Source organism: Actinomadura sp. 9N215, assembly GCF_044326345.1.
In the GTDB taxonomy this organism is placed as follows: domain Bacteria; phylum Actinomycetota; class Actinomycetes; order Streptosporangiales; family Streptosporangiaceae; genus Spirillospora.
The window spans coordinates 115,344-172,711 of sequence record NZ_JBIRBA010000014.1 but is presented as its reverse complement, the minus strand read 5'-3'; the positions used below and the strand labels follow the sequence as shown (position 1 = coordinate 172,711).

Annotated in this window: 47 protein-coding genes, 1 tRNA gene and 1 riboswitch (2 of these 49 cut by a window edge); of the genes, 20 read left to right on the top strand and 28 right to left on the bottom strand. The window is 72.6% G+C overall.

The window, feature by feature from the left end; all coding sequences use genetic code 11:
• The 3 genes from ACH34T_RS23485 to ACH34T_RS23475 all read left to right on the top strand — a co-directional run.
• A protein-coding gene (locus tag ACH34T_RS23485; protein WP_396023044.1) for a hypothetical protein crosses the window boundary here: on the top strand, positions 1 to 239 show its end. Its footprint begins 277 nt before the window's first position; the window shows 239 of its 516 coding nt (coding positions 278–516); its start codon lies beyond the left edge, outside the window; its stop codon occupies positions 237 to 239.
• A 270-nt stretch (positions 240 to 509) separates the two neighbouring features.
• On the top strand, positions 510 to 1,199 hold the full coding sequence (locus ACH34T_RS23480; RefSeq protein ID WP_396023043.1) for a hypothetical protein: 690 nt from the start codon (positions 510 to 512) through the stop codon (positions 1,197 to 1,199).
• Positions 1,200 to 1,350: 151 nt separating this feature from the next.
• On the top strand, positions 1,351 to 1,566 hold the full coding sequence (locus tag ACH34T_RS23475) for a hypothetical protein (RefSeq protein ID WP_396023042.1): 216 nt from the start codon (positions 1,351 to 1,353) through the stop codon (positions 1,564 to 1,566).
• A gap of 10 nt (positions 1,567 to 1,576) precedes the next feature.
• Here the strand turns inward: ACH34T_RS23475 and ACH34T_RS23470 are convergent, their stop codons facing one another.
• Together ACH34T_RS23470 and pip are read right to left on the bottom strand one after the other, a co-directional pair.
• Positions 1,577 to 3,196 (bottom strand): chromosome segregation ATPase, encoded by a 1,620-nt coding sequence (locus tag ACH34T_RS23470; protein ID WP_396023041.1) that lies wholly within the window; start codon positions 3,194 to 3,196, stop codon positions 1,577 to 1,579.
• Between the two features lie 158 nt (positions 3,197 to 3,354).
• Positions 3,355 to 4,308: a prolyl aminopeptidase gene (pip, locus tag ACH34T_RS23465; RefSeq protein ID WP_396023111.1), complete on the bottom strand. Its 954-nt coding sequence runs from the start codon at positions 4,306 to 4,308 to the stop codon at positions 3,355 to 3,357.
• A gap of 63 nt (positions 4,309 to 4,371) precedes the next feature.
• On the opposite strand from pip, the gene ACH34T_RS23460 reads away from it, so the two are divergent.
• Positions 4,372 to 4,590, top strand: a complete 219-nt coding sequence (locus ACH34T_RS23460) for a hypothetical protein (protein ID WP_396023040.1) — start codon at positions 4,372 to 4,374, stop codon at positions 4,588 to 4,590.
• A gap of 37 nt (positions 4,591 to 4,627) precedes the next feature.
• Here ACH34T_RS23460 and hrpA read toward each other — a convergent pair whose 3' ends face one another.
• Positions 4,628 to 8,563: an ATP-dependent RNA helicase HrpA gene (hrpA, locus tag ACH34T_RS23455; RefSeq protein ID WP_396023039.1), complete on the bottom strand. Its 3,936-nt coding sequence runs from the start codon at positions 8,561 to 8,563 to the stop codon at positions 4,628 to 4,630.
• 223 nt (positions 8,564 to 8,786) lie between these two features.
• Here hrpA and ACH34T_RS23450 point away from each other — a divergent pair, with 223 nt between their 5' ends.
• Both ACH34T_RS23450 and ACH34T_RS23445 read left to right on the top strand, forming a co-directional pair.
• Positions 8,787 to 10,214 carry a protein kinase gene (locus ACH34T_RS23450; protein ID WP_396023038.1) on the top strand — a complete coding sequence of 476 codons (1,428 nt, stop codon included), beginning with the start codon at positions 8,787 to 8,789 and terminating at the stop codon, positions 10,212 to 10,214.
• 89 nt (positions 10,215 to 10,303) lie between these two features.
• Complete coding sequence (locus ACH34T_RS23445) at positions 10,304 to 11,650, top strand: FAD-binding oxidoreductase (RefSeq protein ID WP_396023037.1); 1,347 nt, start codon at positions 10,304 to 10,306, stop codon at positions 11,648 to 11,650.
• A gap of 42 nt (positions 11,651 to 11,692) precedes the next feature.
• On the opposite strand, the gene ACH34T_RS23440 is transcribed toward ACH34T_RS23445, so the two are convergent.
• On the bottom strand, positions 11,693 to 12,601 hold the full coding sequence (locus ACH34T_RS23440) for an SDR family oxidoreductase (RefSeq protein WP_396023036.1): 909 nt from the start codon (positions 12,599 to 12,601) through the stop codon (positions 11,693 to 11,695).
• A complete protein-coding gene (locus tag ACH34T_RS23435; protein WP_396023035.1) occupies positions 12,598 to 13,368 on the bottom strand; it encodes an SDR family oxidoreductase in 771 nt (256 codons plus the stop codon). The genes ACH34T_RS23440 and ACH34T_RS23435 overlap by 4 nt, the downstream gene beginning before the upstream one ends.
• A 64-nt stretch (positions 13,369 to 13,432) precedes the next feature.
• Between ACH34T_RS23435 and ACH34T_RS23430 the strand changes: the two genes are divergently transcribed.
• The 4 genes from ACH34T_RS23430 to ACH34T_RS23415 all read left to right on the top strand — a co-directional run bounded on the left by ACH34T_RS23430 (position 13,433) and on the right by ACH34T_RS23415 (position 16,932).
• Positions 13,433 to 14,182 (top strand): enoyl-CoA hydratase family protein, encoded by a 750-nt coding sequence (locus ACH34T_RS23430; protein WP_396023034.1) that lies wholly within the window; start codon positions 13,433 to 13,435, stop codon positions 14,180 to 14,182.
• Between the two features lie 11 nt (positions 14,183 to 14,193).
• Positions 14,194 to 15,057: a CoA transferase subunit A gene (locus ACH34T_RS23425; protein ID WP_396023110.1), complete on the top strand. Its 864-nt coding sequence runs from the start codon at positions 14,194 to 14,196 to the stop codon at positions 15,055 to 15,057.
• An 82-nt stretch (positions 15,058 to 15,139) separates the two neighbouring features.
• Positions 15,140 to 15,862, top strand: coding sequence for a CoA-transferase subunit beta (locus tag ACH34T_RS23420; RefSeq protein WP_396023033.1), 723 nt, complete (start codon positions 15,140 to 15,142; stop codon positions 15,860 to 15,862).
• Positions 15,862 to 16,932: an NAD(P)H-dependent flavin oxidoreductase gene (locus tag ACH34T_RS23415; protein WP_396023032.1), complete on the top strand. Its 1,071-nt coding sequence runs from the start codon at positions 15,862 to 15,864 to the stop codon at positions 16,930 to 16,932. Before ACH34T_RS23420 ends, ACH34T_RS23415 begins: the two co-directional genes overlap by 1 nt.
• Here the strand turns inward: ACH34T_RS23415 and ACH34T_RS23410 are convergent.
• From ACH34T_RS23410 to ACH34T_RS23385, 6 genes are all read right to left on the bottom strand, one after another.
• A complete protein-coding gene (locus ACH34T_RS23410; protein WP_396023031.1) occupies positions 16,926 to 17,936 on the bottom strand; it encodes an aldo/keto reductase in 1,011 nt (336 codons plus the stop codon). The genes ACH34T_RS23415 and ACH34T_RS23410 overlap by 7 nt on opposite strands.
• A gap of 19 nt (positions 17,937 to 17,955) precedes the next feature.
• Positions 17,956 to 18,738, bottom strand: a complete 783-nt coding sequence (locus tag ACH34T_RS23405) for a glucose 1-dehydrogenase (protein ID WP_396023030.1) — start codon at positions 18,736 to 18,738, stop codon at positions 17,956 to 17,958.
• A gap of 77 nt (positions 18,739 to 18,815) precedes the next feature.
• Entirely contained in the window at positions 18,816 to 19,676 is an 861-nt protein-coding gene (locus tag ACH34T_RS23400) for a helix-turn-helix transcriptional regulator (protein WP_396023029.1), read from the bottom strand.
• 95 nt (positions 19,677 to 19,771) lie between these two features.
• Positions 19,772 to 20,959 (bottom strand): acyl-CoA dehydrogenase family protein, encoded by a 1,188-nt coding sequence (locus tag ACH34T_RS23395; protein ID WP_396023028.1) that lies wholly within the window; start codon positions 20,957 to 20,959, stop codon positions 19,772 to 19,774.
• Positions 20,960 to 20,961: 2 nt separating this feature from the next.
• Complete coding sequence (locus ACH34T_RS23390; RefSeq protein ID WP_396023027.1) at positions 20,962 to 21,756, bottom strand: enoyl-CoA hydratase/isomerase family protein; 795 nt, start codon at positions 21,754 to 21,756, stop codon at positions 20,962 to 20,964.
• A gap of 39 nt (positions 21,757 to 21,795) precedes the next feature.
• Positions 21,796 to 22,458 carry a GntR family transcriptional regulator gene (locus ACH34T_RS23385; protein WP_396023026.1) on the bottom strand — a complete coding sequence of 221 codons (663 nt, stop codon included), beginning with the start codon at positions 22,456 to 22,458 and terminating at the stop codon, positions 21,796 to 21,798.
• 130 nt (positions 22,459 to 22,588) lie between these two features.
• Between ACH34T_RS23385 and ACH34T_RS23380 the strand changes: the two genes are divergently transcribed.
• Positions 22,589 to 23,740: an acyl-CoA dehydrogenase family protein gene (locus ACH34T_RS23380; RefSeq protein ID WP_396023109.1), complete on the top strand. Its 1,152-nt coding sequence runs from the start codon at positions 22,589 to 22,591 to the stop codon at positions 23,738 to 23,740.
• Here ACH34T_RS23380 and glpK (ACH34T_RS23375) read toward each other — a convergent pair.
• Positions 23,737 to 25,263: a glycerol kinase GlpK gene (glpK, locus tag ACH34T_RS23375; RefSeq protein WP_396023025.1), complete on the bottom strand. Its 1,527-nt coding sequence runs from the start codon at positions 25,261 to 25,263 to the stop codon at positions 23,737 to 23,739. The two genes, ACH34T_RS23380 and glpK (ACH34T_RS23375), sit on opposite strands and share 4 nt — an antisense overlap.
• A gap of 30 nt (positions 25,264 to 25,293) precedes the next feature.
• Complete coding sequence (locus tag ACH34T_RS23370) at positions 25,294 to 26,061, bottom strand: IclR family transcriptional regulator (RefSeq protein WP_396023024.1); 768 nt, start codon at positions 26,059 to 26,061, stop codon at positions 25,294 to 25,296.
• A 248-nt stretch (positions 26,062 to 26,309) separates the two neighbouring features.
• Here ACH34T_RS23370 and ACH34T_RS23365 point away from each other — a divergent pair, with 248 nt between their 5' ends.
• The 3 genes from ACH34T_RS23365 (at position 26,310) to ACH34T_RS23355 (ending at position 30,475) form a co-directional block, all read left to right on the top strand.
• Complete coding sequence (locus ACH34T_RS23365) at positions 26,310 to 27,164, top strand: MIP/aquaporin family protein (RefSeq protein ID WP_396023023.1); 855 nt, start codon at positions 26,310 to 26,312, stop codon at positions 27,162 to 27,164.
• A 35-nt stretch (positions 27,165 to 27,199) separates the two neighbouring features.
• A complete protein-coding gene (glpK, locus tag ACH34T_RS23360) occupies positions 27,200 to 28,717 on the top strand; it encodes a glycerol kinase GlpK (RefSeq protein WP_396023022.1) in 1,518 nt (505 codons plus the stop codon).
• Between the two features lie 75 nt (positions 28,718 to 28,792).
• On the top strand, positions 28,793 to 30,475 hold the full coding sequence (locus ACH34T_RS23355) for a glycerol-3-phosphate dehydrogenase/oxidase (protein WP_396023021.1): 1,683 nt from the start codon (positions 28,793 to 28,795) through the stop codon (positions 30,473 to 30,475).
• 16 nt (positions 30,476 to 30,491) lie between these two features.
• Here the strand turns inward: ACH34T_RS23355 and ACH34T_RS23350 are convergent, their stop codons facing one another.
• From ACH34T_RS23350 to ACH34T_RS23310, 9 genes are all read right to left on the bottom strand, one after another.
• Positions 30,492 to 31,646: an acetyl-CoA C-acetyltransferase gene (locus ACH34T_RS23350; protein ID WP_396023020.1), complete on the bottom strand. Its 1,155-nt coding sequence runs from the start codon at positions 31,644 to 31,646 to the stop codon at positions 30,492 to 30,494.
• Between the two features lie 23 nt (positions 31,647 to 31,669).
• Positions 31,670 to 32,299, bottom strand: coding sequence for a TetR/AcrR family transcriptional regulator (locus ACH34T_RS23345; protein ID WP_396023019.1), 630 nt, complete (start codon positions 32,297 to 32,299; stop codon positions 31,670 to 31,672).
• Between the two features lie 11 nt (positions 32,300 to 32,310).
• Positions 32,311 to 33,090, bottom strand: coding sequence for an SDR family oxidoreductase (locus tag ACH34T_RS23340; protein WP_396023017.1), 780 nt, complete (start codon positions 33,088 to 33,090; stop codon positions 32,311 to 32,313).
• On the bottom strand, positions 33,087 to 34,286 hold the full coding sequence (locus ACH34T_RS23335; RefSeq protein ID WP_396023016.1) for an acyl-CoA dehydrogenase family protein: 1,200 nt from the start codon (positions 34,284 to 34,286) through the stop codon (positions 33,087 to 33,089). The genes ACH34T_RS23340 and ACH34T_RS23335 overlap by 4 nt, the downstream gene beginning before the upstream one ends.
• 24 nt (positions 34,287 to 34,310) lie before the next feature.
• Complete coding sequence (locus ACH34T_RS23330; RefSeq protein WP_396023015.1) at positions 34,311 to 35,540, bottom strand: glycosyltransferase; 1,230 nt, start codon at positions 35,538 to 35,540, stop codon at positions 34,311 to 34,313.
• On the bottom strand, positions 35,524 to 38,484 hold the full coding sequence (locus ACH34T_RS23325; RefSeq protein WP_396023014.1) for a CDP-glycerol glycerophosphotransferase family protein: 2,961 nt from the start codon (positions 38,482 to 38,484) through the stop codon (positions 35,524 to 35,526). The genes ACH34T_RS23330 and ACH34T_RS23325 overlap by 17 nt, the downstream gene beginning before the upstream one ends.
• Before the next feature lie 323 nt (positions 38,485 to 38,807).
• Entirely contained in the window at positions 38,808 to 39,578 is a 771-nt protein-coding gene (locus ACH34T_RS23320; protein ID WP_396023013.1) for a CHAP domain-containing protein, read from the bottom strand.
• Positions 39,579 to 39,588: 10 nt separating this feature from the next.
• Positions 39,589 to 39,745: riboswitch (cyclic di-AMP (ydaO/yuaA leader) on the bottom strand.
• A 445-nt stretch (positions 39,746 to 40,190) separates the two neighbouring features.
• A complete protein-coding gene (locus ACH34T_RS23315) occupies positions 40,191 to 42,053 on the bottom strand; it encodes a SpoIIE family protein phosphatase (protein WP_396023012.1) in 1,863 nt (620 codons plus the stop codon).
• A 217-nt stretch (positions 42,054 to 42,270) separates the two neighbouring features.
• Entirely contained in the window at positions 42,271 to 43,044 is a 774-nt protein-coding gene (locus ACH34T_RS23310; protein WP_396023011.1) for a hypothetical protein, read from the bottom strand.
• Positions 43,045 to 43,231: 187 nt separating this feature from the next.
• Here ACH34T_RS23310 and ACH34T_RS23305 point away from each other — a divergent pair.
• Positions 43,232 to 43,305 (top strand) — tRNA-Pro (locus ACH34T_RS23305).
• A gap of 319 nt (positions 43,306 to 43,624) precedes the next feature.
• Here ACH34T_RS23305 and ACH34T_RS23300 read toward each other — a convergent pair.
• From ACH34T_RS23300 to ACH34T_RS23280, 5 genes are all read right to left on the bottom strand, one after another.
• Positions 43,625 to 45,127, bottom strand: a complete 1,503-nt coding sequence (locus ACH34T_RS23300; RefSeq protein WP_396023010.1) for an NAD-dependent succinate-semialdehyde dehydrogenase — start codon at positions 45,125 to 45,127, stop codon at positions 43,625 to 43,627.
• Complete coding sequence (locus ACH34T_RS23295; RefSeq protein ID WP_396023009.1) at positions 45,124 to 46,098, bottom strand: alpha-ketoacid dehydrogenase subunit beta; 975 nt, start codon at positions 46,096 to 46,098, stop codon at positions 45,124 to 45,126. Before ACH34T_RS23295 ends, ACH34T_RS23300 begins: the two co-directional genes overlap by 4 nt.
• A complete protein-coding gene (locus tag ACH34T_RS23290; RefSeq protein WP_396023008.1) occupies positions 46,086 to 47,090 on the bottom strand; it encodes a thiamine pyrophosphate-dependent dehydrogenase E1 component subunit alpha in 1,005 nt (334 codons plus the stop codon). The genes ACH34T_RS23295 and ACH34T_RS23290 overlap by 13 nt, the downstream gene beginning before the upstream one ends.
• An 84-nt stretch (positions 47,091 to 47,174) precedes the next feature.
• Positions 47,175 to 48,422, bottom strand: a complete 1,248-nt coding sequence (locus tag ACH34T_RS23285; RefSeq protein ID WP_396023007.1) for a M24 family metallopeptidase — start codon at positions 48,420 to 48,422, stop codon at positions 47,175 to 47,177.
• A gap of 14 nt (positions 48,423 to 48,436) precedes the next feature.
• Positions 48,437 to 49,408 carry an NAD(P)-dependent oxidoreductase gene (locus ACH34T_RS23280; RefSeq protein WP_396023006.1) on the bottom strand — a complete coding sequence of 324 codons (972 nt, stop codon included), beginning with the start codon at positions 49,406 to 49,408 and terminating at the stop codon, positions 48,437 to 48,439.
• Positions 49,409 to 49,635: 227 nt separating this feature from the next.
• Between ACH34T_RS23280 and ACH34T_RS23275 the strand changes: the two genes are divergently transcribed.
• The gene (locus ACH34T_RS23275) at positions 49,636 to 51,258 is read left to right on the top strand and encodes an amidohydrolase (RefSeq protein ID WP_396023005.1); all 1,623 of its coding nucleotides are present in this window, start codon (positions 49,636 to 49,638) and stop codon (positions 51,256 to 51,258) included.
• A gap of 59 nt (positions 51,259 to 51,317) precedes the next feature.
• Here the strand turns inward: ACH34T_RS23275 and ACH34T_RS23270 are convergent, their stop codons facing one another.
• A complete protein-coding gene (locus tag ACH34T_RS23270) occupies positions 51,318 to 52,397 on the bottom strand; it encodes a LacI family DNA-binding transcriptional regulator (RefSeq protein WP_396023004.1) in 1,080 nt (359 codons plus the stop codon).
• A gap of 165 nt (positions 52,398 to 52,562) precedes the next feature.
• On the opposite strand from ACH34T_RS23270, the gene ACH34T_RS23265 reads away from it, so the two are divergent.
• The 4 genes in view from ACH34T_RS23265 to ACH34T_RS23250 are tightly spaced (at most 55 nt apart) and all read left to right on the top strand, a layout consistent with a single transcriptional unit that may run on beyond the window.
• A complete protein-coding gene (locus tag ACH34T_RS23265) occupies positions 52,563 to 54,080 on the top strand; it encodes an ABC transporter substrate-binding protein (RefSeq protein WP_396023003.1) in 1,518 nt (505 codons plus the stop codon).
• Between the two features lie 55 nt (positions 54,081 to 54,135).
• A complete protein-coding gene (locus ACH34T_RS23260; protein WP_396023002.1) occupies positions 54,136 to 55,080 on the top strand; it encodes an ABC transporter permease in 945 nt (314 codons plus the stop codon).
• Positions 55,077 to 57,071: a dipeptide/oligopeptide/nickel ABC transporter permease/ATP-binding protein gene (locus tag ACH34T_RS23255; RefSeq protein ID WP_396023001.1), complete on the top strand. Its 1,995-nt coding sequence runs from the start codon at positions 55,077 to 55,079 to the stop codon at positions 57,069 to 57,071. The genes ACH34T_RS23260 and ACH34T_RS23255 overlap by 4 nt, the downstream gene beginning before the upstream one ends.
• Positions 57,068 to 57,368 carry the start of an ABC transporter ATP-binding protein gene (locus tag ACH34T_RS23250; RefSeq protein ID WP_396023000.1) on the top strand. It continues 707 nt past the right edge of the window, so only the first 301 of its 1,008 coding nucleotides appear in the window; the start codon lies at positions 57,068 to 57,070; its stop codon lies beyond the right edge, outside the window. Before ACH34T_RS23255 ends, ACH34T_RS23250 begins: the two co-directional genes overlap by 4 nt.

Here is a 57,368-nt window from a genome sequence, read left to right as displayed (position 1 = left end):
ACGACGACACCGCCGTCGCCGTCCTGAACATGCTCTACCCGTGGTACGCGTGCGACACGTGCTCCGTCCTGGTCGCCGACCGCAACGTCGACGTCCTCATCGACCGCGCCCTCGACCGCACCCCGGTCCCCGCGGAGGGCCCCGTCGACGAGGAGACCGTCCGCGCACGCCTCCAGGGCTCCCTCTCGGTCTTCTTCACGACCCGCCCAGGCCGCCCGCAGCCGTCCAGGGCTGTATAGCCCCAGGGGGGCGACCCCCTGGAACCCCCGTCACGGCCGGTGAACCGTTTCCCGAGCCGCTGGCGCGTCTCGTGAAACGGCCCCCCGACCGTCGGGGGGTGCGACCTCCGGGCGCTGGGCGCCCTCCGGCCGCACGACCCGTGACCCCGGCTGGGGTTCGGTCCAGGTGGGTGACCTGCGTCGTTCAGGGTGGGGTGTGTGGGATGTCAGGGGGGCGGATTATGATCGAGGCCGTTTTGGGTGTGGTGGCGAACACGGGGGAACGATCAGATGATCATTGACGGACGTTTCAGCGGGCCGGACGGGTCGGGGAACGGCGGGTACGTGGCGGGGCGCCTCGCGGGGCGGGTGCCGATCGACACGGTGACGGTGACGTTGCGGCGGCCGCCGCCGCTCGATACCGAGATGACCGTCACGGCGGAGGACGAGCGCGGGCACAGCGTGCGGCTGTGGGACGGCGACGTCCTCATCGCGGAGGCCCTCGCGGGCGCGATCGTGGTGCCGCCCGTCGCGGCCGTCCCGTTCGAGGAGGCCGTGGAGGCGGCGGAGAAGTTCCTGGCGGCGGAGAACCATCCGTTCCCGCGCTGCTTCGTCTGCGGGCCCGACCGGGAGCCGGGCGACGGGCTGCGGCTCGGGCCGGGCCCGGTCGCCGACGGCACGGTCGCGACGCCCTGGGTTCCGGAGCGGGTGCCCGAGCGGGAGCTGGTGTGGGCGGCGCTGGACTGTCCCGGCGGCTGGGCGTTCGACGTCGCGGGCCGCCCGGCGGTGCTCGGCACGATGACCGGGCAGGTGATGGACGTCCCCGACGCCGGCGAGCGATGCGTCGTGATGGGTCTCGCGCGCAGCCGCGAGGGCCGCAAGATGCACGCGGCGACGGCCCTGTACGGGGCGGACGGCCGGCTGCTGGGCCGCGCCGAGCAGATCTGGATCGAGATCGACCCGGCGGAGTTCGGGCACTGACTCCGCAGCGCGGGCCCCTGGCCGCCGAATGATCCGTCGGCCGTGAACGATGTCCGGTTCCGCATGATTTCTTGAAATGTGTCGCCGGACATGGCCAGGCGGCCTCGTCCGGGTGTTCAATCTGAGCTTCCGCGACAACGGAGGCGGGTCCATGAGCGGAGACGCGTTGCTCCTGGTCGGGGTCGCCGCCCTGGCCATCTACACGGGCGTCCACTGGGAACGCGCCCGCCGCGCCGTGACGGACCTGCGGAACGGCCGCCGGCGGGTCAGCGGCCTGCGGCAGACCGTGGCGCGCGAGCGCGGCCAGGTGGCGATCATCACGGTGGTGGTCGTGCTGACGCTCTACGTGGTGACGAGGTACGGCTAGCCGGGCGTCCTCAGGGGCCGGTGAAGAGCGGGTCCTCGCGGTCCGCGCCGTTGACGGGGCGGCCGTGGTTCGGTGGGCCGGGCTGGTTCGGGCCGTGCGGCGGGTGGTTTCCGGTGCCCTGTCCCGGCGGGGGTCCGGGCGGTCCGTCCGGGACGGGCGCCACGGGCACGCCGAGCGGCCCCGGGGCCGCATGCTGCGGCTGCGGATGCTGATGCGGTTGCGGCTGAGGTCCGGACGGGACAGGGCCGCCGATCGGGGGCGGGCCGGGCGGCATGCCGGAGGGCGGCGGAGGTCCCGTGTGACCCGCGGGCGGCACGGGCGCGCCGCCGCCGGGCATCCGGCCGCCGGGCGGGACGTTCGACGACAGCGTGTTGTGCGTGAACTGGTCGATCTGGCGGCGGGCGCGGTCGGCCTCGGCGCGGGCGGCGTCGCGTTCCTCGGCGAGGGCGGTGAGCGCGGCCTGCTGCTCGGCGACGGACTGCGACAGCTGCCGCAACTGCACCGTCTGATCGTTGATCTTGGCCAGCAGCTCTTCGCGGTCGGCGCCCGTGGCCTGGGCGCGGGCCTGCGCGGCGTCGCGGTCCTTGACGGCCTCGTCGGCGCGGGCGTTGGCGCGGACGGTCTCCGCCTCCGCCTCCGACTGGGCCCGCATCGCGGCGGTGCGCTCGGCCTCGGCCTTGCTGGCGGCCTGCATGGCGCGCTGCCGCTGCGCCTCGGTGTCGCGCATGGCGTTGCGCAGGTCTTCGGCGCCCTGCTTGGCGACGGCGGCCTCGACGCGCTGCGACTCGACGGCGCCCTCCGCCTCGGCGAGCTTGGAGTGCAGGCCGACGAGCTCGGCGCGGGTGCTCTCCAGCGCGGCGAGCAGCTCGGTCTCGCGGGCGGCGACGCGGTCGCGTTCGCTCTCGGCGGCGAGCTTCGCGGTCATCGACTGCTGGGCGACCTGGTGGGCCTCTTCCCACGCCTGCTGGGCGGCGTCGCGCTTGGCGGTCGCGGTCTTGGCCTCCTCGCGGGAGCGGGCGGCGTCCTGCTCGGCGGTCTCGGCGCGCTGCCGGGCGGACGACGCCTCGTGCCACGCCTCCTCGGCCTTGCGCTGCGACGCGTCGCGCTCGCTCTGCGCGATGGCGAGCTCGCGGGCGGCCTCGGCCCGCACCTCGGCGACGCGGCGCTCGACCCCGGCGACGCTCAGCTCGGACGTCAGCGAGTCGGCGAGCAGGTCGGCGGCCTTCTCCAGCCGCTCGACCATCTCCCACGTCGCGGCGACCTGCCCGGTGAGGCCTGGCGCGTCCCGGCCGCGATCCCGGCGGTCGCGCGCCTCGCGGGCGCAGGCGCCGTCGTTGTCCTGGCAGTAGCGGACGGCGCGGACGGCCCCCACCGGCTGCGGGACGGGACGCCCGCAGTTCGCGCACGGCCACACCGTGACCGGGTCGCCCATCCGGGCGACCGCCGTCTCCGCCGACGTCTCCGCACCGGTGCCGCCGGTTTCCGTGCCGCCCGGGGGCGGTTCGCTCGCCGCCGCACCGGCGCCGGAGGTCTCGGCGCCCCCGTCCCCCGAGCCTTCGGCGACCGCGCTCTGGGGAGCCGCGGCCGTCCCCTCGGGGCCGCTATTGTCGCGCTCTTCGCTGTTAGGCATGGAATGAACCATACGCACTGATCCCGGATGCTGCAGTGACTTGAGGTACATGTGAGGGATGCACACGTCGTGTCGAACCTAGTACCAATGGTCACGGCGGACGGACGGGTCGCGGAAACGTCCGCCGCGTTGGGCCTCCGGTCGTCCGGGCGGAGCGGTCAGCGTCCGGCGAACCGGTCGGTGGCCGAAATCAGCCGGTCGCGGACGCCGGGCTCGGACCCGCCGTGGCCCGCGTCCTCCACGATGTGGAACTCCGCCTCGGGCCAGGCGCGGTGCAGGTCCCATGCCTGGTCGGGCGGGGTCTTCATGTCGTAGCGGCCGTTCACGATCACGGCCGGGACGTGCCGGAGGCGGTCGACTCCGGCGAGAAGCCCCTCCTCAGGGAGGAAGCCGCCGTTCGCGATGTAGTGGTGCGTGATGCGGGCGAACGCCATGACGACGGCGTCGTCCAGATCGGGCGGCGGGACGGGCAGGAGCGTGTTCGCGGTGAGCTCCCAGCCGATCCACGCCTTCGCCGCCGGGAGGTGGACGGCCGGGTCCGGGTCGCCGATGCGGCGGCCGTAGGCGGCGAGCAGGTCGTCCTGTTCGGCGGGCGGGATCGCGTCCCGGAACGCCGCCCACTCGGCCGGGAAGAGGTGCGCCGCGCCCGCCGGCGTGAACCCCCACGCCTCGTCGACCGGACGGACGAGGTACACGCCGCGCAGCACCAGCTCCGACACGCGTTCCGGGTGCGCCTGCGCGTAGGAGAGGGCGAGGGTGCTGCCCCAGCTTCCGCCGAACACGAGCCAGCGGTCGACGGACAGGTGCTCGCGCAGCCGTTCGATGTCGTCCACCAGGTAGGGCGTCTTGTTGTGCTCCAGCGAGACGTTCGGGTCGCCGGCGTGCGGGAGGCTCCGGCCGCAGCCGCGCTGGTCGAACAGCACGATCCGGTAGGCGGACGGGTCGAAGAACCGCCGGTGGTCGGGCAGGAGCCCGCCGCCCGGACCGCCGTGCAGGAACACCGCCGACTTGCCGTCCGGGTTCCCGCAGGTCTCCCAGTAGATCCGGTTCCCGTCGCCGACGTCGAGCAGCCCGGAGTCGTACGGCTCGACCGGCGGATAGAACTCCCTCAACCCCATGCCGTCCAGTCTTACCCGACGATTGATCATGGTTCGTCCGAAATTTATGATCGTGGCGTGACGGAGCTGAAGTGCACGTTGTGCGCAAGCACGGACCTGCGGGAGGGGTTCGTGGACGACATCGGCACGGCCCGCGGTTTCACCAGCTGGGTGCCGGGCCCGCTGGAGCGGGGGCCGCTCGGCGGAGCGAGGGTCGCCGGTAAGCAGCGGCTGCCGGTCCGCGCCTTCCGCTGCGCGGACTGCTCACACCTGGAACTGTTCGCCCACGACGACTGATCCGCTGAGCGGCAGGGCGGCTAGAGCGGCAGGGCGGCTAGAGCGCGGCCATGGCCTTGCGGATGCGCTTGTCGGAGACGGGGAACCGCGTCCCGAGCTGCTGGGCGAAGAGGCTGACGCGGAACTCCTCCAGCATCCAGCGGATCTGGCGTGCGGGCTCGTCCTCCCGGCGGGACGGGTGCAGGCGGCGCAGCGCCTGCTCGTACTCCTGCGTCAGGACGTCGACCTGCTGCGCGAGCGTCCGGTCGCGTCCGGGGTTCTCGGGGAGCTTGTCGAGCCTGACCTGCAACGCGCGCAGGTAGCGGGGCAGGTCGGGCAGCCGCGCCCATCCGGTCGCCGTCACGAACCCGGGGTGGACGAGCGCCCCGAGCCGCGCCCGGACGTCGGTCAGCGCCGGGACGAGCGTCAGGCTCGCCGTGCCCCGCACCCGCCGGTCGACCTCGTGCGACTCGGCCAGGACCCGTTCGACGAGCGCGACGATCTCGGCGGTCGCGTCGTGCAGGTCGGCGCGGACGCGGTCGTACAGCGCGCGGAAGGCGTCCTCGTCCCAGGCGGGCCCGCCCGCCTCGGCGATGAGCCGGTCGGCGGCGGCGGTGACGCAGTCGTCGAACAGCGCGGCGACGGAGCCGTGCGGGTTGTGGCTCAGCGCGAGCTTCCCCTGGTTGGTGAGGCGGCCCTGGACGAGCTTCACCGGCGACGGCGCGTTCAGCAGGACCAGCCGCCGCGTGCCGAGCCACATCGCGCGCCGCTGCTCGGCCTCCGTCTCGTACATGCGAACGGAGACGCTGTCGCCGTCGTCGGTCAGCGCCGGGTACGCCTTGACGTCGTAACCGGCCTGGGTGCGCTCGTAGGTGCGGGGCAGCTCGCCGATCGTCCATTCGGTGAGGCCGGAGCGTTCGACGGTCGACGCCGCCTTGGACAGCGTCCCGCGCACCTTGCCCGCGAGGCGGCGTTTCAGCTCGTCCAGGTCGGTGCCCTCGCCGAGGGTGCCGCCGCCTTCAGCGGCTCGGTCGTCGACGACGCGGAACGTGATGCGCAGGTGGGCGGGCAGGCGCGACGGGTCCCACGCCTCCCGCGCGACGGGGACGCTCGTCATCGCGGTCAGCTCGCGTTCGAGGGCGTCCAGGAGGGGTTCGGTGCGCGGCGCGACGCGGTCGAGGACCTTGCGCGCGTAGTCCGGCGCGGGGACGAAGTTGACGCGCAGTTGCTTGGGCAGCGACCGGATCAGCTCGGTGACCAGCTCGGTCCGCAGCCCCGGCACCTGCCACTCGAACCCGTCCGGCCTGACCTGGTTGAGGATCTGCACGGGAACGTGGACGGTCACGCCGTCGGCGTCCGTCCCCGGCTCGAACTGGTAGGTGAGGCGGAGCCGGAGCGCGCCCTGCTTCCACGCGTCCGGGTAGTCGGCCTCGCTGACGCCGCCCGCCGTCTCGTTGATGAGCATTGACTTCTCGAACCCGAGGAGGTCGGGCTCATCGCGGCGGGCCTTCTTCCACCAGGAGTCGAAGTGCCGCCCCGACACCACGTCTTCGGGGATCCGCTCGTCGTAGAAGTCGAAAAGGGTTTCGTCGTCGACGAGGATGTCGCGGCGCCTGGCGCGGTGTTCCAGTTCCTCCACCTCGTCCAGCAGGGCGCGGTTGTCGTGGAAGAACCTGTGATGGGTCTCCCAGTCGCCTTCGACGAGGGCGTGCCGGATGAACAGCTCGCGGGACAGCTCCGGGTCGATGCGGCCGTAGTTGACGCGCCGGTCGGCGACGATCGGCACCCCGTACAGCGTGACCTTCTCGTGCGCCATGACGGCGGCCTGTTTCTTCGACCAGTGCGGCTCGCTGTAGTTGCGCTTGACGAGATGCTCGGCGAGCGGCTCGATCCAGTCGGGCTCGATCTTGGCGTTGACGCGTCCCCAGAGCCGGGACGTCTCGACCAGCTCCGCCGACATGACCCAGCGCGGCGGCTTCTTGAACAGCGACGACCCCGGGAACACGGCGAACTTCGCCCCGCGCGCCCCGAGATACTCCTGGCCACGGCGCTGCTTGGTGTCCTTCTTGTCGGCGTCGACGAGGCCGATGTGCGACAGCAGGCCCGCGAGCAGCGACATGTGGACGCGGTCGGGCGCGGCCTCGGCGGTGTTGAGCGTCACGCCGAGCGACTTCGCGACCTGCTTGAGCTGCCCGTGCAGATCCTGCCATTCACGCACGCGCAGGAAATGCAGGAACTCGTTCTTGCACATCCGCCGGAAAGCGCTGCCCGACAATTCCTTCTGCTGCTCGCGCAGGTAGTTCCAAAGGTTCAGGTAAGCGAGGAAGTCGGATGTGGGGTCGGCGAAGCGGCGGTGCCTGTCGTCGGCGGCCTGCTGGTGCTCGGCGGGACGCTCCCGCGGGTCCTGGATGGACAGCGCCGCCGTGATGATCAGCACTTCGCGGACGCAGCCGTTCTTGTCGGCCTCCAGGATCATCCGGCCGAGCCGCGGGTCGACGGGAAGCTGCGCGAGGCTCCGGCCGAGCGGGGTGAGGCGCTTGCGCGGATCCTTCTGCGACGGGTCGACGGCGCCCAGTTCGTGCAGCAGGTCGACCCCGGCCTTCACGTTGCGCCGGTCGGGCGGCTCGACGAACGGGAACGCCGCGATGTCGCCGAGGCCCAGCGACGTCATCTGCAGAATGACGGACGCGAGGTTCGTCCGCAGAATCTCCGGGTCGGTGAATTCGGGACGCGACTCGAAATCGTCCTCCGAATACAGCCGGATGCAGACGCCCTCTGACACGCGCCCGCAGCGCCCTTTGCGCTGGTTCGCCGACGCCTGCGACACCGGCTCGATCGGCAGCCGCTGCACCTTCAGCCGGTGGCTGTACCGGGAGATGCGCGCGGTGCCCGGGTCGACGACGTACTTGATCCCCGGGACGGTCAGCGACGTCTCGGCGACGTTCGTGGCCAGCACGATCCGGCGGCCCCGATGCGGCTGGAACACGCGATGCTGCTCCGCGGACGACAGCCGCGCGTACAGCGGCAGGACGTCGGCCGCCTCCCGCCGCCGCGTGAAGTGCTTGGTCAGCGCGTCGGCGGTGTCGCGGATCTCACGCTCGCCGCTGAGGAACACCAGGACGTCGCCGGGCCCCTCCCGGGCCAGCTCGTCCACGGCGTCCAGGATCGCCTGGATCTGGTCGCGGTCGGGATCGGCGGACGGATCGTCCGGGTCGACGACGGGCCGGTAGCGCACCTCCACCGGATAGGTCCGTCCCGACACCTCCACGATCGGCGCGTCCCCGAAATGCTCCGAGAACCGCTCCGGGTCGATCGTCGCCGAGGTGATGATCACCTTGAGGTCGGGTCGGCGCGGCAGGATCTCCTTGACGTAGCCGAGCAGGAAGTCGATGTTCAGGCTGCGCTCGTGCGCCTCGTCGATGATCAGCGTGTCGTACTGGCGGAGCAGCCGGTCGGTCTGGATCTCGGCGAGCAGGATGCCGTCCGTCATCAGCTTGACCAGCGTGTCGTCGCTCGACCGGTCCGTGAAGCGGACCTTGTACCCGACGGCGTCTCCCAGCTCGGTGCCGAGCTCCTCGGCGATGCGGTCGGCGACCGTCCGGGCCGCGAGCCGCCGCGGCTGGGTGTGCCCGATCGAGCCGAGCACGCCCCGTCCCAGCTCAAGGCAGATCTTCGGGATCTGGGTCGTCTTCCCGGACCCCGTCTCCCCCGCGACGATCACGACCTGGTGGTCGCGCACCGCGGCGAGGATGTCGTCCTTCTTCTGCGCGACCGGGAGCTGCGCCGGGTAGGTGATCGCGGGCACGCCGAGGCGCCGCCGCTCGACCCGCCGCTCCGCGGCGTCGACCTCGGCGGTGATCTCCCCCACAGCGCCGGCGCGCCGCGCCGCGTCCCGCATCTTCTGGACGCCGTCGATCCGGCGCCGCAGCCGGTGCTGGTCGCGCAGCATCAGCCGGGGCAGCCGCGCACGCACGTCGGCGAGCGGCGAACTCACAGGTGTCCTCATAACCATCGACCAAGATAGGGTGCCGGGCCCGCCCACCCAGCAAACCTCCGCACCGTAGCCGGAACGCCTGTGTAAAGCGATCCGTTTTCCGGCCATCATTGGAACGCCGCCGGCAAGGACGGCATTCCACCAGCGGCATGCACGCGACGCGTCCGGCCGGTCACGCTAAGACAGTGCACGTACCTGCACCGATCCTTCATGATGGGGAAGCGTGGAGAACCCGACAGGCGCCGGCCGCCACCGGATCGACCGCCTCCTCGGCTCGGGCGGCTTCGCCTCGGTCTGGCTGGGGCACGACCCGGAGCTCGACTCCCCCGTCGCGATCAAGATCCTCGGGGAGCACTGGACGCTGCGCGCCGACGTGCGGGAGCGGTTCGTCCAGGAGGCCCGCCTGCTGCGCCGCGCCGACTCGCACCGGGTCGTCGAGGTCTTCGACATCGGCGAGCTGCCGGACGGCCGCCCCTACTTCGTGATGACCTACGCCGACCGCGGCACCCTCGCCGAGCGGCTCGCGGACGGCCCCCTTCCGCTGAACGAGGCGCTGCGCACCGCCCGCGAGATCATCCGGGGCGTGCAGGAGCTGCACGACCTGGGCGTGGTGCACCGCGACCTGAAGCCGTCCAACGTGCTGCTGCGGTCGGCGTCCGGCGGCGGTGAGCGCCTCATGATCTCCGACCTGGGCATCGCCCGCACCGAGGACCACCTGTCCAGCCTGACGCTGCCCGCCGGTTCGCCCGGCTACATGGCCCCCGAGCAGGGCCAGATCGACGGCGCCCCGGACCGCCGCTCCGACGTCTACGGCCTCGGCGCGCTCACCTACCACCTGCTGACCGGTGAGCCGCCCGCCACCGCGCCCCGTCCGCCCAGCGAGCTCCGCCCCGGCGTCCCACCCGGCGTGGACGCGGCGGTCCTGCGCGCACTGGAACCCGACCGCGAGGAGCGCTGGACGTCCGCGGCGGCGTTCGGCAACGCGCTGGGCGAGGCCACCAGCAAGATCGACACTGATCCCCTGCCCGAGCCCCCACCCGCCAGGACGACACGACGCCGTCCCCGCCTCCGGCGCCGCAACGGCGTGATCGCCGGAGCCGGAGCGGCCGCGGCCGTCGCGGCCGCCGGCGTCCTCTGGGCCCTCATCGGGAACGGGGACGACGGCTCCGCGACGGCCGGAAAGGACGGCCGATGGCTGCGCGCCGAATCGGACGTCCCCGCGCGGTACCGCGACCTGATCGTCAAGGCGGGCACCTGGTGCGAGATGCCCGGGCTCAGCCCGGCGCTGATCGCGGCGATGCTGAAGGTGGAGAGCGGCTTCGACCCCAATCTGTCCGACCCCGCCAAGGACGAGTACGGCATCGCCCGGTGGACGCCCAGCGTGCTCGTGGCCTGGCAGCCGGGCGGCCTCAACAACCCCGAGCCGAGGCCCGACCAGATCACCCCGGAGATGTCCATCCCGGCGATGGGCCGGTTCCTCTGCTACTGGGGCAAGGACCTGAAGAACGTCCCGGGCGACCCGGCCCTGAACCTCGCCGCGACCTACCGCAGCTCGTCCAGGACCATCGTCAAGGAAGGCGGCGTCCCCGCCAGGTTCAAGCCGTACACGGACAAGGTGCACCGCCACCTCCAGGACTACCGCCCCCACTGACGCCCATCGGCCACGCCGATCGGGCTGTGACCTGCACGGATAGGGTTCCTGGCTATGCTGGCCGCCATGGAGCAGCTGCGGACGGCCGCGTGAACGCCGGGATCCCGGCCGCGGCCCGGGAACTGACGGACCGCCTGGGACCGGACGCCGTGGCGACCTCCGGTCCGCTCTACGACAGGACCCGCAGGGTCTGGAACGGCGCGGTGACCAACCGTCCGGCCCTGGTCGTCCACGCCCGCGGGACGGCGGACGTGCAGGCCGCCGTACGCGCCGCCCGCGACCATGGCCTGCCGCTGTCGGTCCGCGGCGGAGGGCACGACTGGCTCGGACGCGGCGTCCGCGACGGAGCACTGGTCATCGACCTGGCCGGAATGCGCCGGGTCGAGGTGGACGCGCAGGCCGCGGTCGCGACGGTCGACGGCGGCGCCACGGCGGCCGACCTCATCGGAGCGGCGTCGCCGCACGGCCTGAGCGCCGTGACCGGCACGGTCGGCGCCGTCGGCGTGGCCGGTCTGACGCTGGGCGGCGGGTACGGCCTCCTGAACGGCCGCTTCGGCCTGGCGCTGGACAACCTCCTGGCCGCCGACGTCGTCCTGGCGGACGGACGGGCGGTGACCGCGGACGCCGACCACGAGGCCGAACTCTTCTGGGCCATCCGTGGCGGCGGCGGCAACTTCGGCGTCGTGACGTCGATGCGCCATCGCCTGCACCGCGCCGACCCGATCCTCGCGGGCACGATCTTCTACCCGCTGCCGCAGGCCGCCGCCGTCCTCGACCGGCTGAACGAGGTCCTGTCGGCCGCGCCGGACGAGCTGACCGTGGCGATCGCGATGCTGACCGGCCCCGGCGGCGCGCCCGGCCTGGGGCTGCTCCCGGCCTGGAGCGGCGACCCGGCACCCGGCGAGGCGCACATCGACCGACTGCGACGCCTCGGAAGCCCGGCCTTCGCCAAGGTGGGGCCCACGACCTACAGCGACCTGCTGCACGCCAACGACGAGCAGGGCGAGACGATCGGACACCACGTCGCGTGCCGCACACGATCGGTGCCGCACCTCACGCCGGACACCGTCTCCGCCCTGGTCAAGGCCGCCGCCACGTTCACGTCACCGCTGTCGCGCGTGCTCTGCGGCCAGTTCCACGGCGCCGCGGCCCGGGTCCCCGTGGAGAGCACGGCCTTCGGCCTCCGCCGGAACCACATCATGGCCACGATCATCAGCTGGTGGCCGCCCGGCGACGCCGAGCCCCACCAGACCTGGGCGGACGCCGTCTCCGAAGCCCTCGCACGGGACGCGCTACCCGGCGGCTACCCCAACGGCCTGAGCCCGGACGACACCACGCAAATAGCCGACGCCTACGGCCCGAACGCCACCAGACTCCGCGCCGCCAAGACCCGCTACGACCCGTCCAACACCTTCACCGCCACCCCACTCCCCTGACAACGCCGGGGTCCGGGGGGCGGGGCTCGGCGGCATTCGTGGTCAGGTCGTGCCGTAGACGGGTTCGGGGGCGGGGGTCTTCGCGAGCAGGGCCGTGATCGCCTCGCCTATCTCGGACGGGTTCCAGCGGGCGCCTTTGTCGGTGGACGGGCCATGGCGGAAGGCGTCCATCACGCAGAGTCTGCCGCCTTCGGCCTCGAAAACGCGTCCGGTCACATTGCGCGATTCGGCGGAGCCCAGCCAGACGACGAGGGGAGAGACGTTCTCCGGGGCCATCGCGTCGAATTCGCCTTCCGTGGGGAAAGCCATTGTCTGGGCGAAGACTTCTTCGGTCATGCGGGTGCGGGCGGCGGGGGCGATCGCGTTGACCGTCACGCCGTAGCGGGCCAGTTCGGCGGACGCAACGAGAGTCAGGCCGACGATGCCTGCCTTGGCGGCCGAGTAATTGCCCTGGCCCACGCTGCCCAGCAGGCCTGCGCCTGAGGAAGTGTTGATCACGCGGGCGTCGACCGGGCGACCTGCTTTGCATTCCGTCCGCCAGTGGCGGCCCGCGTGTTTTAGCGGGAGGAAATGGCCCTTCAGGTGGACGCGCATGACGGCGTCCCACTCGTCCTCGCCGAGGTTGATCAGCATGCGGTCGCGGAGGAATCCGGCGTTGTTGACGAGGGTGTCGAGGCGTCCGAAGGCGTCGAGCGCGGCGGCGATCAGGGCGGCGGCGCCCGCGTCGGTGGCTATGTCGTCGGTGTTCGCGACGGCTCGGCCGCCGAGGTCCTCGATCGCGCGGACGACGTCGTGCGCTGGGCCGGAGGACGCGTCGCCGGTGCCGTCGCGGGCCACGCCCAGGTCGTTCACGACGACGAGGGCGCCCTGGCGGGCGAATTCCAGGGCGTGGGCGCGGCCGAGGCCGCGTCCGGCGCCGGTGACGGCGACGACCCGGTCCTTGCAGATCATCGCTGCTCCTTGTTGACGGTGGCGGCGTCCAGGAAGGCGGGGCGCTCTCCTCCGCCGTGCAGCAGCATCGCCGAGCCGGTGACGTAGGACGCCAGGTCGGACGCCAGGAACACGCAGGCCGCGCCGACCTCGTAGGGGTCGGCGAGACGGCCCAGCGGGACGGTGTCCGCGACGGCCTGGACGCCCGCCTCGTCCCCGTAGTGCAGGTGCGCCAGCTCCGTGCGGACCATGCCGAGCGTCAGCGCGTTGACGCGGATGGCCGGGGCCCATTCGACGGCGAGCGACTGGGTGAGGTTGTGCAGCCCGGCCTTGGCGGCGCCGTAGGCGGCGGTGCCGGGCGAGGGGCGTACGCCGCTCACGCTGGAGATGTTGATGACCGAGCCGCCACCGTGTTCGAGCATCCGGGGGCGGAGGGCCCGCGCCATGATCAGGGCGGCGGTCAGGTTCAGCTCGATGATCTTGATGTGGGTGCGGACGGGGCCGTCGGCGACCGGGAGGAACGGGGCGCCGCCCGCGTTGTTGACGAGGACGTCGACGCGGTCGAGGCCGTCGGCGAAGGCCTGCGCGGCGTCCGGGTCGCGGGCGTCCAGGGAGGCGAACCTCGCCGTGCGGCCGCCCGCCTCGGGCAGCGCGTCCGGCTCGCGGCGGGCGACCGCGACGACGTCGGCGCCCGCGTCCAGGAGGGCGCGGCTGATGCCCGCGCCGACCCCGCGGACGCCCCCGGTGACCACGGCGGTCTTGCCGCCCAGGTCGAGCGTCAGTGACATTCCGTCTCCTCTGAGAGCCTCTGCTACCTTTTGTTCTAACAAATGTTTGGTGGAAAGGTAACGCATGGGAGTCTCCACCACGACCCTGGACGGGGTCGCCGAGATCGTCGTGGACGCGCCGCCGGTCAACGCGCTCACCGTCGCGGGCTGGTACGAGCTGGCCGACGCGGTGGTCGCGGCGGGCCGCGATCCGGGGGTCGGCGCGGTCGTGCTCCGCGCCGGGGGACGGGGCTTCAACGCGGGCGTCGACATCAAGGAGATGCAGAGCACCGAGGGCCACGCGGCGCTCGTGGGCGCCAACCGGGGCTGCTTCGCGGCGTTCGCGGCCGTCTACGACTGCGAGGTTCCCGTCGTCGCGGCCGTTCATGGTTTCTGTCTCGGCGGCGGCGTCGGGCTCGCGGGGAACGCCGACATCGTGATCGCTTCGGAGGACGCCTATTTCGGGCTGCCCGAGGTCGATCGGGGCGCGTTGGGTGCCGCGACGCATCTGGCGCGGCTCGTCCCGCAGCATCTGATGCGCGCGATGGTCTACACGTGCCGGAACGTCACGGCCCAGGAGCTGCACCATCACGGGTCGGTGCTGGAGGTCGTCCCCGCGGACGGGTTGCGCGCCCAGGCCCTGGAGGTCGCCGCGTCCATCGCCGCCAAGGACCGGTACGTGATCCGCCGGGCGAAGGAGTCGCTGAACGGGATCGATCCGGTGGACGTCAAGCGCAGCTACCGCTACGAGCAGGGGTTCACGTTCGAGCTCAACCTCGTCGGGGCCGGAGACGAGCACCGCGCCGCCTTCGTCGCCAAGGGGGCGGCCGAATGACGGGCAAGGTGATGACGGGCAAGGTCATGACGGCCGAGGAGGTCGCCGGGGCGCTGGAGAGCGGCATGACGGTCGGGATCGGCGGCTGGGGGTCGCGGCGCAAGCCGATGGCGCTCGTCCGGGCGATCCTCCGCTCCCCCGTCACCGACCTCACGGTCGTGACGTACGGGGGGCCGGACGTCGGGCTGCTGTGCGCGGCGGGCAAGATCCGGCGGCTCGTCACCGCGTTCGTCACCCTGGACTCGATCCCGCTGGAGCCGCACTTCCGGCGGGCGCGGCAGTCCGGGGCGATCGAGCTGACCGAGTACGACGAGGGCATGTTCATGTTCGGGCTGTACGCGGCGGCGCACCGGCTGCCGTTCCTGCCCACCCCGGCCGGGCTCGGCTCGGACGTGCTGAAGGTCAACCCGGAGCTGAGGACGGTCAGGTCGCCGTACGAGGACGGGCGGGAGCTGGTCGCCGTCCCGGCGCTGACGATGGACGCGGCGCTCGTCCACCTGAACCGGGCCGACGCGCGCGGCAACGCCCAGTACCTCGGCCCCGACCCCTACATGGACGACCTCTTCGCCAAGGCGGCCGACCGTACGTACGTGTCGTGCGAGCGGCTCGTCGACACCGCCGACTTCGCCAAGGAGGGGCCGGTGCAGTCGCTGCTGATCAGCCGGTCGCAGGTCGCGGGCGTCGTGGAGGCCCCGGACGGCGCGCACTTCACCGACTGCGCGCCCGACTCCGGACGCGACGAGGCGTTCCAGCGGCTCTACGCGCAGGCCGCCGCCGATCCGGAGAGGTGGGCGGCGTTCCGCGACCGGTTCCTGTCCGGTGACGAGGCCGCGTACCAGGACGCCGTCCGCGTCTGGCGGGAGGAGGCTCGATGACCGCAGCGAAGCGAGGATCTTCGGGCCGACCACCCGGGGGTCTGGGGGTCGCCCCCCAGAAAGGCAGGGCACGGTGAGCGGTGTGACGAGGGCCGAGGTGTGCGCGGCGGCGTGCGCGGACCTCTTCCGCGGCGACGGGGAGATCGTCGCGGCGGCGGTGGCCGGGTTCGTGCCGATGCTCGGGTCGCGGCTGGCGCGGGCGACGTTCGCGCCCGACCTGCTGACCACGGACGGGGGCCCGTCGCTGAGCGCCGAGCCCGTTCCGCTGGGGGCGTCGGCGGCGACGGCCGAGGGGTGGCTGCCGTTCCGCGACCATCTGTGGCTGGTGCTGAACGGGCGGCGGCACGTGGTGATGGGGCCGAGCCAGATCGACGCGCACGGCAACACCAACATCTCGTGCATCGGCGACTGGGCGCGTCCGTCCCGGCAGCTGCTCGGGGTGCGCGGCGGGCCGGGCAACACGCTGCTGAACCCGACGAGCTACTGGGTGCCGAAGCACTCGGCGCGGGTGTTCACCGCGAAGGTCGACATGGTGAGCGGCGTCGGCTGGGACCGGGGCGCGCACGAGATCCGAGCCGTGGTGAGCGACCTCGCCGTGCTCGACTTCGACACTCCCGACAGGCGGATGCGGCTCCGTTCTGTGCACCCTGGCGTGCGTGTCGACGACGTGGTGGCGGCCACGGGGTTCGAGCTCGTCGTCCCGGAGCACGTGCCGGAGACGCGCCTGCCGGACGGCGAGGAGCTGCGGATCATGCGCGAGGTCCTCGATCCGGAGGGGCTGCGGGAGCGGGAGGTCCCGTCCTGATGGAGCAGGTGCTCGACACTCCGCTGACGCGGCTGACGGGCGTGCGGCATCCGGTCGTCCAGACGGGCATGGGCTGGGTGGCGGGGCCGCGGCTCGTCACCGCCGTCGCCGACGCCGGGGGGCTCGGCATCCTGGCGTCGGCGACGATGTCCCTGGATCAGCTCGCCGAGGCGATCCGCGAGGTGAAGGACCGCACGGACGCGCCGTTCGGCGTCAACCTCCGGGCCGACGCCGGCGACGCGGGCGACCGCATCGGCCTGCTGATCAGGGAGGGCGTCCGGGTCGCCTCGTTCGCGCTCGCGCCCAGGCGGGAGCTGATCGGCAGGCTGAAGGACGCGGGCGTCGTCGTGATCCCGTCGGTCGGGGCGCGGCGGCACGCGGAGAAGGTCGCGGGGTGGGGCGCGGACGCCGTGCTCGTGCAGGGCGGCGAGGGCGGCGGGCACACCGGCGCCGTCGCGACGACGCTGCTGCTCCCCCAGGTCGTGGACGCGGTCGGCATCCCGGTGATCGCGGCCGGCGGCTTCTTCGACGGGCGCGGACTCGCCGCCGCGCTCGCGTACGGGGCGGCGGGCGTCGCGATGGGGACGCGGTTCCTGCTGACGTCCGACAGCTCCGTCCCGGACGCGGTCAAGCGGGTCTACCTGACGTCCGGCGAGACCGTGGTGACCCGGCGGGTGGACGGCATGCCGCACCGGGTGCTGCGCAGCGGGCTGGTCGACGCGCTGGAAGGGTCCGGACGGGTCGGCGGCCTGGTCAGGGCGCTGCGCAACGGGGCCAGGTTCAAGAAACTGTCCGGCATGTCGTGGCGGGAGATGATCGCCGACGGGAAGGCGATGAAGCACGGCAAGGACCTGTCGTGGTCGCAGGTCCTGATGGCCGCCAACACGCCGATGCTGCTGAAGGCGGCCATGGTGGACGGCCGTCCCGATCTGGGGGTGATGGCGTCCGGGCAGGTCGTCGGCGTCATCGACGACCTGCCCGGCTGCGGCGAGCTCATCGACGGGATCGTCCGGCGGGCGGCCGAGGTGATCGCCGCCCAGCAGTCCCTCCTGGCGCCCGGACGTCAGTAGCGGGCGCCGACCGGCGCGGGGAGGGCGTCCAGCTCGGCCAGGTCGGCGGCCGTGAGGTCCAGGTCGGCGGCGGCCGCGTTGTCGCGCAGGTAGCGGGACTTCTTGGTGCCGGGGATCGGGAGGACGTGGCCGCCCTGCGCGAGCGTCCAGGCGATCGCGACCTGCGCCGGGGTCGCGCCATGCCGCGCCGCGACCGCCTTGACGACGTCCACGATCCGGAGGTTGGCCTTCAGCGCCTCCTCCTGGAAGCGCGGGTTGCCGCCGCGGAAGTCGGTGTCCTCGAAGTCGGCGCTGGTGACCGTCCCGGTGAGGAAGCCGCGGCCGAGCGGCGAGTACGGCACGAACGCGGCGCCGTTGGCGGCGCACCAGGAGACCACGTCGCCCGGCCCGTCCGCGGCGGACTGGTCGTCGCCCGGGACGATGCCCGCGAGGCCGCCGGGCGCGCCCATCGCGTCGCGGGTCCACAGCGAGAGCTCCGACTGGACGGCCGCGACCGGATGGATCGCGTGCGCCTGCGCGGCCTGCGCCACGCTGACCTCCGACAGGCCGAGCGTGCGGACCTTGCCCTCGGCGACCAGCTCGGCCATCGCGCCCCAGGTGTCGGCAAGCGGCACGTCCGGGTCGACGCGGTGCAGGTAGTACAGGTCGACCACGTCGGTGCCGAGGCGGCGCAGGCTGTCCTCGGCGGACGCCTTGACGTGCCCGGGCGTGCCCCGCCTGGCGATCCCCATGGTCGCCACGTCCGTGACGACCAGGCCGGTCTTGGTGGCGAGGACCGCCTCGTCCCGGCGGCCCGCGAGGGCGCGGCCGACGAGCCTCTCGTTGTGGCCGTCGCCGTAGGGCTGCGCGGTGTCCAGGAACGTGACGCCGAGGTCGAGGGCCTCGTGGATCAACGCGACCGACGCGTCGTCGTCGCGCTCGGACGCGCTGTAAGCCCAGCTCATCCCCATGCAGCCGAGGCCGACCGCGCCGACCGGCGTCCCCGCGAACTCGCGATTCCTCATTTTCGTGCCCCTTTCGTTCTCAAGCCGCCGTGGTCAGGCGGGAGGGTTCGGCGACGGCGGCGACGAGGCCGCCGTCGACGATCAGGTCCTGGCCGTTGACGTAGGACGCGTCCGCCGAGGCGAGGAACGCGACGGCGCCCGCCACCTCCTCCGCCGTGCCGATCCGGCGGGACGCCACCTGCGCGCGGATCGCGTCCGCCTCGTCCTCGGGGACGGCGCCGCGGTACATCGGCGTGTCGATGTAGCCGGGGCTGACCGAGTTGACCCGGACGCCGCGCGGCCCCAGCTCCGCCGCCAGCGTGCGGGTCAGGCTCTGCACCGCCGCCTTCGTCGCCGAGTACACCGAGCCGACGGGCAGGCCGCGGTGCAGCGTCCACGACGCGTTGAGGACGATCGCGGCGTCCGCGGCCAGCAGCGGCAGCGCCTTCTGGACGGTGAAGTAAACGCCTTTAAAGTTGACGTCGACGGCGTGGTCGAAGTCGGCCTCGGTCATCTCCGCGGCCGGGCCGAACACGGCGATGCCCGCGTTGGCGAAGACGACGTCGAGGCGTCCGTGCCGGTCCCGGACGGTCTCCATGAGGGCGTCCAGGTCGGGCAGGCTCGCCGCGTCGGCGCGCACGGTCAGGACGCGGTCGCCGCCGTCCAGGTGCTTGGCCGCCGCGTCCAGGCGGGGCTGGTCGCGGCCGGTGATGACGACGGACGCGCCCTCGTCCAGCAGCCGCCGCGCCGCGGCCAGGCCCATCCCGCTCGTCCCGCCGGTGATCAACGCGGCCCTGCCCGCGAATCGTGGTTCCTGTGTCATGCCGTTGATCGTCCCTGTCGTGGCGGAAGCGCGGCAGTGTCGGCTGATCGTGGGTGTGGCACCACCAGGATGAGCGGTCAGCCCGCGGCGGCCAGGCCGCGGCGGGCGGTCAGCCGTTCGAGGCGCTCCAGCGTCCCGGTGCCCGGCCGCGGGTTGTAGAGGACGAGGTCCTGGCCGGGCCGGTCGGCGAGCGGCAGCACCGTCGACTCGAAGATCAGCTCGCCGGCGTCCGGATGCCGGATCGCCTTCACCGCCTGCGTCGCGGCGCTGACCTCGTGCCGGTTCCACAGCTCGGCGAACTCGGGGCTGACGGCCAGCAGGTCACCGGCGATCCGGGCGAACTCGGGGTCGTCGGGGTAGCGGGCGGCGTCGGCGCGGAACCGTCCGACGACGTCGGGCGCGACGGCCGCCCACTGCATGTGCAGGTCGCGGTAGCGGACGCTGGTGAAGAACGTGACCAGGCAGTTGTGGTCGGTGTCGCCGTAGCCGAACACCTCGCGGGCGGCGTCGTTGTACGCGATGAGGTTCCAGTGCCGTTCGCGGATGTAGGCGGGGCGGGGCGACCAGGCGTCCAGGAGCCGCCGCAGCTCCGGGGGGAGCGGCGCGACGGGGCCCGCCTCGGCCTGCGGCGGGTTCAGGCCGGCGAGCAGGTACAGGTGCTCGCGTTCGGCTTCGTCGAGGCGGAGGGCGCGGGCGATCGCGTCCAGGACGTCCCCTGACGCCTTGATGTCGCGGCCCTGCTCCAGCCACGTGTACCAGGAAACGCCGACGCCCGCGAGGACGGCGACCTCCTCCCGGCGCAGCCCGGGCGTGCGGCGCCGTCCGCCGTCGGGCATCCCGACGTCGGCGGGCGTGAGCCGGGCGCGGCGCGTCCGCAGGAAGTCGCGAAGCTCGTCACGGCGGCTGCCGGGGGCGGAGGCGGGTGTGGGGCTGGCCATGCCGCCACGATATCCGCCGCTCCCCCGCCCTGATCGATCCGCCGCCCGCCCGCCTCGATGGCGCCGTCGGCCCTCCAGGCCGTCGGCCTGCGGCGTCAGCCCTCCAGGAGGCGGCGGCCGATGATCAGTTTCTGGATGTCGGCGGTGCCCTCGCCGATCAGCAGCATCGGCGCCTCCCGGTAGAGGCGCTCGATCTCGTACTCCCGGGAGTAGGCGTAGCCGCCGTGGATGCGGAACGCGTCCTCCACGACCTCCTTGCAGTACTCCCCGGCCAGGTACTTCGCCATCCCGGCCTCGAGGTCGTTGCGCTCGCCCGCGTCCTTGCGCCGCGCCGCCATCACCATCATCTGGTGCGCGGCCGCGACCTTCGTGGCCATCTCCGCGAGGCGGAACAGGACGGCCTGGTGCTCGGCGATCGGCTTCCCGAACGTCTCGCGCCGCCGCGCGTAGGCGAGGGCCAGCTCGTAGGCGCGCCCCGCGACCCCGCAGCCGCGGGCCGCCACGTTGACGCGGCCGACCTCGACGCCGTCCATCATCTGGTAGAAGCCGCGTCCCGGCGTCCCGCCGAGGATCTGCGCGGACGGGATCCGGTACCCGTCGAAGATCAGCTCGGTGGTGTCGACGCCCTTGTACCCCATCTTGTCGATCTTGCCGGGGACGGTCAGGCCGGGCGCCACCTCCCCGAACCCGGGCGTCTTGTCGACCAGGAACGTCGTCATGCCGCGGTGCCCGGCGGCGGGGTCGGTCTTGACGAGGGTCGCGACGAGGTTGGCGGTGGCGCCGTTCGTCAGCCACATCTTCTGCCCGTCGACGACGTGGTGGCCGGTGCCGTCCGGGACGGCGCGCGTCGTGATCGCCGAGACGTCCGAGCCGCAGCCGGGCTCCGACATCGAGAACGCGCCGCGGATCTCGCCGGTCGCCATCCTCGGCAGGTAGTGCGCCTTCTGCTCGGCCGTGCCGTGCCGGTCGATCATCCAGGCGACGATGAAGTGCGTGTTGACGATGCCGGACACGCTCATCCAGCCCCGCGCCAGCTCCTCGACGGCGAGCGCGTACGTCAGCAGCGACTCCCCGAGCCCGCCGTGCTCCGTGCCGATCATCAGGCCGAAGAGGCCGAGGTCCTTCATGCCGTCCACGATGGCCTGCGGGTACTCGTCGGCGTGCTCCAGCTCGGTCGCGACCGGCAGGATCTCCCTGTCGACGAACGCCCGGACGGTCGCGATGATCTCCCGCTGCTCGTCCGTCAGCCCGTGGGTCTGCTGGAGCCTGCCTCCGCCGCTCATCGTCAGCGGCCCTCGAAGCGGGGCGGGCGGCGTTCGGCGAACGCGGCGCGGCCCTCGGCGAAGTCGGCGGTGCCGAACAGCGCGGCCTGCGCCTCGCCCTCGGCCTCCAGCAGCCGTCCCAGGTCGTCGCCGGGCCGCGCGAGCAGGCGCTTCGCGGCGGCGACCGAGAGCGGGGCGAGGACGGCGGCCTCCCCGGCGAGCTCCAGCGCGGCCTCCAGGGCCGTGCCGGACGGGACGAGCGAGTCGGCGAGCCCGATCTCGTAGGCGCGGGGCGCGGGGACCGTCCGGCCGAAGACGAGCATCTCCTTGGCGCGGCCCATCCCGACGCGCCGGGGCAGCGTCCAGAGCAGGCCGCCGTCCGGAACGAGGCCGACCTTGCCGAACCCGGCGACGAAACGGGCGTCCTCCGCGGCGACCACGTGGTCGCAGACGGCGGCGAGGGAGACGCCGAGCCCGGCGGCGGCGCCCTCCACGGCCGCGATCACGGGCGTCGCGCAGGTCGCGATGGTCTGGACGGCCTCGTGCAGGGGCGCGAGCCGGGCCTTGACCTCGTCCGGGCCCGCGCCCTCCATCGAGCGGACGTCGCCGCCCGCCGAGAACGTCCCGCCCGCGCCGGTCAGGACGATCGCCCGGACGCCCGGGTCGCCGGCGGCGCGTCGCAGTTCCGCCGCGAGCCGCCGCCGGGTGGGGAGGTCGATCGCGTTGCGCGCCTCGGGCCGGTCGAGCGTGATCACGCGTGCCGCGCCATGGTCCGTCGCCGTGACCACGTCGCGGTCCGGCGCCTGCGGGTCAGCCATCGACCCCTCCTCGGAATTTTTTATACGATATCGGGTGGTTCAGGGCGCGTCCCAGAAGCCCCGCGCCTCCAGGTGCACGACCAGCAGCGTGCCCGCGTGCCGGATGTGGGCGCGCATCGCCTGCCGGGCGGCGGCCGCGTCCCCGGCCCGCAGCGCGGCGAGGACGAGGTGGTGATCGTCGACCGACGCCTGGCTCCAGCCGTGGATGCTGGAGTAGAAGCGGCGCGGCGCGTACCGCACGACGAGCCGCAGCAGCCAGGCCGTCTTCGGGGACCCCGCGCACAGGTTGATCACCCGGTGGAACTCGTGGTTGGCGCGCTCGATGGCCTCGGAGTCCCCGGCCCTGGACGCCTCCTCCAGCCGCACCTGCGTCCGGTCGAGCGCCGCCAGCTCGGCCTCGGTGATCTTGTCGGCGGCGCGGGCGGCCAGTTCGCCGGCGAAGTACGCCTGCGCCTCGAACAGGTCGTGGACGTCGTCCCTGGTCAGCGGCGCGGGCATGAACCCGCGGCGCGGCTCCAGTGTGACGAATCCCTCCCCGCGCAGCGACAGCAGCGCCTCCCGGACGGGCGTGACGCTGATCCCGAGGTCCTCGGCGATCCGCTCAAGGCGGAGGAACTCACCGCTCCTGACCTGCCCGGACATGATGAGATCGCGGACGTGGGCGGCCACCTCGTCGCTCAGCTGGCGCCGCCTGCCGAGCAACCGGTCACCGGAAGAAGTCCGGGAGGAGGTCCCGGAGGGAGTCACCGTCATCACCGCCAGCCGTTGACAAGCACCGATTCACGGAAATCAAATATATGAAATACCGACGCGGGAAGGGAGACCGGTGGCCGTGTTCGAGCTGAGCGGCGAGGAGCGGGCCATCGTCGAGGTGGTCGCGGGCTTCGTCGACAAGGAGGTCCGCCCCGTCGCGCGGGAGCTGGAGCACGCGGGCGAATATCCCGCCTCCCTCATCGACCGCATGAAGGAGCTGGGCGTCTTCGGGCTCGCCGTGCCCGAGCCGTACGGGGACGTCAGCGTGTCCAAGGCGTGCTACGCGCTCGTCACCGAGGAGCTGGCGCGCGGCTGGATGACGCTCGCCGGGGCGTTCGGCGGGCACACGGTCGTCTCGCATCTGCTGGCCGTGTTCGGCACCGAGCGGCAGAAGGCCCGCTACCTGCCGCGGATGGCCACCGGCGAGCTGCGCGCCACGATGGCGCTGACGGAGCCGTCCGGCGGCTCCGACCTGCAGGCCATGAGCACGGTCGCGCGGCGCCGCGGCGACCGGTACGTGGTCGACGGCGCCAAGATGTGGATCACCAACGCGCGCCGGTCCGGCCTGATCGCGCTGATGTGCAAGACCGACCCGGACGCGAGGCCGCGCCACCGCGGCATCAGCATCCTGCTGGTCGAGCAGGGCCCCGGACTGACCGTCTCCCGCGACCTGCCCAAGCTCGGCTACAAGGGCGTGGAGAGCTGCGAGCTGGCGTTCGACGGCTACGAGGCGCCCCTGGACGCGGTGCTCGGCGGCGAAGAGGGACACGGTTTCGCGCAGATGATGCGGGGTCTCGAAGTGGGCCGCATCCAGGTCGCGGCGCGCGCGCTGGGCGTCGGACGGGCCGCCCTGGAAGACTCCCTGCGTTACGCCCAGGAGCGTGAGGCGTTCGGGAAACCGATCTGGCGGCACCAGTCCATCGGCAACTACCTGGCCGACATGGCGACGCAGCTGCGCGCGGCGCGCCTGCTCACCCTGGACGCCGCCGGACGCCTCGACGCGGGCGAGCGCTGCGACATGGAGGCGGGCATGGCGAAGCTGTACGCATCCGAGGCGGCCATGCAGATCGCGCTCAACGCCGTCCGCATCCACGGCGCGGCCGGATACTCCACCGAGTTCGACGTCGAGCGCTACTTCCGCGACGCCCCGCTCATGATCGTCGGCGAGGGGACGAACGAGATCCAGCGCAACGTGATCGTCAAGCAGCTCATCGAACGGAACCGGATCTAGGGCCGCGCGGCGGGGTCACCGTCGGGACGGATCCAGTCGAAGGTGCGCTCCACGGCGCGCTTCCAGTTGTCGTATTCGGCGGCGCGCCGTCCGGGCTCCATCGCCGGGACCCACCGGGCCGCGCGGTGCCAGTTGCGCCGCAGCCCTTCGAGCCCCGCCCAGTAGCCGACCGCGAGCCCGGCGGCGTAGGCGGCGCCGAGCGACACCGTCTCCACCACCATGGGACGTTCCACCGGCACGTTCAGCATGTCGGCGACCATCTGCATGACCAGGTTGTCGGACGTCATGCCGCCGTCCGCCTTCAGTTCCTTCAGGCCGAGCCCGGAGTCGGCGTTCATCGCGTCCACGACCTCGCGGGTCTGCCAGGCGGTCGCCTCCAGCACGGCCCGCGCGAGATGCCCCCGGGTGATGTAGGACGTGAGCCCGACGATGATCCCGCGCGCCTCACTGCGCCAGTGCGGTGCGAACAGGCCGGAGAACGCCGGGACGATGTAGCAGCCGCCGTTGTCGTCGACCGAGCGGGCGAGGGTCTCGATCTCCGGCGCGGTGGTGATCAGGCCGAGGCCGTCCCGGAACCACTGGACGAGCGCGCCGGTGATCGCGATGGAGCCCTCAAGCGCGTACACGGCGGGCTCGTCGCCGATCTTGTAGCCGACCGTGGTGAGCAGCCCGTTGTCGGACTTGATCGGCGTCGTGCCGGTGTTCATCAGCAGGAACGCGCCCGTCCCGTAGGTGCACTTGGTCTCGCCCGGGGAGAAGCACGTCTGCCCGAACAGCGCGGCCTGCTGGTCGCCGAGCGCCGCGCCGATGACCACTCCGGGGAACACGCGGCGGGCCGTCCCGTAGGTCTCGGTGGACGACCTGATCTCCGGCAGCATCGCGCGCGGCACGCCGAAGAAGTCGAGGAGGCCGTCGTCCCAGGTCAGGGTGTGCAGGTCCATCATCAGGGTGCGTCCGGCGTTGGTGACGTCGGTGACGTGGACGCCGCCGTCGACGCCACCGCTGAGGTTCCAGATCAGCCAGCTCTCCATGGTGCCGAACAGCACCTCGCCGCGTTCGGCGCGTTCGCGCAGGCCGGGCGTGTGGTCGAGCAGCCAGCGGACGCGCGGCGCGGAGAAGTAGGTGGCGAGCGGGAGCCCGCTGCGCTCGGCGACCATCGCGGCGCCCGGGGCGCGGGCGAGCTCGTCGACGATCGCGCCGGTCCGCATGTCCTGCCAGACGATGGCGCGGCCGATCGGGACGCCGGTCAGCCGGTCCCACAGGACGGTCGTCTCACGCTGGTTCGCGATCCCGAGAGCCGCGATCTGGTCCGTCGTGACTCCCGCCTGGGCGAGCGCCTCGGGGGCGATGCGTTCGAGGTTGCGCCAGATCTCCATCGGGTCGTGCTCGACCCAGCCGGGCTTCGGGAAGTGCTGCCGGTGCTCGCGCTGCGCGACCGACACCAGGCGTCCCGCGTGGTCGAACAGGATGCAGCGCGTCGAGGTGGTGCCCTGGTCGATCGACATCACGAAGCGCTCGGTCACGACCGGTCCCCCGGACGTGCGGCGGCGGTGTCACCAGCGCGAGCCGCCGAGGTCCCGGGACACCGCGCGGGCCGCGTCCCGCACGAACGCGACGAGCCTCGGCTCCGGGACGCGCCGCGCGTCGCACACCCGCTCGACCGCGCCGGAGATCCCGATGGCCCCGACGACCAGCCCGCCGTACCCGCGGATCGGCGCGGCGACCCCGGCCTCCCCGATGGACAGCTCCTCGATCTCGGCCGCCCACCCGCTCTCCCGCACCCGGGTGGCGGCCCGTGCGAGGTGGCGCGGGTCGGTGATCGTGCGCCGGCAGTAGGACTCCAGGACGGTGTCGCGGATCGACGCGGCGGCGTTCGCGTCGTGGGCGAGCAGCGCCTTGCCGAGCGCCGTGGCGTGCAGCGGGAGCAGGGAGCCGACGTCCATGGCCTGGAGCGTGTCGTCCGGACGGAACACGTGGTGGACGACCAGGACCTTGCCGTCCAGGAGCGTCCCGATGCGGACGGCCTCGCCGCTGCGCGAGGCGAGGGCGTCGGCCCAGTTGATGGCGCGGGACCGCAGCTCGTTGACGTCCAGGTAGCTGGTGCCGAGGTGCAGCAGCGCGGCGCCGAGCTGGTACTTGCCGCTGCCGCCGTCCTGCTCGACGAACCCGACGCGCTCCAGCGTGCGCAGGATGCCGTGCGCGGTGCCCCGGGCGAGGCCGAGGGACGCGGCGATCTCGCCGGCGCCGAGGCGGCCCGAGCTCGCGGCGAGCAGGCGCAGGATCGCGGCGGCGCGCTCGATCGATTGCACAGGTCCGGGCACGAATCCGATGCTAGTTCCGTGGGCGGGGTGCCGACAATGTCGGCACTCGTCGCCATCACCGTCTCCCATGCCCCGAACTGCCCGGATTCTGTGATCTGGTGCACGTACTGGAGGGTAACCGCCGCCGGGCCGCGGCGAAAGTGTTCGACATTGTCGGCAGGCTCCCGTTGTCGACCGTTCCGTCCGGGCCTACCGTCTGGCCAACCCTCGCGGGCCCGCGTCCAGCCCCAGCGTCACGAGGAGAGCCCATGGCGGAACGACCCAGAATCCCCGCGCTCGCCGGCGAGCTCGCAGCCGAGTTCGCCGGCACCATGATCCTCATCCTGTTCGGCGTCGGCGTCGTCGCCCAGGCGGTCGCGGGCAGCGGCCTGGGCGATCCGCAGAGCCTCGGCGGCCACGACAGCATCGCCTGGGCCTGGGGGCTCGGCGTGACGCTCGGCGTGTACGTCGCCGCACGGATCAGCGGCGCGCACCTCAACCCGGCCGTGACCATCGCGCTCGCCGTGTTCAAGGAGTTCGCCTGGCGCAAGACGGTGCCGTACATCGCCGCGCAGACCGCAGGCGCGTTCGTCGCGGCGCTGATCGTCCGGTGGAACTACAGCGAGATCCTGCAGAAGTTCGACCCCGGCCTGACGATCAAGTCGCAGGGCGTCTTCTCGACGCTGCCGGGCAACGGCAGCCTCCCGGTCGGCACCTGGGGCGCGTTCCGCGACCAGGTGATCGGCACCGCCATCCTGCTCTTCCTGATCAAGGTTCTGACCGACGCGCGGAACAGGCCGCCGCTGGCGAACCTGGCCCCGTTCCTGATCGGCCTCGTGGTGGTGGCGATCGGGATGGCGTTCGGCTCCGCCGCCGGATATGCGATCAACCCGGCCCGCGACTTCGGCCCCCGGCTCGCCCAGTTCCTCACCGGCTACGGGACGGACGCCTGGCGCGACCAGCACGGCGACCTGTACTTCTGGGTGCCGATCGTCGGCCCGTTCATCGGCGGCGTGCTCGGCGCCGGACTCTACAAGCTCCTCATCGGACGGTTCCTGCCCGCCGAGGACGCGACCTCCGCGGATCCGCCGACGAAAGCCGAACCCGAGTACGAGAAGACGTGAGCCGTCCCGTCCCCGTCCGCAGAAAGGGGGAGCCCATGGCCGACTTCGTCGGAGCGCTCGACCAGGGCACCACCAGCACCCGATTCATGATCTTCGACCACGGCGGCAACGAGGTCGCCCGCCACCAGCTCGAACACGAACAGATCCTGCCCCAGGCCGGATGGGTCGAGCACAACCCCACCGAGATCTGGGAACGCACCCGCGCCGTCGTCCAGACGACGCTTCACACGGCGAATCTGAGCCACACCGACCTCGCGGCGCTCGGGATCACCAACCAGCGTGAGACGACGGTGGTGTGGAACCGCCGGACCGGGCGCCCGTACTACAACGCGATCGTCTGGCAGGACACCCGCACCGACCGCATCGCCTCCGCCCTGGAACGCGACGGCAAGGGCGACGTGATCCGCCGCAAGGCCGGTCTCCCCCCGGCCACGTACTTCTCCGGCGGCAAGATCCAGTGGATTCTGGAGAACGTCGACGGCGTCCGCGCGGCCGCCGAGAACGGCGACGCCATTTTCGGCACGACCGACAGCTGGATCCTGTGGAACCTCACCGGCGGGACGGACGGCGGCGTCCACGTCACCGACCCCACCAACGCCAGCCGCACCATGCTGATGGACCTGGAGACCCTCACCTGGGACGACGAACTCCTGTCGTTCTTCGGCATCCCCCGCCAGATGCTGCCGCAGATCAAACCGTCCTCCGCCCCCGAACCCTACGGCGTGACCCGCGCGGACGGCCCACTCGGCGGCGAGGTCCCGCTGACCGGCATCCTGGGTGACCAGCAGGCGGCGACGGTGGGGCAGGTGTGCTTCGCGCCCGGCGAGGCCAAGAACACCTACGGCACCGGCAACTTCCTGCTGCTCAACACCGGTGAGGAACTGGTCAGGTCCTCGCAGGGCCTTCTGACGACGGTGTGCTACCAGTTCGGCCAGGAAAAGCCTGTGTACGCGTTGGAGGGGTCGATCGCGGTGACCGGGTCGGCCGTGCAATGGCTGCGCGACCAGCTCGGCATCATCTCCGGCGCCGCGCAAAGCGAAGCCCTGGCCCGGCAGGTCGACGACAACGGCGGCGTCTACTTCGTGCCCGCCTTCTCCGGCCTGTTCGCCCCCTACTGGCGCGCCGACGCACGCGGCGCCATCGTCGGGCTGTCCCGCTACAACACCAACGCCCACCTCGCCCGCGCCACCCTGGAAGCCATCTGCTACCAATCCCGCGACGTCGTCGAAGCCATGCGCGAAGATTCCGGCGTCGCCCTGGACGTCCTCAAAGTCGACGGCGGCGTCACCGCCAACGAACTGTGCATGCAACTGCAAGCCGACATCCTCGGCGTCCCCGTCTCCCGCCCCGTCGTCGCCGAAACCACCGCCCTGGGCGCCGCCTACGCCGCCGGCCTCGCCGTCGGCTTCTGGACCACCACCCAAGAACTCCGCAGGAATTGGAACGAAGACCGCCGCTGGGAACCCACCTGGGACGACGACCAACGCCACCACGGCTACACCGGCTGGAAGAAGGCCGTCACCCGGACGCTCGACTGGGTCGACATCGGCTGACGGCGGTTTCGCTGGGGCGCGGCGCGTTGTTGTCCGGGACGTCCTCCGGGCGACGGCTCGCCGCAACCCGGCCGGATGACACTCGATCTGATCACTCATCGGGAGCGTGCAGTGACATCCGTAGCCCTCGGACCGCGCTATCGGGAGGACGCCCTGCGCGGCCTCGCGGACACGGAGTTCGACGTCCTGGTCGTCGGCGGCGGCATCGTCGGCGCCGGCACGGCCCTCGACGCCGTCTCCCGCGGCCTGTCCGTCGCGCTCGTGGAGGCGCGGGACTGGGCGGCCGGGACGTCGGGCCGCTCCAGCAAGCTGATCCACGGCGGGCTGCGCTACCTCGAACGGCGCGACTTCGGGCTCGTCCGGGAGGCGCTGCGGGAGCGCGGGCTGCTGCTGCACCGGCTCGCGCCGCATCTGGTGCGTCCCGTCCAGTTCCTGTATCCGCTGCGCAACCGCGTGTGGGAGCGGGCCTACGTCAGCGCGGGCGTCACGCTGTACGACACGCTGGGCGGCTCCCGCGCGCTCCCCCGGCACCGGCAGCTGACCCGGCGCGGCGCCCTCCGCGAGGCGCCCGCCCTCCGCTCGGACGCGCTGGTCGGCGCGATCCAGTACTACGACGCGCAGGTCGACGACGCCCGCTACACGATGATGGTCGCCAGGACCGCCGCCCAGTACGGCGCGAAGGTCGTCACCCGCGCCGAGGCGACCGGGTTCCTGCGCGAGGGCGAGCGCGTGACCGGCGCGCACGTCCTCGATCTGGAGGGCGGCCGGGAGATCGCCGTCCGCGCACGGCGCGTCGTCTGCGCGACCGGCGTCTGGACGGACGGCGCCCAAGCGATGACGGGCTCCCGGTCGTCGTTCGCCGTCCGGGCGTCCAAGGGCGTCCATCTGGTGGTGCCGCGCGACCGGATCCCGATGGACACGGGGCTGATCACGCGGACGTCCAAGAGCGTGCTGTTCATCATCCCCTGGGGACGGCACTGGCTCGTCGGCACCACCGACACCCCCCACGACGACGGCCCGGACGATCCCGTGGCCGACCACACCGACATCGGCTACCTCCTCGACCAGGCGAACGCCGTCCTGCGGACCCCGCTCACCCACGACGACATCCAGGGCGTCTACGCGGGCCTCCGGCCCCTGCTGTCCGGCGAACCGGACGACACGACCCGCCTGTCCCGCGAGCACACCGCCGCCGAGCCGGTGCCGGGCCTCGTCGTCGTGACCGGCGGGAAGTTCACCACGTACCGGGTGATGGCGCGGGACGCCGTCGACGTCGTCGCCGAGGGCCTGGACGACGCCGTCCCCGGCTCCGTCACGGGCAGGCTGCCGATCCTCGGCGCGGTCGGGTTCGAGGTGCTGTGGAACGAGCGGCGCCGCCTCGCCGCCGAGTCGGGCCTGCACGTCGCCCGCGTCGAGCACCTCCTGCGCCGCTACGGCTCGTGCGCCCGCGAGGTCCTGGGCCTGGTCGCGGACGACCCGGCGCTCGGCGGCCCCGTCCCCGGCGCCGAGGACTACCTGTGCGCCGAGGCCGTCTACGCGGCGACCCATGAGGGCGCCCTGCACCTGGAGGACGTCCTGGCCCGCCGCCTGCGCGCCTCGATCGAGCAGCGCGACGGCGGGGTCGCCGCCGCCTCCCACGTCGCCCGCCTCCTCGCCCCGCACCTCGGCTGGGGCACCGAGGAGATCGCCGACGAGATCAAGCGCTACGTCCTCCAGATACGAACGGAACGCCGCGACACCCCGACCGCCGCCGCCTGACGGGGGACCTGCTCGGTCAGAGGCGTTCGAGGATGGTGGTGTTGGCCTGGCCGCCGCCTTCGCACATGGTCTGGAGGCCGTAGCGGCCGCCGGTGCGCTCCAGTTCGTGCAGGAGGGTCGTCATGAGGCGGGCGCCGGTGGCGCCGAGGGGGTGGCCGAGGGCGATGGCGCCGCCGTTGGGGTTGACCTTCGCCGGGTCGGCGCCGGTCTCCTTCAGCCAGGCGAGCACGACGGACGCGAACGCCTCGTTGATCTCCACGGTGTCGATGTCGTCCATGGTCAGGCCGGTCTTCTTGAACGCGTACGCGGTGGCGGGGATCGGCGCGGACAGCATGCGGATGGGGTCCTCGCCGCGCGCTGAGACGTGGTGGACGCGGGCGCGCGGCGTGAGGCCGTGGTCCTCGACGGCCCGCTCGGAGGCGATCAGGAGCGCGGCGGCGCCGTCGGAGAGCTGGGACGAGAGCGCGGCCGTGAGGCGGCCGTCCTCGACGAGGGTCCGCAGCGCCGCCATCTTCTCCAGCGACGTGTCACGGCGCGGGCCCTCGTCGGCGGTGACGCCCTCGTACGGGACGATCTCCCGCTCGAACCGGCCGCCGTCGATCGCGCGGATCGCCCGCCGGTGCGACTCGTAGGCGAACGCCTCCATCTCCTCCCGGGAGATGTCCCAGTCGCGGGCGATCATCTCGGCGCCGTTGAACTGGGTGACCTCGGCGTCGCCGTAGCGGCGCGTCCAGCCCGCGGAATCGGCGAAGGGGCCCCGCGTGAAGCCGAGCGGCTCGGCGGCGGTCATCGCGAACGCGATCGGGATCTGCGACATGTTCTGCACGCCGCCCGCCACGACCAGGTCGGACGTCCCGGACAGCACGGCCTGCGCGGCGAAGTGCACCGCCTGCTGCGACGACCCGCACTGCCGGTCGACGGTGACGCCCGGCACCTCCTCGGGCAGCCCGGCGGCGAGCCAGCAGGTGCGGGCGATGTTCCCGGCCTGCGGGCCGACGGCGTCGACGCAGCCGAACACGACGTCCTCGACGGCCGCCGGGTCGATCTTCGTGCGGTCCATCAGCGCGGTCAGGACGTGCGCGCCGAGGTCGGCGGGGTGCACGCCGGACAGGCCGCCGCCACGCCGCCCGACGGGCGCGCGGACCGCGTCGACGATGTACGCCTCGGCCATGGGGTGTCTCCTTCGTACGGGGCCTAGCTCTGCCGGTCGCTCGCCTGGATGCCTTCGAGGAACATGGCGAGGTACTGCTTGGCGATGTCGTCGGCGGACAGCCGCCCGCCGCGCCTGTACCAGTTCGCGGCGACCCAGACGGTGTCGCGGATGTACCGGTAGACGAGGTCCGGGTCGAGGTCGCCGCGGAACGCGCCCTCCGCCACGCCCCGGCGCAGCAGCGACATCCACAGCTCCTCGAACCGGCGCCGGGAGTCGTGCAGGTAGCGGAACCGCTCGCTGGTCGCGAGATGCTTGGACTCGTTCTGGTAGAGGACGACGGCCGGACGGTGCCGGTCGATCGTCCGGAACGACTCGACGACGATCCCTTCGAGCGTGTCGCGGGCGCTGAGCCCCGACTCCAGGACGCGGTCGTAGGCGGCCCACATCTCGTCCAGGAAGGTCGACAGGATCTCGTCGGCCATCGCCTCCTTGGAGTCGAAGTGGTAGTAGAGGCTGCCGCCGAGGATCCCGGCGGCGTCGGCCACCTTCCGGATGGTGGTGGCGGAGTAGCCCTGGGAGGCGAACACCTCGGCGGCCGTGGCGAGCAGCTCGGCCCGCCGTTCCGCGCGTGCGGCGGCGGTGCCCTCGGCGTCGCGCCGTCGTGGACTCATCGTTGGGTTCCCTACGGGTGTTGTGAGGAGACGGAGACGACCTCGCCCGTCATGTACGAGGAGTAGTCGCCGGCCAGGAAGACGATGACGTTGGCCACCTCCCATGGTTCCGCATGTCGGCCGAACGCCTCGCGGCGCGTCAGCTCGTCCAGGAGGTCTTCGGAGGTCACCTTGACGAGGTGCGGGTGCATGGCCAGGGACGGCGACACGGCGTTGATCCGGACGCCGTACTCGGCGGCCTCCAGCGCCGCGCAGCGGGTGAGGGCCATCACCCCGGCCTTGGCGGCGGCGTAGTGCGACTGCCCTTGCTGCGCCCGCCAGCCGATCACCGACGCGTTGTTGACGATGGCGCCGGAACCCTGCTCGCGCATGACGCGGAGGGCGGCGCGGGTGCAGCGCATGGTGCCGGTGAGGGTGATGTCGAGGACGCGTCCCCACTGGTCGTCGGTCATGTCGGCGAGGGCGGCCGTCCCGCCGAGTCCGGCGTTGTTGACGGCGACGTCGACGCGTCCGAAGCGCTCGGCGGCGCGGGCGTAGAGGGCCTGGACCTGCGCCTCGTCCGTGACGTCGCAGGGCAGCGAGGCGACGCGGTCGGCGCCGAACTCCTCCGCGAGTTCCCAGGCGGACGCCGCGAGACGCCGCTCGTGGGCGTCGGAGATCAGGACGCGGGCGCCCTCGTCCAGGCAGCGGCGGGCGGTGGCGCCGCCGATCCCGGCCCCGGCCGCCGCGGTGATCACGACGGCGCGGTCCTTGAGCAGGCCGTGCCCGGGGACGTAGTCCGGCGGGGTCATCCGCGTGCCTCCTCACTCGCGACCGGTTCACGGGGCAGCCCGAGCACGCGCTCGGCGATGATGTTCCGCTGGATCTCGTTGGACCCGGCGTAGATCGTGTCGGCGCGGGAGAACAGGAAGAGCCGCTGCCAGTCGTCCAGGTCGTACGGCTCGCCGCCGGCGACGAGGCCCGCGGCGCCGAGGATGTCCATGGCGAGCTCGCCCAGCTCCCGGTGCCAGGTGCCCCAGACGAGCTTGGAAATGGACGACTCGGGCCCGGGCGCCCCGGCGGCGACACCCGCCATCGTCCGCACCGCGTTCAGCCGCATGATCTCCAGCCCCATGTACGCCCTGGTCAGCCGGTCGCGCAGCAGGGGATCGCCGATCGCGCCGGTACGCCGGGCAAGGTCGGCGACGCGGTCGAACTCGCGCCGGAAGCCGACCTGCTGGCCGAGCGTCGCGACGCCGCGCTCGAACCCGAGCGTGGCCATCGCGATCTTCCAGCCGTCGCCGGGCGCGCCGACGACGTTGCCCGCGTCCGTGCGGGCGCCGTCGAAGAAGACCTCGTTGAACTCGGACGTGCCCGTGAGCTGGACGATCGGCCGGACGTCGACGCCGTCCTGCCGCATCGGGACGAGCAGGTACGACAGGCCGCGGTGGCGGGACGAGCCCGGCTCGGTGCGGCAGACGGCGAAGCACCAGTCCGCTTCGAGGGCCAGCGACGTCCAGACCTTCTGGCCATTGATCACCCACTGCCCGCCGTCGAGTTCGGCGCGGGTCTGGACGTTGGCCAGGTCGGATCCGGCGTCCGGCTCCGAATAGCCCTGGCACCAGAGTTCCTCGACGGCGACGATCGGCGGGAGGAAGCGGGCGCGCTGCTCGTCCGTGCCGAACGCGATGATCGTCGGGCCGAGCAGGTGCTCGCCGATGTGGCCGACCCGGGCCGGGCCGTCCGCGAGCGCGTACTCCTCGTTGAAGATCACCTGCTGCCGGACGGTGGCGCCGCGCCCGCCGTGCTCCTCGGGCCAGCCGACGCACGTCCAGCCGGCGGCGGCCATGTGCCGCTCCCAGGCGAGCCGCTCCTCGAACGCCTCGTGCTCGCGGCCCGGCCCGCCGAGCCCGCGGACGTGCGCGAACCCGCCCGCCAGGCCGGCGCGGAGCCAGTCGCGGACCTCGGCGCGGAACGCCCGGTCCGCCGGGGACTCGTTCTCGTTCACGCCACGAACTCTACCAAACACTTGTTAGAAAGAATCACTCTCCATGGCGGGCTCCTTCTCGTCCTTCACGGGCTCGTCCGCCGTGTCGCGCGGCAGGTCGCGGTGGAGCAGGTCGAAGAGGCGGTCCCAGCGGGCGAGCACCGCGTCCGGGTGGAACCTCAGCACCGAGGCGCGGGCCTCGCCGCCGAGGACGCGGCGCAGGTCCGGGTCGTCGATGAGGCGTTCCAGCTCCTGGGCGAACGTGGCCGTGTCGCCCGGCTCGACCAGGACGCCGCCGCCGTGCCCGGCCCCGAGGAGGGCCCGGACGCCCGGCGCGCAGTCGAACGCGACCGTCGGGAGCCCGTACGCCATCGCCTCCAGCACCGACATCGGAAAGCCCTCCGCCCGCGACGGCAGCGCAAAGATCGACACCTCGACCAGCGCCTCCTCCACGTCCGCGACCACGCCCCTGAACTCCACCGAGCCGGACAGCCCGGCCGCGTCCGCCCGCGCCCGCAGCCGCTCATCGTCCGGACCGCTGCCGTAGACGTGCAGCCGCCAGCCCGGACGGCGCGCCGAGACCCGCTCCCACGCCTCCAGCAGCAGGTCCACGCCCTTCTCGTAGGAGAGGCGGCCGACGCACGCCACGACCGGCAGGTCGAGCGTCGGATGGACGTCCGGCGTGACGTGCAGCGCGTTCGGGATGTGGTCGACGTTGGTCATGCCGCCCCTGGCCCAGGCGTCGGCGTCCTCGGCGGTCAGCGCGAGCATCCGGTCGGCGTCCGCGTAGTGCTCCCTGACCCGCCGGTACCGCGACGACGCGCGGGTCGCCGCGTACGACTCGTGGCTCATGCCCACGACCCGCAGCCCGGACGTGTCGGCCAGCCGGACCCACTCCATCGCCCACACCTGCGCCGCGATCACGACCGCGCCCGGCCGGGCGCCCGCGAACAGCTCCGAGAGACGGGCGGCGCCGCGCCGCTGGACCGCCCGCCGCCACAGGTCGCGGCCGCGGGCGACGGCGTCCAGGCGCTGCCGCGGCGTCGCCGGGCGCCAGGCCATCGCCGGCGGCCGCCAGTCCCTGTGCAGCACCTCCACGGCGTACGAGCCGTCCCGGCCGTGGTGGAACGGCCGCGTCCCGCGCGTGATCCCGACGAGTGTGACGCGGTCGCCGCGCCCGGCGAGCAGCCGCGCCAGGTGGTGCGCCCACCGTTGCAGCCCGCCCAGGTCGTCGACGTTGTTGCACACGATGAAGACGTCACGCGGTGCGGCCATGGCGGTCCCCCCTTCGGCGCGGCCCGGCGGCCGGGAAACAGCGGTCCACCACCGTGCGGGCGGCGGTGCCGCGGTCGTGCTCGCCGAACCGTCCGGCGAACGCGCGGCGGCGGGGGGCGTGGACGGCGTCCGCGGCGTCCAGGTCGGCGAGCGCGGCGACGAGCTCGTCCTCGGTGCGGGTGATCGGGCCCGGGGCGTGCCGTTCGAGGTCGAAGTAGCCGGCGGCGCGGTCGCGGCCGTCCGGGAGGTGCAGGACGATCGGCCGGTCGAGCAGCGCGAAGTCGAACATGATCGAGGAGTGGTCGGTGATCAGCGCGTCCGCGAGCAGCAGCAGCGGGACGGCGTCGGGCACGTCGCCGACGTCCCGCATGACCGCGCGGGCGCCCGGCGGGAGGTCGGCGCGGCCCAGGTAGTGCGGCCGGACGAGGAGCACGAACTCCTCCCCCAGCTCCCGCGCGAACACCTCGGGGCGGACGGGCGGCTCCAGCGGCCGCACCCGGTCCCTGCGGGGGGACCGCCCCCCGGAATTGCCCGGGCGCCCGCTCGGCCCGGTCGCGAACGTCGGCGCGTACAGCACGGCGCGGCGGCCGCCGTCCGCGTCCAGGCCGAGCGAGCGGCGGAGGCGGGCGACCTCGGCGGCGAGCTCCGGATCGCCGTCCACGCCGTTGACCAGGGGATCGTTGCGCGGATACCCGGCCGGGAGCAGCTCCGCGCGCACGCCGAGCCCGGCGCACAGCGTCTCCACGTCGTGCCCGGACCGGACGAGGAAGCAGTCGAACCGCTCCACCCTGCGGCGCAGCCGGGCCTTCTCGGCGGCGGGGCCGCGCTTGACCCGCGGCTGGTCCAGGCCGATCAGCTTGAACGCCGACCCGTGCCAGGTCTGGATGTAGGTGGTCTCGGGGCGTTTGCGGAGGCCGTCCGGGAATCCTTGGTCGTCGACCCAGTACCGCGCCCGCGCGAGCGCCAGGAAGTACGCCCATGATCCGCGCCGCACCAGCCTGGCGTCCCGCGGGAAGCCCTTCGGGGACGACGCGTACGACCACACGGCCTGCACCGGCCGCCCCGACCGGCGCAGCTCCCGGTAGATGTACTTCGGGTTGTCCGAGTACTGCCGGCCCAGGTGGCTCTCGAAGACCGCCAGGCCCGGCCGGACGGGCAGGCGGCTCAGCACCCGGTTGAACACGGCGATCTTGGTCTTGCGGGACGTCAGCGTGCGGCGGACGGCCGTCTCCGCCCGCCGTGCCCGCCGCGCCCGCCGCCCGATGACCCGTCGCGCCAGCCGTCCCGCCCGGGACCGGGCGGCGCGGCGCGCGACGGCCGCCGCGAGCTTTGCCCACGGCGAACCCGTCTCCAGGGCGAACGCCAGATGTCCGCCGGCGGTGGCGTACGAGCGGAGCCGGTCGGCGGCGAGCCGCGTCAGCCGGGGCCGGACGGGCAGCTCGACACCGTCCAGCGGCGGCGACCCGGGGCCCTCGCCGGGCCGGGTGACGACGTCCTCGCCGTCCACCCGGACGCGGAGGCGCACGTCCCAGACCGGGTCGACGAACCCAACCGGCCGGATGCGTGCCCGAGGATCGAACTCGGCCCGCCAGCCGAGCCGGTCGCCCTCGTGCCGGACGACCGCCCGCACCCGTCCCTTCCGGGCGGGGTGCCGCCGGTCGGTGAACTCCAGTGTCCCGGACAGTTCCGCGTCCGGGCGGACCCGTCCCAGCGGGTTCAGCACATACCCGGCCATGCGGACGCGCCCGCCCCGCACCTCCAGCCGCGTCACCGTGTTCGCCGGACGCAGCTCCCTGAGCGGCCGCAGATGGAAACCGGCGTCGGTGACGTCCAGGATGCGGCGCGCGAGCGCCCCGCGCGGACGGCCCGTGCCCCAGAAGACCCGCCCGTCCCGCTCCACGAGCGGCGCGCGAAGCTCGGGCCGCGGAGCGGAGCCGCACTGCTCGGCGGCCGCCAGCGCGCCCGCGTGATCGCCCTCGCGGATCAGGTACGCGGCGATCGCGGGCAGCGGACGGGCCTCCTCGAACGCCCGGGGGTCGAGCTCGGCCAGGTAACCCGCCGCCAGGTCGAGGAAGCGCGCCCGGTAGGACGGCTCGCGGTCGCGCAGTTCGCGCAGGTGCAGGACGAGATCGTGGTTGACGAACTTGACGTCCTTGGCGCGCCGCAGGCCGTGGGCGCCGCGCAGCGCGAACAGCATGTCGATGCGGCGGTGGATCTCCAGCCGGTCGGCGAAGCTGGCCAGCTCGGCGCGCCGGTTGGAGATCGACGGCGCGGGCGTCCGCTCCCGGACCAGCCAGGTGTAGACGCGGTGCGGGATCAGCGCCGTCCGCTCGGCGGCCAGGTACGCCTCCGTGGTGAACAGCAGATCCTCGTAGTGGAGCCGCTCGACGAAGCGCAGGCCGTGCTCGTCCAGGAAGTCGCGCCGGTACGCCTTGTTCGTCGACAGCGTGTCGTAGAGGAGGTCGGGATGCTCCTCCAGCGGCCCGTACACGGCCCTTCGCCGGTAGAGCCACGGAAACCAGGGGCGGACGCGCTCCTTCGCGCCCGCGGGCACGTCCAGGAAGATCCGCTCGCACAGCCCGGACGCCAGGTCGGCGCCCGCGTCCTCGGCGGCGGCGAACAGGTTGAGGCAGGCGTGCCGGTCGAGCAGGTCGTCGCTGTCGAGGAACATCACGTACCGGCCGGCGGACGCCTCGATCCCGGTGTTGCGGGGCCGCCCGCAGCCCCCGGAGTTCGACGGCAGGTGCACGGCCCTGACACGTCCCGGATGCGCGGCGGCGAGCCGGTCGGCGGCCTCGCCCGTCCCGTCGGTGCTCCCGTCGTCGACGATCACCGTCTCGACGCCGCCGAGCGACTGCGCCAGCGTGGAGGCGACCGCCCTCGGCAGCCGCCGCGCGTCGTTGTAGGCGATCACGACGACGCTGACGTCCGGGCGCACCCGCATGGGCCTCGGGCCTCCCTCCCGCGCTTCCCGGGTCCCGCCCGGACGCGTGCACGGATTCCTATCCAGGAACGCCGTGTTGAGGTCCAAGGGCGATCAAAGGCTGTCAATGCTCGGCATTACCCGCCTTCGGCGGAGACAAGGGTTACATCCCCCCGCAACACCCGAAGGCGCCCGGCCGGAACCGGACGCCTTCGGATGACGCCATTCACCTCACGCGATCCACGCGCCCCGGTGGAGCGGCGGAACGCCCTTTGCGCGAAGGGCCAGGGCCCCTTGCGTGAACAGGTCAGACACGCCTTGCGCAAAGGTCAGGACGCGAGGGGTCAGGACGCGTAGTCGGGGTAGCCGTAGCCGACGATCTCCGACTTGTCGCGGGTCTTCTTCTGCACGGCGTTGTCCGTGTTGCCCTCGATGGTGCTGACGGTGCCGTTCTTGTTCTCCTTGACGACGAGGCCGACGTGGTCGATGTCGCCGATGTCGCCGCGCGAGCCGTTCTTCCAGTCGAAGAACACCACCGCGCCGGGCTTGGGCTTCTTGCCCCAGCGGTCGGTCTTCTTGAACCACGTGGCGTGCTGGACGGTGTACGCGTCCCAGCCCATGTTCTTGACGCCGGTCTGGGCGCCGAGCCACGAGACGAACATGTTGCACCACTGGGCGCCCTTGTAGTCCTTCACCGGGAAGCCGCCGTCGCGCTCGGCGGTCGCGGCGGCATGCGGGGTCGACACGTACCACTTGTGGAACTTGGTCATGCCGCCCTTGCCCTCGGAGATGCCGACCTGCTTCTCCGCGAGCTTGATCACCTCGGTGGGCTTGACCGCGCGCGGGGGAACCTTGAAGCCCTGCGCGCGGGCCTCGGCGGCCGAGAGGGTCCCGGCCTGGGCCTTGTCCGACCTGGCGGACCCGTGGGACACGCCGCCCTTCTCGGCGACCGCCGCCGCCTGGGCCGAGGTCTCGGCCACGGCGCGGTCATCGGTGAGCGGGTTGAAGATCGCGAGCCCGACGGCTCCGGCGAGGACGGCGCCCACGGCGACGCCGACGGCCTTGTCCTCGGGCGTGAGGGTGTGCAGGGAAAGTCGATCGAAACGACCGGTCATGCGGGGAATCTCCTATCTCCCATGACGCCTACCGGGTTAGCTGACGGATTCGGGCATGGAAGCAGCCCTACGGCGCGGCTCTCGGACGCGCCGATTCACCCCTGGAACCTGGGTCCCCGGCTCCGTTCCGGTCGGGTGGACCGGGACGGACTCGGCCTCGCACCGCGGGGGCGGTGCTACGGATTGTTCTCACTGACTGATCTTGAAATGGCGGCGCCCGCCGTTGGGCGCGCATCGCGTGCGGCTTCCGCTCCGCGATCTTCGGCCGCAACTGAACGGCCGGAGGCAACGCATGGGACGCGTTGCGTGATTCGGATAGAAGGTACCAACCTTCCCAAAGAAAGCAAATCAGGCACCAAACTCGGTCGTGCCTGCTCAAAGCCCTCTCAAGGAACCACCAACACCGTCAGGGCGCGGCGTCTTCCCGATCTTTCCGCGACCGGCCCTCAGCCCTTTGCCGCGCGGCCTTACCCGCCGCCGCGCAAATGGTAAAGAACCCCAGGACGACGCCGTCCGCCGCCCGCCGAATCCGTCCCGCGGCCGCCGTCCGCGCCCGCACAGGTGAGACGCACGTCACAGAATGCGATGATCGCAGGTCAAGGGCGGTTCCGGTCACTCCACGTGCAGGGCGAACAGCGTGGTGTCGTCCGCCGCCCGGTCGTGCTCCATCCGCGCCAGGACGTCGTCGAGCAACATCTCGGGCTGCGTGGCGCAGTCCCGCAGGATGCCGGTAAGGCGGGCGATCCGCTCGTCCAGGTCGGCGTCCCTGCGCTCCACCAGGCCGTCGGTGTAGAGGAAGAGCATGTCGCCGGGGCTGAGCCGGGTCGTGATCGTCATGTACTCCCAGTCCGGCATCGCGCCGAGCAGCGGATCCCGGACGGCCTCCATCGCCACCGCCCGCCCGTCCCTGATCAGGATCGGCGGCGGGTGGCCCGCGCACGTCCACTCCAGGACGCGCCCGCGCGGATCGAACTGGGCGACGACGGCGGTGCCCGTCGCCGGCGGGTCCATGGTGCTCACCAGCTCGTTCAGCCAGCCCACCAGCCGTCCGGCGGGCTCCCTCGTGCAGGCCAGGCCCAGCAGCCCGTTCCGGGTGCGCGCCATCGCGGCCGCCGCGGGCAGGCCGTGCCCTGCCGCGTCGCCGATCGCGAACATCGACCGGCCGTCCGGCAGGGCCCGGGTCGCGAACCAGTCGCCGCCGATGCGGGCGGTGCTCTCCGCCGCCAGGGCGCGGATCGCGGTGCGCAGGCCCGGCAGCTGCTCCACCTCGTCCTCGTCCGGCAGGATCGCGCGGCGCAGCGTCACCGCCACCCGCCGCTCCTGCGCCATCCGCTCCTGCTGCTTCAGCATCTGCCGCCGGGTCTCCGCCAGCGCCCGCTCCACGCCGCGCCGCCGCGTGATGTCCTGCGAGACGATGTTGATCGACACCGGCAGCCCGGACTCGCCCAGCACCGGCTCGGCGAACACCCACAGGTGCCGCGGGGTCCCGTCCTGGCCGATCACGCGGTGCTCCGCCTCCACCGGCTCCCGGCGCGAGAACATCGTCTGGACGGCCTCCTCGACCAGCGGGAGGTCGTCGTCCGCCACCACCTTCGGCAGGTCGTGCGGCATCGGCGGCACCTCGTCGGGGCCGAGCCCGTAGTTGGCGAGCATCTGCGGCGTCCAGTCGGCCTCGCCCGTGGCGAGGTCCCACTCGCCGAACCCCATCAGGGCCAGCCGCTCGACCCGGTCAAGCCGCCGCGCGACCCGGTCCTCGCGGTGGTGGTAACGCCAGGTCACGCACACGCCGGTCGGCACGGCGACGCACCGCACGCTCATCCTGGACGACCTGGACAGCCCGCGCTGCGCGGTCGAGTACCGGATCGAGGAACGTTCCAAGGACGTCCCGCCCTCCAGCACCTCCACGTAGTCGTCGAAGAGCCCGCTCAGCACCGCACCGGGGTCGGTCTGCAGCAGCCGCCGCCCGGTCAGCTCCTCCCGCCCCCGCCCGAACATGTCCTGCGCGACGCCGTTGAGCTCCGCGAACAGGAAGTCGGCCACGTTCCCGTCCGGCCCCCTGACCGGCACCAGATGGGCGGACGAGTCGAGCGCCCCGTCGAGCACCGCCCTCGCCGCCGGGTCGTCCGGCACCCCGGCGAGGAGCTCCGCGTCGCCCGCGGTGTCCTCGGCCGTCACCCGGCGCAGGACGTCCTCCGCCTCCGACAGCACGGCCTGGCGCTCCGCCGTCCCGCCCTCCGCTAGCGGCGCCCGCCGTCCCGCGGCCACGGCCCCCATGGGCCCGGCGCCCCCGTCCTTGACCAGCAGCGACGCGGCCTCGCTGAGCTCCATGTCCAGGTCGCGCGCGAGCCAGATCAGATGCTGCAGGGCCTCGCCGGGCGGCACCCCGAGCCGCCGGGCCAGCACGACCCGCGCCTCGGACAGCACCGCGCGGGCGTGCGCGGCGTCCCGCAGGTCGTCAAGATCCGCAACGTGCACCCCGGGTTGCGTCCAGGTGCCCTCCGCATCCGCCAACCCTGTCCCCCGTTCGGCGCTGGTGCCTGGGAGAAAAAAGCTACATACGTCACCCTCGAACTATCCGCCCCAAAGTTCGCAAACAGCCCAGATCTTTGCCCGAGCTTTCCGTTGACGCCCCGTATCGACCGCTTCCGGTGACCGTCCTCAGAGACAACCGTTCCCACTCCTGTGACCTACATCACACCAGCTGCCCGGTCAGCTCCGTGATCTTCGCCGCCGCCGTCCGGAACGACGTGCCCGCAGGATGCAGCGTCAGCACCACCACGATCCGCTCCCCCACCACCCCCGTCGTATGCAGCACCGGCCGCCCGATCCCGAGATCCGGACGCCACGCCACCGGATGCCCCCGCCGGCACGGCTCCGCCGGCGAGTCCCCGAACCCCGACCACCCCTGCTTCACGGCCCACGGCCTCTCCGCCGCCCGCGGAATCCCGAACGTCTGGTCGAACCCGTCCGTCCCGCACGGCGTCGACTTCCGCAACTGCTCCAGCACGAACTCCCGCTGCGCCTGGGGCGCCTCGTCCAGGAGATACCGGTACGTCCGCACCACGTCCCGCGCACTGAGCGCCGTGTACCCCCAGAACCCGGGCTTCTCCGCGGGCGGCGGCGCCGTCTCCCGCAGCCCCACCCTCCGGACCATCCGCTCGATCACCCGCCGCTGCCCGCCCCGCCTCCAGAACTCGGTGGCGGCCCCGTCGTCACTCGACCGCAGCATCACGCCCAGCAGCTTCCGATCGGCCGCCGACACCTCACGCCCCTGCAGGTAGTCCAGCGCCAGCAAGATCTTCACCACCGAAGCCGACCGGAACACCTGCCGCGGCCGCCGCTCCACGACCACCCGCCCGGCCGCCCGATCGAACACCACATAGGACGCCCGCACCCCGTCCGGCACCCGCACAGCAGGCCGCGACCTCTCCGACCCCCGCACCGACGCCTCAGGACTCTCACTCACCGACCGAGCCCCTCCCCCACCGCCCCCGGCACCGCACCCGCACACCAGCCCCAGGCACACCACCCCGGCAAGCCCCATCCGCAAAGACACCATCAGGCCTGCCTACCAGAGCCCCGCGGCCCCGTATCTCGTTACGCAGGACCCCACGGACTGCGCTACAGTAATCAGGCCCGCTTCCAACGGGCACCGGGACGTAGCGCAGTTTGGCAGCGCACTTGACTGGGGGTCAAGGGGTCGTGGGTTCAAATCCCGCCGTCCCGACAGGAAATACCAGGTCACAGGCCGGTTCCTGAGAGCGCGGGACCGGCCTTTTGATCATCAGTTAGTCGTTCGTTAGCGACTTGGACCCTCTCAGGCGGGTTCACGCGGGAGCACGCGTCATCAGATCTCGGAAATCAGCGTCCCGTGCCCGTTCACGTCATCAGAGGGCTCCGGGCCCGTCCCAGCGAGTGGCGAACGATCGAGAGCCGATCGCGTGGACGGCATTGCGGAGCTCGCGGCGATCAGAGGTTTACTTCCCATAAGTTCGAGGCCGCGCTGCAGCAGGTTCGGGTAGTTCTTGGGCTTCACGGTGAACCTGTTATTGACCCCACTGCGCGACGGCGTGGGTGAACGCACGTCGCCGGTCCCGCCGAGGTTCGGCCACGCCCACGTAGACGGGCTCCAGGTAGTCGAGGAGGCCATGGTGGCCGCCCTCGCGGCCCAGGCCGCTCTGCTTGACGCCGCCGAACGGGGCGGCGGGGTCGGAGATGACCCCCTGGTTGAGGCCGACCATGCCGGTCTCCAAGGCGTGCGTCAGACGCAGGCCGCGGTCAAGGTCGCTCGTGTAGAGGTAGGCGATGAGGCCGTACTCGGTGTGATTGGCGGCGGCGACGGCCTCGTCCTCGGTGTCGAACGGCAGGACGGGAGCGACGGGACCGAAGATCTCCTCATGCAGGACGCGGGAACCGGGCGGGACATCGGTCAGCACGGTCGGTGGGAAGAAGTAGCCGGGCCCTTCGAGAGGATGACCGCCGACCAGCGGGCGGGCACCTCCGTCCACGGCCTCCTGGACGAGCGCGGCGACGTCGTCGCGGGCGGCGGCGCTGATGAGCGGGCCCACGTCGGTCCGCTCGTCCAGGCCGGGCCCGACGCGCAGCCGGCCCATCGCCGCGGCGAACCTGGCGACGAACTCTGCATGGACGGGGCGCTCGACATAGAAGCGGTTCGCGGCGGTGCACGCCTGACCGCCGTTGCGCATCTTGGCTGCGAGGGCGCCTTCGACCGCCGCGTCCAGGTCGGCGTCGGCGAACACCAGGAACGGTGCGTTGCCGCCGAGTTCCATGGAGCAGTTGAGGATCTGCCCGGCGGCCTGCTCCAGAAGCGTCCGCCCGGTGGCGGTGCCGCCCGTGAACGACAGTTTGCGGACGCGCGGGTCGGCGAGCATCGGGCGCACGACGGCGTCCGGGGTGCGGGTGGGCAGGACGTTGACCACGCCGGGCGGGACCCCGGCCCGTTCGGTCAGCTCGGCCACGGCGAGGGCGGTGAGCGGGGTGAGCGCCGCGGGCTTGAGAACGACCGAGCAGCCCGCCGCCAGCGCCGGGGCGATCTTCCGGGTGGCCATGGCGGCGGGGAAGTTCCAGGGGGTGATCAGCACACACACGCCGACTGGCCGGTGCAGGACGAGGATGTGCCGCCCGCCGCTCGGCGCACGAAGAAATTCGCCTGCGCCGCGTACCGCCTCTTCCGCGTACCAGCGGAAGAAATCGGCCGCGTAAGCGACCTCGGCATGCGCGTCGGCCAACGCCTTCCCGCTCTCGGCGACGATCAGCCGGGCCAGCCGGGCCGCGTCGCCGGTCATGAGGTCATGCACGCGGCGCAGGATCTCGGCGCGCTCCCGGGGAGGTCGTCCGGCCCACCCCGGGCCCGCCCGATGCGCCGCTCCGACCGCCGCTCGGGCGTCGTCCGCGGTCGCGTCGGAGACCTCGGCGATCGGTTCGCCGGTGGCCGGGTCGTGCACGGCGAACCGGCGTCCGCCCGACGCGGCGCGCCAGGTCCCGTCGACGAGAAGATCTGCCGGTGCGCCCCGCACGGCGGCCGTCACGTGCTCAGCTCCTTCGCGATCGTGTCGGTGACGCGGTCGACCGAAGGGATGACGGTGTCCTCCAGTTCCCCAGCGGGCAGCGGGACGTGCGGCGTGGTGATACGGACGGGCGGCCCGGCCAGCAGCCCGTACGCCTCCTCGGCCACCAGCGAGACGACCTCGGCGCCCCAGCCGCACAGCCGGGGGTTCTCCTCGACGGTGAACAGGCGTCCGGTCCGGGCGACGGAGTCGAGCACGGTGGAGACGTCGAGGGGAACGAGCGAGCGCAGGTCCACCACGGCCGCCTCCACGCCGAGGCCCGACAGGCGCTCGGCGGCGGCGACGGCCCGGGGCACCATGGCCGCGAGCGCGACGATCGTGCAGTCGCCGCCCTCGCGCACCACGCGGGCGGTTCCGAGCCGGTCGACCAGTTCCCCGTCGGGCACCTCGCCCTTGACCGGGTAGAGCGCCTTGTGCTCGAAGAACAGGACGGGGTCGGGGTCACGCACGGCGGCGGCCAGCAGTCCGATGACGTCGGCCGGTGTGGACGGCGCGACGACCTTCAGGCCGGGGACGGCCATCGCCCAGTTCTCCACGCTCTGGGAGTGCTGGGCGCCGAAACGTAGCCCTCCCCCGTTGGCGGTTCGGATGACCAGCGGGAACGTGAACTGCCCGGCGGCCATGTACCGGGTCTTGGCGATCTGGTTCGCCACGATGTCCCAGCAGACGGCCAGGAAGTCGGAGAACATGATCTCGGCGACGGGGCGCAGGCCGTTCATCGCGGCGCCCATCGCCGCGCCGAGGATGGCCTGCTCGGAGATCGGCGTGTCGCGCACGCGCTCCGGCCCGAACGCGTCCAGCAGGCCAGGCGTCGCCTTGAAGACCCCGCCCGCGGCGGCGACGTCCTCGCCGAGGAACACCACGTCGGGGTCGTGCGCCAGTTCCTGCGCCAGGCCGCGGGCCACCGCGGCGCGATAGGTCAGTTCCGCCATTGCCCGCCTCCGTCCGCCCACACCTCGGTCAGCGCGGTCTCCGGGGCGGGACGCGGCGCCGCCTGCGCCTGCTCCGTCGCCTCGTCCACCGCGCGCTGCGCCGACTCGTCGATCTCGTGCAGCGTCTCCTCCGGGATCCCGGCCGCCGTGAGGCGGGCGCGATAGGCCGGGACGGGGTCGCGGGCCAGCCACGCGGCCACCTCGTCCGCCGGGCGGTACTTGCCGGGGTCGGCCCGCGAGTGACCGCCGTGCCGGTAGGTCACCGCCTCGATCAGGGCGGGGCCGCCGTCGGTGCGCGCGTCCTCGATCGCCTCGGCGGCGGTGAGGTAGACGGCGTCGGGGTCGTTGCCGTCCACGACGACGGGCGGCAGGCCGTACGAGCCCGCCCGGTCGGCGGCCGGGCGCGGCACGGCGGTCACGTCCTCGATCCGCGTGTACTCCATGTACAGGTTGTTCTCGCAGACGAACACGACCGGCAGATGCCACACCACGGCGAGGTTCAGCGCCTCGTGGAACGCGCCGATGTTGGTGGTGCCGTCGCCGAAGAAGCAGACCACGACCTGCCCGGTGCCGCGGTGCTGGGCCGCCCACGCGGCGCCGTTGGCGACCACCAGGTGCGCGCCGACGATCGCGTACGACCCCATCGCGCCGTGCTCGGCGCTGGTCAGGTGCATCGAGCCGCCCTTGCCGCCCATCAGCCCCGTGGAGCGGCCGAGCAGCTCGCCCATCACCGCGGGCATCGGCGCCCCGCGGGCGAGGGTGTGCGCGTGGCCTCGGTAGGTGGCGAACGTCAGGTCGCCGGGACGCATCGCGGCGGCGAACCCCGCGGCGATCGCCTCCATGCCCAGCGACAGGTGGCTGGTGCCGGGCACCAGGCCGCGCAGGAACAGGTCGTGCGCCCGTTTCTCGAACCGGCGCAGCTCGGTCAGCAGCCGGTACACGCGCAGCCGGGTCGCCTCGGTGAGCTCGGCGGCGCCGGTGTGGACGGTCATCCTTCACCTCGCTGGAATATCGATGCTGGCTGAGAATTCGGTGCTGGTCGGGATGATGCTGGTCGGGACGATGCCGACCGGGATTCAGTACTCGTTCGCGACGAACAGTTCCTCGGCGGGGAACAGGGTGATCACCTGGTGCCCGCCGGCGGTGACGACGATCTCCTCCTCGATCCGCGCGGCGGAGAAGCCGTCGGCGGCCGGGCAGTAGGTCTCCAGCGCGAAGACCATGCCCTCGCGCAGCTCGACCGGATGCTCCAGGGAGTTCAGGCGGCTGATGACGGGCCGTTCGTGCAGGGCGAGGCCCAGGCCGTGCCCGAACTGGAGGCCGAACGCCGCCATCTCGTCCGGGAAGCCGAACTCGTGGGCGGCGGGCCACACCCGGGCGATCTGGTCAGTGGTGACGCCCGGCTCGACCAGCTCGATCGCCGCGTCGATCCACTCGCGCGCCCGCGTGTAGGCGTCGCGCTGCGCCGGGGTGGCGCGGCCGACGCCGAACGTCCTGTAGTAGCAGGTCCGGTAGCCGTTGAACGACTGGATGATGTCGAAGAACGCCTGGTCGCCGGGCCGGATCAGACGGTCGGAGAAGTTGTGCGGGTGCGGGTTGCAACGCTCCCCCGACACCGCGTTGACCGCCTCGACGTCGTCGCTTCCCAGCTCGTAGAGCCGCCGGTTGACCAGCGCGACCAGCTCGTTCTCCCGGACGCCCGGACGCAGCGCCGCCGCCAGCTCGTGGTAGACGCCGTCGACCATCGCGGCGGCCGTGTTCAGCAACGCGATCTCGTCCGGGGACTTGATCTGCCGCGCGTCCAGCATCACCTGCTGGCCGTCCCGCACGTCGACGCCCTGGCGGGCCAGCTCGAACAGCATCGGCGGCTCGGCGATGTCGACGCCGACCGGCGCGCCGTCGAGCCCGGCGTCGGCGAGCAGGCCCTTGATCTCGGCGACCGCGCTCCGCAGCAGCCCCGCCTCGGGTGCGATCGAGCCGCGCAGCCCGAGCATCCCCGCGCGGGAGTTCTCCGGACGCAGCCACGGCGCGTACAGGCGGTGGTGCTGCGCGGCGGAACCGAAGTCCCAGACGAAGGGGTCGCCGGAGCGCGGAAGCAGGGCGTAGCGGGCGACCTTGTCGCGCGCCCACTCCCCGATCATCGTGCTGGTCAGATAGCGGATGTTGTTGACGTCGAAGCACAGCAGGGCGCCCAGCTCGCTGTCGTCCATGGCCCGGCGCGCGCGGCTCAGCCGGTACTCGCGCAGGCGGCGGAAGTCGACCCGTTCTTCGAAGTCCACGGCCATGGGGCCGGGCGCCGGGACGGGACGCGGCGGACTCGTCATCCTCGCCTCCTCCCCTAACCCGCGGCGCCGGTCAGTCCGTCGCCGACGGTCCCGGTCAGCCCGTCGCCGACCGGCTCGTCGTCGGCGACCAGGTCGAGCCCGGCGGCGGCGGCCTGGACCGACAGCAGCGCAGCGAAGTCCTCGGCCGCGTGGCCGTGGCCCATCGCCGCCTGGACGAGGTGGTGCACGAGGGCGGTCACCGGCATCGGGGTCTCCAACTCGCGGGCGGCCTCCAGCCCAAGGTCGAAGTCCTTGCGGAGGAGCTCGGTGGTGAACGTCGGCGTGTAGTCGAGATGGACCAGCGCGGGCGTCTTGTACTGGGTGAAGACCGAGCCGAGAACGCTGTCGTTGATGAACTCCAGGAAGTCGCGGCGGCGCACGCCCGCCTTCTCCGCCAGGACCGTCACCTCCGCGAGCGCCTGGGTCACCACCCCGAGGAAGAGGTTGTGGCAGAGCTTGACCAGCCGGGCCGCCTCGTCTTCGCCGACATGGGTGACGGCCCGGCCGATCGTCTCCAGCAGCGGCCTGACCCGCTCGCTCGCCTCCCGCGGACCGGACACCACGATGCTCAGCCGGCCCGCGGCGACCGCCTTGCCGTTGCCGCTCACCGGCGCGCACAGCAGGTCGGCGCCGCGCTCGCGCGCCGCGGCCCGCAGCTCGCGGGAGACCTCGGCGGAGACCGTGGAGCAGTCCACGATCACTCCGGGCACGCGGCCGGCGGCGGTGAGCAGCCCGCCCGGCCCCAGGAGCACCTCGCGGAGATCGTCGTCCGTGGACACCATGGTGAACACCACGTCCGCCGCCGCGAGGTCCGTGATCTCGTCGACGATGACGGCGCCGTGCTCGGCCAGCGGCTCGGCCTTCCGGCGGGTGCGGTTCCACACGCTCACCGGACGCCCGGAGCGGGCGAGCCGCTCGGCCATCGCGTACCCCATGCGGCCGGTTCCGATCCAGCCGACCCGGGTGCCGCTCACGTCGTCGTCCACCGGATCACTCCCTGCCACGATTGTGCAATCGTTTGCGACGATAATTGGATCGACCCTGAGGCGTCAAGCCCAAGCTCGAGCGCCAACAGGCAGGACAACGTGAGTTGGAGCGGAAGAAGACTCGATTGATTGAGCAAACGATTGACATCCACCGCCTTCGGAATGAAGACTCACGTGGCGGCTTCCCGCGCGCCGGACACCGGCGACAGACCTCAGAGGAGCCATCCGTGAGCAGCACAGACCTCGTCCTGGTGAACGGGCGCATCACCACCCTGGCCGCCGACGGCACCCCACCGGAGGTGCGGGCGCTGGCCGTGCGGGGCGGCCGGATCGTCGCCGCCGGTTCCGCGGACGCCGCGCGCCGGGCCGCGCCGGACGCCCGCGTGATCGACCTCGGCGGACGCCGCGCCGTGCCGGGGCTCATCGACGCCCACGTCCATTTCGTCCGCGCCGGCCTGACCTGGAACGAGGAGATCCGCTGGGAGGACGTGCCGGACCTGGACACGGCACTCGGACGCGTCGCCGCGGCGGCGCGGGACCGTCCGGCGGGCACCTGGCTCAAGGTCGTCGGCGGATGGCACCCGGACCAGTTCGCCCAACGCCGCGCCCCCACCCGGAAGGAACTGGACGCGATCGCGCCCGACCATCCGGTGTTCGTCCAGTACATGTACGCGTGGGGAATGCTGAACACGCGCGCCCTGGCCGAGGTCGGGCTCGACCGCGCCGTCGCCGAGGGCGTGGACCCGGCCGCGCTCGACGCCGGCGCGGACGGCCGTCCCACCGGCGTCCTGCGCGGGATGCCCGCGCTGCGCTGGCTGTACTGGCAGCTTCCGGTGCCGTCGCTGGAGGAGCAGGTGGCCTCGACCGCCGCCGCGTCCCGCGTGTTCAGCGCGGCCGGGCTGACCGGGCTGATCGACGGCGGCGGCAGCAACACCGGCCCCGACACCTACCGCGCGCTGTACGAGACGTGGCGGCGCGGCGAGCTCACGGTGCGGACGCGTCCGACGATGCACGCGTCCAGGCCCGGCGCCGAGGCCGAGGAACTGCCCGGCTACCTGCGCTACACCGCGCCCGGCTTCGGCGACGGGATGCTGCGCGTCCTCGGCATGGGCGAGATCATCCACTATGCCGTCCATGACGGGTTCCACCGCGCGCCCGACCTGTCGGCCAAGTCGCGGGACGCGCTGCGCGAGACGTTCACCGAGGCGGCCCTGCACGGCTGGCCCCTGCAGATCCACGCGATCCGCCGCGACACCCTCGACATGGTGCTCGACCTCTGGGGGGAACTGGACCGCGACGTCCCACTCGCCCCGCTGCGCTGGACGATCGTGCACTGCGAGGGCCTCAGCGTGGACGGCGTGCGCCGCGTCGCCGACCTGGGCGTCGGCGTGCTCGTTCCCGCGATGCTGCGCTTCGAGGGCGAGGACCTGATCGGCGCGTGGGGGCCCGAGGCCGCTGAGCACGCGCCGCCGCTGCGCGCCCTGCTGGACGCGGGCGTCCCCGTCGGCGGCGGCACCGACGCGATCAGGGTGGCGTCGTACCGGCCGTTCACGGCCCTGCACTGGTACGTCTCCGGACGGACGATCGGCGGCCGCCGCATCCGCGCCGACGACGACCTGCTCACCCGGGAGGAGGCGCTGGAGCTCTACACCCACCGCGCGGCCTGGTTCAGCTTCGAGGAGGACGAGCGCGGACGGCTCCAGCCCGGGATGCTGGCCGACCTGACCGTCCTCGACCGCGACTACTTCCACGTCCCCGAGGACGAGATCCCCGCCGTCGGCGCCGACCTCACGCTCGTGGACGGAAAGATCACCTGGGCGGGCCCGGCGTTCGGCGACCTGCGCCGCTGACCGCGGGACGGCTCAGCGGCCGCCGACTCAACGGGAGCCGACCAGCGGGGGCGGTCGGTTCAGCGGGGTCGTCGGCCGGTCTTTGGGGCGGTCTTTGAGGCGGTCTTTGGGGCGGTCCTTGGGGCGGCAGTGGAGCCGCGGACGACGAGGCTGACCGGCAGCGTGACCGACTTGCGGGGTAGCCCGGGGTCGGCGAGCCGCTCCAGCAGCATCCGCGCGGCCTCGGCCCCGATCTCATAGTGCGGGACGTGCACGGTGGTCAGCGCCGGGGTCAGCCGGCCGACGAACGGCATGTCGTTGAAGCCGACGACGCTCAGGTCGCGCGGGCAGCGCAGCCTGCGCTCCTCGGCGACGTCGAGGCAGCCGAGGGCGATCATGTCGTTGGCGGCGACCACGGCGGTGCAGCCGTCGTCGTCCGACAGGCCGTCCAGCAGCAGGCGGAACGCGCGGGCCCCCGCGGCCTCGGTGAACGCGTCGGCCTCCGCGACCAGCTCCGGGCCCGGCGGGAGCCCGGCGTCCTCCATCGCCTGGCGGAAGGCGCGCGACCGCGAGTGCCCTGTGGTGGTGTGCTGGGGCCCGGCGACATGCGCGACGCGGCGGTGCCCGAGGTCGACCAGATGCCGGACCGCGGCGGCGATCCCGCTCTGGTCGTCGGCGATCACCGCGGGCGCCGTCAACCCCTCCACCCTCCGGTTGATCAGCACGAGCGGCACCTGCCCGGCCAACTCGGCCAACTCGGGATCGTCGCGGTGCGCGGTCGCCAGGATCAGCCCGTCGACCTGCCGGGCCCGCAACGCGGCGAGCTGCCGGCTCTGCCGCTCGTCGTCGTTGTCGGTATTGGCGATCAACGTGGTGTAACCGGCACCCGCGAGCACGTCCTCCACACCGCGGGCGATCGGCGGGAACAGGGGGTTGGTCAGGTCCGGGACGAGCAGCCCGACCGACATCGAGCGGCTGGTCTTCAGGCCGCGGGCCATGGCGTTGGGACGGTAGTCCAGCTCCTCGGCGGCCTTGCGCACCCGGCGCACGGTCGCCTCGCTCAGCCGCGAGCGCGCCGCCGGGTTCAGCGCGCGCGACGCGGTGGCGACATGCACTCCCGCCCGGTCGGCCACATCGCGAAGGGTGACGGGTTCGGTCATCAAATTCTCGACAATCGTTTGTAGAGGCACATCGTCTTTGTACCGGCACAGCCTTGCCAAGCAGGCTTCACAATCTTAGTCTGCGATGACTAACGTTTGCACGCATTCGCCGACACTGAGCACCTCGGGGAGCTCTTTCCGCAATCATCGCTCGATGGGACAGCCATGAAGCAACATCGATCGTCCGTCCTCGTGGCCCTGTTGTCCGCGTCGGTCGTGCTCACGGCCTGCTCGGCCGGCGACGAGCCAGCCGGCGGGCGGCGGGGGAACGCGTCGGGACCGCAGGGCACCCTGCGGTTCGGAGTCGGCTTCACACTCGACAACTGGGACAACCTCAACAAGCCCAACACCACCTACATCTCCACCGTCTACCAGGGGCTGGTGGAGAAGGCCGCGAACGGCAACACCGTCCAGCCGCGCCTCGCCAGCTCATGGAAGCAGAGCCAGAAGGAGATCGCCTTCACGCTGCGGCCCGGCGTCGTCTTCCACGACGGGACGCCGTTCGACGCCGAGGCGGTGAAGGCGAACTTCGCCCGCATCCGCAGCGAGCCCAGCCAGTACCAGGCGATGCTCGACCCGGTCTCCGAGGTCGTGGCCGAGGACGCGACCCACGTCAGGCTGAAGCTCAAGCGCCCGGCGCCGACCCTCGTCGCGCAGCTCGCCGACCGCGGCGGCTACATGCTGAGCCCCAAGTCCATCAAGGACAAGTCGCTCAAGGACAAGCCCGCCGGGACCGGGCCGTGGACGTACAACGCGTCCGCGACCGTCCGCGACTCTAAGGTCGTGCTCGACTACTTCGACAAGTACTACGCGCCGAAGGAGGTCGGCGCGAAGCGGCTGGAGATCTACGCCATCGGCGACGACGAGTCGCTGTTCAACGCGCTCGCCACCGGCAAGGTCGACGTCGCCGCGCTGCTGCCCGAGACCCGCAAGCGCGCGGAGTCGCAGGGCTTCAAGAGCCTCTGGTACCCGGCGCTGCGCTACCACTTCCTGTTCTTCGACCGGAAGAAGACGTTCGCCGACCCGAAGGTTCGGCAGGCGATCTGCCAGGCGCTGGACCCCAAGGCGATCCTCACCGGGCAGTTCGACGGCCTCGGCGAGACCTACGACCAGCGCTTCGACGCCGGCCAGCCGGGCCACGACCCGCAGGTCAAGGCGTACCCGCACAACCCGGGCCAGGCCAAGGCGCTGCTCGCGGGCAAGCGCGTGAGCTTCAGCTTCCCGGTGTTCCCCGGCACCGAGCTGCTCGGCGAGCTGGTGCGGACGCAGCTCGGCGAGGCCGGCGTCGAGGTGAAGGTCGAGAAGATGTCCACGGCCCAGTACTTCAGCACCTTCGACACCGGCAAGTACCCGGCCGCGTACAACACCAGCACCAGCGAGGACTCCGGGCCCTACGACTACTACCGCTACCGGTTCAGCGCCGAGGGCGCCGGCAACCCCTACAAGGTGGGCACGCCGGAGCTCGACCGGCTGGCGGAGCAGGGCCTGAACGAGCCCGGCGGCGCCAAGCAGAACGCGGTGTGGCAGCAGATGACGAAGCTCATCCACGACCAGGCGCTGGACTGCGGCTTCCTCAGCTACCCCATCGTGTTCGCCTGGGATGCCAAGCGCGTGACGAACATCGTCCCCACCCGTTTCGCGCCCTCGGCCTTCCGGTACCGGGAAGCCCTCCCGCAGCGGTGACCGGAGGGGACGGCATGAGCGACACGGGGGACGGCATGAGGACGTGGAGGACGGCATGAGAAGGCTTCTCCTGACCCGGCTGGCCGCCCTGGTCCCGCTGCTGTTCATGGTGTCGGTCTTCGTGTTCCTGCTGGTGCGCGCGACCAACACCGACCCGGTCAAGCAGGTCCTCGGGGACGGGGCGAGCGAGGCCCAGCGGGCGGAGATGCGCCACGCGCTCGGCTACGACCGGCCGCTGATCGTCCAGTTCGGCTCGTGGCTGGGCGACGCCGTCCGCGGCGATCTCGGCCGGTCGCTGTTCACCGACCAGGCCGTGCTCGCGTCGTTCACCGAACGGCTGCCCGCGACGCTCGGCCTGGTCGTCGGCGGGCTGCTGGTGGCCCTGCTCATCGGCCTGCCCGTCGGCGTCTACAGCGCGCTGCGGTCGGGCTCGCTGATCGACCGCGCGGTGACGGGCGTCGCCTCGCTCGGCCTGGCGATGCCCGGGTTCTGGCTGGCGCTGCTGCTCGTGCTGGCGTTCGGGGTGAAGCTCCGGTGGTTCCCGGTGATCGGCTACACGCCGTTCGCGGACGATCCGGGCGCGTGGGCGTACGGGCTCGTCCTGCCGTGCGTCGCGCTGGGCACGCACTCGGCGGCGGTGATCGCCCGGCAGGCGCGGGGCGCGATGACCGAGACGCTGCGCGCGACGTATGTGCAGGCGCTGCGGGCGACCGGGACGCCCCGCCGGCGCATCGTGTTCGGCTACGCGCTGCGCAACGCCATGCCGCCGGTGCTGACGGTCGTCGGCTGGGAGCTGTCGACGCTGCTGGCGATCAGCTTCGTGATCGAGCGGGTGTTCGGCATCCCGGGGATCGGGACGCTGCTGCTGGACGCCGTCGTCCGCAACGACATCCCGCTCGTCCAGGGCGGCGTGGTGCTGGTGGGCTGCATCGTCGTGCTCATCAACCTCACCGTCGACGTCGGGTACGGGCTCCTCGATCCGAAGGCGAGGCCGCAGTGAGCGTGGACGTCCTGGCCGAGGTGACGCCGAGCGCGCAGGCGCGCCCGGCACGGACGCGGTGGTCACGGGTCCTGCGCCGGCTGCTTGGCCAGCCGGTGACCGTCGCGTGCGGGCTCTACCTGCTGGGGCTCGTCGTCGTGGCGGTGGCCGCCCCGGCGCTGGCGCCCCATCCGCCGGACAGGGTGGACCTCGCCGTCCGGCTCACCGGCCCGGGCGGCGACCACTGGCTCGGCACCGACGAGCTCGGCCGCGACCAGCTCTCGCGGATGATGTACGGGTCCCGGGTCGCGTTGCAGGCATCGTTCCAGGCGGTCGCGCTCGGCGTGGTCGTGGGGGTCCCGCTGGGCCTGCTGATCGGCTACTTCGGCGGCTGGTGGGACCGGATCGCCATGCGGCTGGTGGACGTGGCCGGGTCGATCCCGACGCTGCTGTTCGCGTTCGCGATCATCGCGGCGCTGGGCCGGGGCCTGACGAACGCGATGCTCGCCATCAGCATCGTGTTCGCGCTGAACCTGCTCCGCATCACCCGCGGGGCCGTCCTGATCGAGCGGGAGCGGCCGTATGTGGACTCGGCGCGCGTCCTCGGGCTCGGGTCGCCGCGGATCATGTTCGGGCAGATCCTGCCGAACGTCGCCGGGCCGCTGGTGGTGCAGGCGTCGATCTTCCTGGGCCTGGCGCAGCTCTTCGAGGCGATGCTGAGCTTCCTCGGGCTCGGCGTGGACACCGGGACCGCGAGCTGGGGCCAGATGCTCGACAAGGCACGCACCTACACCGCCGAGCAGCCGTGGCTGCCGGTGTTCCCCGGGATGGCGATCACCGGCACCGTGCTCGCGTTCAACCTTTTCGGCGACGGCCTGCGCGACGCGCTCGGCCGCGAGGGCGCCACGGCCCTCCCCTGGGGCCGTTCCCGCCGCCGCGGCCCCCTGCTCGCCAGGCAGGACGAGCACGTCGAGGCCGACGGCGACGGCGACGCGCTCGTGACGAAGACCGGGCCGCCGCCGGAGCCGGACGCCGGGACGGCGTTGCTGTCGGTTCGCGGTCTGAGCGTCCGGTTCCCCGGCCAGGACGGCCCGCCGGTCGCCGTCGTCGACGACGTGTCCTTCGACGTGGCGGAGGGCGAGGTCTTCGGGCTGGTCGGCGAGTCCGGGTGCGGCAAGACGATGACCGCGCTGTCGGCGGCCGGGCTCGTGCCGTCCCCCGGGACGGTCACGGCCCGCTCGATCCGGCTGGACGGGCGGGAGCTGACCGGCCTCTCCGACGACGAGCTGACCGGGATCCGCGGCCGCGGCATCGCGATGATCTTCCAGGACCCGCAGGACGCGCTGTCGCCGGTGCACACCGTCGGACGCCAGATCTGCGAACCGCTGCGCACACACGCCCGGCTGTCGAAGAGGGAGGCGCGCGAGCGGGCCGCCGAGCTGCTCGCGCTGGCCGGGGTGCCGGACGCGCGCCGCCGCCTCGCCGACTACCCGTTCCAGTTCTCCGGCGGCATGGCCCAGCGGGTGATGATCGCCCAGGCGCTCGCCTGCGACCCCAGGCTGCTCATCGCCGACGAGCCGACGACCGCGCTGGACGTCACCGTGCAGCGCCAGGTCCTCGACCTGCTGCTGGACCTGCGCGGCCGGTTCGGCATGTCCATCCTGCTGATCACCCACGATCTGGGCGTCGTCGCCGACGTCTGCGACCGGGTCGCGGTGATGTACGCCGGGCAGGTGGTGGAGACCGCGTCCACCGAACAGCTGTTCTCGACCCCGCGCCACCCCTACACGGCCGCGCTGCTGGCCGCGACGCCGCGCGGCGAGGAGGTCGCCGGGGAGCTGCCCACGCTGCCCGGGACCGTGCCGCCGCCGTGGGCGCAGCCGGACGGGTGCCGCTTCCATCCGCGCTGCGACTTCGCGGTCGGCGCCTGCGCGGCCGCGCCGGTGGCCCTGGAGAGCGGGAGCCGGTGCCTGCGCCGCGACGAGCTGGCCCTCGGACGGAGCCGACCATGAAACCGATCACGGACCCGCTGCTGAGGGTGGAGAACCTCCGCGTCGCCTACGAGACAGGACGCGGGCTGCCAGGGCTGCTGTCGGGGCGGCCGCGCCACTTCGACGCCGTCCGCGACGTGTCCTTCGACATCGCCCCCGGCGAGACGTTCGGCCTGGTGGGCGAGTCCGGTTCGGGCAAGAGCACCACGGGACGCGCCGTGCTGCGCCTCGTGCGCCCCGCCGCAGGACAGATCGTCTTCGACGGCCAGGACGTCACCGCCTTCGGCCGCCGCACGCCGCGGTGGTACCGACAGGCCG

Excerpts from the sequence above, each read along its gene's own strand:
- ACH34T_RS23285 (WP_396023007.1), bottom strand. The coding sequence starts at position 48,422 with ATGACGAGTCCGCCGCGTCCCGTCCCGGCGCCCGGCCCCATGGCCGTG.
- ACH34T_RS23330 (WP_396023015.1), bottom strand. The coding sequence starts at position 35,540 with ATGGCCGCACCGCGTGACGTCTTCATCGTGTGCAACAACGTCGACGAC.
- ACH34T_RS23400 (WP_396023029.1), bottom strand. The coding sequence starts at position 19,676 with ATGGCCAGCCCCACACCCGCCTCCGCCCCCGGCAGCCGCCGTGACGAG.
- ACH34T_RS23345 (WP_396023019.1), bottom strand. The coding sequence starts at position 32,299 with ATGAGTCCACGACGGCGCGACGCCGAGGGCACCGCCGCCGCACGCGCG.
- ACH34T_RS23425 (WP_396023110.1), top strand. The coding sequence starts at position 14,194 with ATGACGGGCAAGGTCATGACGGCCGAGGAGGTCGCCGGGGCGCTGGAG.
- ACH34T_RS23440 (WP_396023036.1), bottom strand. The coding sequence starts at position 12,601 with ATGATCTGCAAGGACCGGGTCGTCGCCGTCACCGGCGCCGGACGCGGC.
- ACH34T_RS23295 (WP_396023009.1), bottom strand. The coding sequence starts at position 46,098 with ATGGCGGAACTGACCTATCGCGCCGCGGTGGCCCGCGGCCTGGCGCAG.
- ACH34T_RS23470 (WP_396023041.1), bottom strand. The coding sequence starts at position 3,196 with ATGCCTAACAGCGAAGAGCGCGACAATAGCGGCCCCGAGGGGACGGCC.
- ACH34T_RS23320 (WP_396023013.1), bottom strand. The coding sequence starts at position 39,578 with ATGACCGGTCGTTTCGATCGACTTTCCCTGCACACCCTCACGCCCGAG.
- ACH34T_RS23435 (WP_396023035.1), bottom strand. The coding sequence starts at position 13,368 with ATGTCACTGACGCTCGACCTGGGCGGCAAGACCGCCGTGGTCACCGGG.
- ACH34T_RS23260 (WP_396023002.1), top strand. The coding sequence starts at position 54,136 with ATGAGAAGGCTTCTCCTGACCCGGCTGGCCGCCCTGGTCCCGCTGCTG.
- glpK (WP_396023022.1), top strand. The coding sequence starts at position 27,200 with ATGGCCGACTTCGTCGGAGCGCTCGACCAGGGCACCACCAGCACCCGA.
- ACH34T_RS23410 (WP_396023031.1), bottom strand. The coding sequence starts at position 17,936 with ATGAGGAATCGCGAGTTCGCGGGGACGCCGGTCGGCGCGGTCGGCCTC.
- ACH34T_RS23365 (WP_396023023.1), top strand. The coding sequence starts at position 26,310 with ATGGCGGAACGACCCAGAATCCCCGCGCTCGCCGGCGAGCTCGCAGCC.
- ACH34T_RS23355 (WP_396023021.1), top strand. The coding sequence starts at position 28,793 with ATGACACTCGATCTGATCACTCATCGGGAGCGTGCAGTGACATCCGTA.
- ACH34T_RS23350 (WP_396023020.1), bottom strand. The coding sequence starts at position 31,646 with ATGGCCGAGGCGTACATCGTCGACGCGGTCCGCGCGCCCGTCGGGCGG.
- ACH34T_RS23480 (WP_396023043.1), top strand. The coding sequence starts at position 510 with ATGATCATTGACGGACGTTTCAGCGGGCCGGACGGGTCGGGGAACGGC.
- ACH34T_RS23475 (WP_396023042.1), top strand. The coding sequence starts at position 1,351 with ATGAGCGGAGACGCGTTGCTCCTGGTCGGGGTCGCCGCCCTGGCCATC.
- ACH34T_RS23270 (WP_396023004.1), bottom strand. The coding sequence starts at position 52,397 with ATGACCGAACCCGTCACCCTTCGCGATGTGGCCGACCGGGCGGGAGTG.
- ACH34T_RS23265 (WP_396023003.1), top strand. The coding sequence starts at position 52,563 with ATGAAGCAACATCGATCGTCCGTCCTCGTGGCCCTGTTGTCCGCGTCG.
- ACH34T_RS23430 (WP_396023034.1), top strand. The coding sequence starts at position 13,433 with ATGGGAGTCTCCACCACGACCCTGGACGGGGTCGCCGAGATCGTCGTG.
- ACH34T_RS23395 (WP_396023028.1), bottom strand. The coding sequence starts at position 20,959 with ATGAGCGGCGGAGGCAGGCTCCAGCAGACCCACGGGCTGACGGACGAG.
- ACH34T_RS23405 (WP_396023030.1), bottom strand. The coding sequence starts at position 18,738 with ATGACACAGGAACCACGATTCGCGGGCAGGGCCGCGTTGATCACCGGC.
- ACH34T_RS23390 (WP_396023027.1), bottom strand. The coding sequence starts at position 21,756 with ATGGCTGACCCGCAGGCGCCGGACCGCGACGTGGTCACGGCGACGGAC.
- ACH34T_RS23290 (WP_396023008.1), bottom strand. The coding sequence starts at position 47,090 with ATGACCGTCCACACCGGCGCCGCCGAGCTCACCGAGGCGACCCGGCTG.
- ACH34T_RS23415 (WP_396023032.1), top strand. The coding sequence starts at position 15,862 with ATGGAGCAGGTGCTCGACACTCCGCTGACGCGGCTGACGGGCGTGCGG.
- ACH34T_RS23325 (WP_396023014.1), bottom strand. The coding sequence starts at position 38,484 with ATGCGGGTGCGCCCGGACGTCAGCGTCGTCGTGATCGCCTACAACGAC.
- ACH34T_RS23340 (WP_396023017.1), bottom strand. The coding sequence starts at position 33,090 with ATGACCCCGCCGGACTACGTCCCCGGGCACGGCCTGCTCAAGGACCGC.